The organism is Paenibacillus sp. T2-29 (genome assembly GCF_052921365.1).
In genome coordinates this window covers 1-57,671 of sequence record NZ_JBREVE010000011.1, presented here as the reverse complement: position 1 = coordinate 57,671, position 57,671 = coordinate 1, and the positions used below count along the sequence as shown (strand labels likewise).

Sequence of the window (57,671 nt, the reverse complement as noted above, 5' to 3'; positions counted from 1 at the left end):
CGTCCGTAAACATCAACACCGATGCAACGAGCATCAGACCAAAGCGGGCGACATTCGTGAACAGAAGGAGGCGAATTCGGTCAATTCTGTCCACAATCATTCCTGCGAAAGGAAGAATAAGTACGTTTGGCAGCATATAAACCGTCATCGCCAATCCCATGATGGTGGTCGAGCCTGTCAGAGAATAGATAACCAGTGGCAAAATGACTGTCGTAACAGAACTTCCTAACATAGCGATCCAATGTCCAAGCCACAAGAGGGTGAACGCTTTGGATTGCTTTAAAGGTGAAGTAAAGGTAGCCCAGGCTGAGTGCCTTCCTTCAGGGGATAAAGTTGTATTATGGGTATCCATGATCACACTCCGGTAAATATTTCTAATCTGTATTTTAAAACCTATTATACGAAATCTCTTATGTAATGGTACACAAAAAGTTGCTGCGAGGGGAGTGAAAATGAATAGCCTGCCTATGATTGAGTCAACCTAGAATAGCCTTAGATGATAAAAAAATATAACTTACCTTTTGGATAGGGATTATTGGATAAAAGCATTGACGCGCGAAAATGAATGATGTACTATTCAATGACTAGCCTGCGCTAGGTGATCAAGAAAAAGGGAAAGAGTGTGGATAACATGAGAAAATTTAGTTTTTTGCCGATTGTATTCATCGTGATGGCATTGCTGGTTTCGGCTTGCGGCAACAATGATAAAGGCGCGGGCACGAATAATGCATCTACTGGAGAGAACGGTTCTAATAATGGAAAAGCAGATACAACGGCTGCAGCTACTCTTGAATCTGTCAAAGCCAGTGGCAAGCTGAGAATCGGTACGGAAGGTACCTATGCTCCGTTTACTTACCATGATGCTGCTGGCAAACTGACAGGCTTTGACGTCGATATTGCAACTGAAGTAAGTAAGCGCCTGGGTGTGCAACCGGAATTTATCGAGACGCAATGGGACGGAATATTTGCAGGCTTGAACTCCAAGCGGTTTGACGCAGTATTCAATGAAGTGTCTATTACAGATGAGCGCAAGCAAAAATATGATTTCTCCGATCCGTACATTGTCTCTAAGGCAGTTCTGATCGTGAGTGAAGATAATACGGACATCCAGAAATTTTCGGATCTAAAAGGTAAAAAGGCAGGGCAATCCCTGACTAGCAACCTGACTCAAATCGCAAAAAGCAACGGTGCGGAAATTGTAGCAACCGAAGGATTCAACCAAGCTATTGATCTCCTCACTTCCAAACGGGTAGATGCGACCGTCAACGACGGATTGTCTTATCTGGATCTGAAAAAGCAAAAGCCTGATGCTCCGATCAAAAAGGTGGACGAATCTGCGGATGCTTCACACAGTGCAGCTGTATTTAATAAAGGCAGCGAAGATTTGATCAAGGCAGTCAACAAAGCGTTGGCTGATATGAAGGCTGACGGTACGTATCTGAAAATTTCTGAAAAATATTTTGGAGCCGATGTGTCCAAATAATAAAGGATGTCTGTACAATGGATGATCGCCAAATACAAATTATTATGGATTCATTATTACCTCTGCTAAAAGCAGGGGTTTCTTTTACGATTCCGCTCACCCTGATCTCATTTGCTCTGGGACTCCTACTGGCGCTGATCACTGCACTCGCCCGGTTGTCCAAATGGAGAATACTCAAGCTGATTTTCGGCTTTTATGTATGGGTGATTCGAGGAACTCCTTTGCTGGTGCAATTGTATATTATTTTCTATGGTTTACCTTCGGTGGGTATTACACTGGACCCATTTATTGCTTCAGTGATCGGCTTTACGCTCAGCGTGGGGGCCTATAGCTCTGAAATTATGCGTGCGGCTATTATTTCCATTCAGGAGGGTCAATGGGAGGCAGGATACTCCTTGGGGATGACACGCTGGCAAGTGCTGAGGCGGATCGTGCTCCCCCAAGCTTCCCGTGTGTCGGTGCCTCCGCTTGCCAATTCATTCATCAGTTTGGTAAAGGATACCTCACTGGCTGCCACTATCACCTATGTGGAAATGTTCAGAACGGCTAATCAGATTGTAGCTACCACATACGAACCGTTATTAGTGTATACCGAGGCTGGGGTTATTTACCTGCTGTTTAGTACGATATTGACTGTGCTGCAAAATTATTTGGAAAAGCGTCTGAGCCGTTTTTCCGTTAGATAAAGGAGATTGTACCGGTGATCCAAATTCGTAATATACACAAGTCGTTCGGCTCGCTGGAAGTGCTTAAGGGGATTGACGTGACGTTGGATAAGGGGAAAGTGCTTGTAATTATCGGTCCTTCCGGTTCTGGTAAAACAACGCTTTTACGCTGCTTGAATTTGCTGGAGGTTCCCGGCCAGGGAGAAATTCAGGTAGGTGATATTGCACTGAGTTTTGCGAAAGGAACGAAGCTTCGACAAGAAAACATTTTGGCACTGCGTAAGCGGACAGGGATGGTATTTCAATCCTACAACCTTTTCCCCCATATGACCGCTGTGCAAAATGTGATGGAGGGGCAAGTCACGGTTCAGAAAAAAAGCAAGGACGAAGCGCGCAAACATGCATTGGAGCTGCTTAAGAAGGTGGGATTGGCTGATAAAGCGGAATCCTATCCACATCAATTGTCGGGAGGACAGCAGCAACGGGTCGGTATTGCCCGGGCAATGGCGGTCGAACCTGAGGTGCTTTTGTTTGACGAGCCGACCTCTGCTCTTGATCCCGAGTTGGTAGGTGAGGTGCTCAAGGTCATGAAGCAGTTGGCTGCCGAAGGGATGACGATGGTTATTGTCACCCATGAAATGAAGTTCGCGGCAGAGGTTGCTGACCATGTAATCTTAATGGATCAGGGCGTAATCATTGAGCAGGGTACGCCATATCAGGTGCTGGAGCAGCCAACCAGCCCACGGGCCATCCAGTTTTTGAACCGACTGAGTGGGGAAACGGAATAAACTGAACAGACAGGCAGCTACAGCTGGGCATTTGAAAAATAAAGCCTCGCACCCGTAGCTGCCTTTTGCTCATCAGTTGTCCTCTTTTATTTCATTTTTAATGTAATCAAGAAGGTAATCAAAAGAATGCAACAGCCTGTTAAAAATGGAGCGAACATATTCGCATCAAATAAAAATCCCGCTAGAGTAGGACCTAAAATATTCCCGACACTCATATAGGCATTATTCATACCAGCTACATATCCTTGCTCATTTCCTGCCATCTTCGACAATTGTGTATTAAGAGCTGGACGAAGCATAGCTGTAGCAAAGAAAATAAGGGAAGTCACAAGAAAGATACTCCAAAAATCTTTGGCGAAGAGAAATAAAATATAAGCAGCAGAGGTGAAGAGAAGCGAGCCTTTGATCAACCTTTTTTCACCAAACTGATGGATCATTTTAGCAACAACTAATGCCTGCATACCGACGCCGATCACAGCACCTGCAGTTAGAAGGATTGAAATATTTTGCGGTGAAAATTGGAAGCTATTCGTTACATATAAACCAAGAACGGATTCAAAATTAGCAAGTCCAAAAGTCATCACCAGGACAATGACAAAGAACATCGCATATTTTGATTTCAATGACCTTGCATACTGTTTGAAAATAGACTCTCTTTGATGATTAATTCTTGCTCGTGCTGCCTTCATTTGTTCTTTCGATAAACTTTCAGGTAAACAAACGATTGAAAAAATAACTGCAATCATAGCTGCACCTGTTGCTGTATACAGTGGCACTCTCGTTCCATATCCTGCAAGAAGGCCTCCAAGTCCTGGACCAATGACAAATCCAAATGACATCGCTGCCGCTAGTAGACTATTTCCTTTGCCACGTTCTTCGGTTGTTGTAATATCAGCTACATATGCCATCATGGGTGGAATAATCAGGGCTGCTGCAACTCCTTCCAGAAGTCTTGAGGTATACAGCATCCACAGGTCATCTCCAATAGCAAAGATCAATTTAGCTACAGCAAAAACAATAACACCTACGACGATAAAAACTTTTCTTCCGTATCGATCAGACAGCTGCCCGGTCATGGGCGAGAGCAGGAATTGCGTTATGCCATAGGCTGCCACCAATAAACCGATGGCCCGCCCACTGGCACCAAATTCAATGATCAGTTCCGGCAGAATAGGGGTGATCAAACCCACGCCGACCATCACAATGAATATATTGATCATGAGAATTGCGAGTATTCTTTTTATACAAAAAAACCTCCTTATCCATTGGTCTCTGGATAGGAGGCAGACATACGAACAAGAAGATACACTGCTCCCGTCAAAGAAGCAATGCTCTTATCGTTAATACCCAAAAGCCTACACTAATCCTATCCAGAAAATTCGTAAGATTACGTTTTTTCTTTGGGAATAGGATTAGTAGATCATTGGCTTAAGGTCACCCTTTCGGTACTTTATTGTTTATCAATGTAACATAAATTTCATAATGAGGCAATAAAAGGATGAATCAAAAGAAGCCGACTCGTCCTTCGGATACATTTTTTAACCAGTCCTGCTTGCGGCTTTTATCAAGCTCGCCTCGCATACCTTTAATAATCAGCTCAATATCGGCTTTTCCTTGTTCATGCCATTCTAGAGCCGTACTGACATATAGTTCTCCGAGCTGAGCCAGGGAGAAGCCGTCTGTCATCGCTGCCGCCTTCTGTGTACCTGTCTCACCTGCAAAAACAAGGAAGTTACGCAGCTTGAGATACGCGAGTCGCAGCGCTTCGTCAGGCAAACTGATTTCATAAGCCCGATCGAAGCGGCCCGCCCGGTTCATCAGACCCGGATCGATTTTCTCGGGATAATTGGTCGTTCCGATCAGGAAGATACCCTCCTTGGACGTAGCGCCGTCGAGCGTATTCAGGAAAAAGGAACGAACCTCCTGAGGCATGGAATCAATGTCCTCAATGACCAGCACCATCGGAGCCAGGCGAGTAGCTGCCTCGAACACCTCTTTGACCGATTCACTGGTTGTATATTCTGTAATTTGCCAGTAAGCGGCCGGACCTGGCACGCTATTGGCAATAGATTTCACTAGGGTTGTTTTACCGTTGCCTGGATGGCCGTATAGCAGAATCCCACGCTTGTAAGGAATGTTATAAGTCTGATAGAAGGTACGATCCGCTTCAAAAAACTGATCAAGTGATCGGAAGATATCCCGCTTGATTTCCGCTTTCAAAATCACGTCATCCCGCGTAATTGCGCGGGTTATCGGTTCTGCTTGCCGGGAGAGTCCACGGCTTGTATCGGTAAAGACGGTGACACGCTTCATATTTTGCTTGCGTTCACGACCGCGTACGCCTGCGAGGAAGCTTTGCAGCTCCTGGTCGCCTATGGCAAACACATAATCTTCATTATATACGCCATTATCACGGAAAAAGGGAACTCGTGCCAGTGCAATCCCCCATTTGGGATAGGCAAATACATTGTTACGCATCGACAGATGCACACCGTATTCAGGAGTTGGCCCGTCATCGTCATACTGGATGGTGCGTTCCTCCAAACGATCGAACACCCGTGCCACATGCTCCAGCTCAGGGCTGCCTGAACGAATATCCTCCTCCAGCAAATCCCAATACTCAATATTGGGATCATCACTGGCGTACAACTCATATTTTACGCCATAGCGGTTATAAAGTGCTTCACTAATACCGTCGATCAGACGGGCATAAGCAGCATAACCGGTAATGCGTCCATCTGTACGTTCGTCAAATTCATAAATAGCTGGGGTGTCTATACTCAACATTATTTTGCTCCTTTCAGGGCGGCCAGCGGTCTACATTTGGCTACAACGGCTGCAAGTCCTGCCCCGGTAACACTTTCAATAATATCATCTACATTTTTGTAGGCTTGTGGAGATTCGTCGATAATACTTTCCAGAGATGCCTGGTTGACCACAATTTCGTCGTCTGTCCCTACACCCAGAGCGCCTGCAAAATCGTCCACACTCACGAGCCGTTTGGTTGCAGATCGCGAGCGAATACGGCCCGCTCCATGACAGATGGAGTGAAAGTTATCCTGACCGCCTGGTAAACCTACCATAATATAAGAGGCAGTCCCCATAGAACCGGGGATCAGGGCCGGATGCCCAGTCGACTGATAAGGTCGCGGATTGTCGGGGTGTCCTGCTGGAAGAGCGCGCGTCGCACCTTTACGATGTACAAACACGCTACCGTGATCCGGATGGGATTCCTCCCAAGCATAATTGTGCATCAGATCGTACAGAGTACGCAACTCGCACTTTGTACCAAAGACATCGCGGAAGGCTTCTCGCACGGAGTATGCAATCAGATGTCGGTTCACCACAGCATAATTCAGCGCTGAATACATCATATCCACATAATGTGCTGCCTCGGGATGATCCAGCGGTGCGAATACCAGTCTCGGATCGGAGGTGCCGAGACCGAGACGGCTCATCGCTTTGGCAATGGCAGATGAACTGGTCTGACTGACTGCTCCCCCCCAAGCACGTGATCCGGAATGAATCATCACAGCCACCTGACCGTCGAACATCCCCCAAGCTTCAGCGACTTCTCTATTTTCTTCTGCAATTTCAATCGCCTGAATTTCGACAAAATGATTGCCTCCACCCAGCGTGCCGAGCTGCCGATGAGCCCGGTGCCAAGTACGATCTTCGACGAGATTCAGCACTTCCTCGTCAAAGGAGAACTTACTGTGCTCTACATGGGTCAGTGAGGTGGATTTCTTAGGAGTGTAGCTATCCGGAATATATTTATTAGGTAAGCCATGCAAACCCTTGCGTACAATATGCTCCAGCCGTATATCCGAATAATGTCCGCGTTGGTGGGCTTCCATCGGCAAGTATTTGTCGATCGTCTTAACCAGCTTGCGGCGCAGCTTGATTTCCTTCAAGGCATCCTTGTGCAGATTGGTCAGGTGTACGCGCATGCCACAGCCGATATCGCTACCGACGATGGAGGGAGATACATAGCCGTCTTCCATTCCCCATACCGCAGTTGTACCGATGCAGGTTCCGACGCCTACATGTACATCCGGTGTGTATCCCATATAGCGGATACCTGGAATTTGTAAATTGTTATTAGCCATCTCGAACACTTTGTAATCCAGTGAGGAAAAGAGTTGCTGCGAAGCGTACACGGTCAGATCCCCTGCCGGAAGCTTCATCAGGTGGCTGTATGGTCCTTCATGAAAAGATGAATTGGTCGTAGGTTGTATATTCATAATAAATGGGTAGTTCCCTTCTTCATGTAAATTCATAACATCGTAAAAAAAGATTTGAAAAAAACAAAAAAGCCGCAGACTTGTCGTCTACGGCTTCCTGCACCGAAAGTGTCATTACATTTTATGATTAGTACATCATAAAAATATAAATAACCTGTTCTTTCAATAGCATACAAAATAAAAAAAGCCTGGCATATCACGCCGTCAGACAGCGTGATACCCCCATCATGTTGCCCGAACGGGGCCGATGAGACGAAATTTCGAATATGTGATTGTATCATGCTGACTGATTGTCATTATCGTGTAAAGCTTGGTCATGTCTGTCGGCCCCCTTTTCTTAAAGTTAATTGTTATGTTAATGGAAACCTGTGGAAGCTGTCAACCCTGAAAGATAAAAGTGTGGAAAAATGTGACTATACGCATGGTGAAGTGTGAGTAACATCATAGTTCAATTGACCCAAAGCTGTTATTGTACTGAATATTCAAATATTCAGATATTGTTGATCGTTATGAAACAATTCTGTGAGGGGGACGGCGCAGGAATGGAAGGAGATCTCCAGAAGTTTAAGGCTGACTTTTTCAAAGCATTGGCTCACCCTCTGCGCATCCGCATTTTGGAGGTGCTGAGTGAAGGGGAACGGAATGTGAACGAGCTGCAGACTGCGCTTGGTTCCGAAGGTTCTGCCGTATCGCAGCAATTGGCTGTTTTACGGGCTAAAAATTTGGTGAACAGCTTCAAGGAAGGCACAACGGTCGTGTATTCACTACGTGATCCGCTCTTAACGGAGCTGCTAGCGGTGGCGCGGCGAATTTTTGACAATCATTTAGTCGAAGCGATCTCGTTGCTGGAAGGCATACGTAACGAGAAGTAATGCTACTACAGAAAAGAAGGGTTACAGGATGAAGTGGAGAGGAAGGTTTGAAGGCTATAACGCAGGGGCTTTACGAAAGGATTTAATTTCTGGAAGCATCGTGGCGATTGTGGCTATCCCGCTCGGTATGGCGTTTGCCATTGCATCGGGGGTAAAGCCGGAATATGGTCTGTACACAACCATCATAGCGGGAATTTTGATTTCACTACTGGGTGGGTCCAAATTTCAGATCGGAGGACCTACAGGTGCGTTTATTCCGATTTTGCTGGCTATAGTCATGCAGTACGGCTATGAGAATTTACTTATAGCTGGTTTTATGGCAGGTATTATACTCATTATAATGGGTGTTCTAAGGCTGGGGGCATTGATTAAGTTTATTCCCAAGCCCGTAACCATTGGCTTCACGGCCGGGATTGCCGTGACGATCTTCAGTGGTCAGATTGCTAACTTTCTCGGCTTGCGCGGGGTAGAGCGACATGAAACCTTTCTGCCTTCGATGGCAGAGATCATCCATCGGCTTCCTTCACTCAATGTGTACAGCATCCTGACAGCTTGTATCTGTCTTGCTGGACTTATTGTGGTGCCTAAAAAATGGCCCAAGATACCTGGCTCACTGGTCGGCCTACTCTTGTCAACGCTGGTGGCAGCTTTGTTTTTTCCAGGGCAGGTGGCTACGATTGGCTCTGCTTATGGCGCAATTCCGGCATCTTTGCCTGAGCTGCATATTCCTGCAATGACGTGGGAATTAATCGTGAAGCTCTTGCCGCCAGCACTTGTTATTGCGATGCTGGGGGCTATTGAATCACTGCTTTCAGCGGTGGTAGCTGACGGGATGACGGGAGACCGCCATAACAGCAATCGCGAACTGGTTGGACAAGGGATTGCCAATTTGCTGACACCACTATTCGGCGGTATTCCTGCGACAGGTGCCATTGCCCGTACGGCCACCAATATCCGCAACAACGCGGTTTCTCCTATGTCAGGTATTGTGCATGGGGTCGTTGTACTCCTCATTCTGATGCTTTTTGCACCTTATGCATCTAATATTCCGTTAGCTAGTATGGCACCGGTGTTGATGGTAGTGGCCTGGAATATGAGTGAGCGCAAGCATTTTGCGCACATCCTCAAAACACGGACAGCAGATTCTATTGTGCTGGTCGTCACCTTTTTGCTGACGGTTTTTACGACGCTGACAACGGCTGTGGAGGTCGGCCTGATTCTGGCAGTTGTATTGTTTGTCAAACGTATGAGTAATACACTTTCAGTAGATAAGGTGCTTCCTGATCCTTCTGTAAAGCATGAAAAGGTAGGCGCACATATGGTCACAGAGCAGCATGATTGCCCGCAGGTGGCTATTTATAATGTGGAAGGCCCCCTATTTTTCGGTGCAGCTTCAGCGTTGGAAAACTCAGGTGTAGGGGGACAGACTGGTCTCCAGCAAGGGATTTTGTTGTTGCGTATGGGAAAGGTCCCTTTTATGGATATGACGGGAGAAGCTAACTTTACTGCATTAATACAAAAATACCGAAAGTCTGGTGGAACAGTGCTTGTGTCCGGACTCCAGCCTCAACCGCTGGAATTACTGCATAAAACCGGATGCTACGACATGATCGGACAAAATCATTTTTTTGAACATACAGGAGAGGCCTTAACAGCAGCTCTTGCAATGGTAAATCAGGATCGGTGCAGTGGGTGCAGACAAATGGCTTTTCGAGAATGTACGAGCCTGTGTCGTAGAACCCAGGAAACCAAATCTTCCTTTCCAGAAGGAGCCGTTTCGGTTCCCATACCTGTAAATAGCGGCAGATAGCGCTTTTCTACTTTTGCTGCTGAATGCCGAAAAACCTCTTCTATGATCCGAAACAAAATGCACGAAGAAGACCCGCATTTGTTTTGAAAATGGAAGAGGTTTTTCAATTTTTTCAAGAAAAAAAGGAATAAAATTCAAAAAAATGCTTGAATATCTGATTTTATGACACTATACTAGATTCAAAAGATACCATATGTTTCATTCTTTTGTTTTAAATTGTATTTTAATATATCCTTATCAACCTCCTCGATCACTTCTAGTATCTTACCCTACCTTTTTCTTCATTTTTTTCACTTACTTTCTTCCAGACTTGTCCACAGTTCTTAATTGAATGTCGTTCCTTGCGGTCTGCACCAAAGGTTATTCACCTTAGAATATGACCTATGGATTTCACCCCAGAATCTATTTTTTTAAAGGAGGTGAGTACCAGAGGCTATTTGTGAGCTTTTGACGCTGCTATCGGAAGGTTGTCTTTGAGAATCAAAAAAACCAAGTAAAGGGAGATGGAAAGTATTGATTAAGTCGAAAAATATCAAAAAGACGCTGTCGGTCGGTTTTACCGCTATTCTTGCTTTTTCTCTGATTTCTCCGGTGTATGGAGATTCCAGCACAACCTCCTCAGCAGGAGCATCGACGATTTCCGCCAAGGTTTCAGCCAAGCTGAACCAGCAATTCAGCACCAGCGAGTATGTCACCTATCTGGTTAAATTAAAAGATCAGGTAGATACAGAATCTGTTGCTAAACACGCATTTCAGAAGGCTTCCGCCGAGCAGATTTCCCCCGCTGCTGCTAAGCTTTCTGTACGTAAAACGGTTGTCAACTCTCTAATGGATACCGCAGAAAAAACTCAACCATCTGTGGAAGAATACTTAAAGAAGGAAGTCAATAACGGAAACGTAAAAAAATACAAGAGTTACTTTATCGTGAATGCATTTGCGGTAACCAGTACCAAAGAGGTCATGGATAATCTCGCAACCCTACCTGAGATCGACAAAATTTTACCAGATGAAAAGCGCGAGCTGCAAAAGGTAGAAATAGATAAGGATGCCCAGCCGGTAGGGGAGCAATCAACAGCAAACCAAGCAGTTGCAGATCAAACTGCTGTCGACCCGGCTGTGACGGAAGAGAATGCACAAAAATCGGTGCAAGAATCCGTATATAAAGATGCGGTAACGCCAAGTCGTGTCGAGTGGAATATTTCCAAAATCAAAGCACCGCAGGTTTGGGCCAAAGGTATTGACGGCAAAGGCATTGTCGTTGCCAATCTAGATACAGGTGTTGAATATACTCATCCAGCACTGAAAAGAAAATGGCGGGGGCTGAATGCTTCTGGTCAAGTCGTGAATCCTGAGCTGAGCTGGTATGATGCGGTTAATGGAGCATCGCTGCCCACAGATTCGAATGGACATGGTACACATACGATGGGGACAAGCGTTGGCTCAGACAGCAACGGTACGAATGAAATCGGTGTTGCTCCGGGGGCCAAGTGGATTGCCGTTCGAGTATTCAATCCGGATACCACAGACTCCATCTTGCTGGACGGTGGGCAGTGGATTCTTGCGCCTGTAGATAAAAACGGCAAAAAACACCCTGAGCTTGCACCGGATGTGGTGAATAATTCTTGGGGTGGTGGACCTGGTTTGGACGAATGGTATCGCCCAGTGACCAAGGCGTGGAGAGCGGCTCAAATCTTCCCTGAATTCTCCGCAGGCAACACAACACTATCGAACCCGGGCGGACCTGGGTCTGTGGCTAATCCGGCAAATCTGCCTGAAGCCTACGCCACGGGAGCCACCGATATCAATAACAAGCTGGCCAGCTTCTCGTTGCGTGGTCCTTCTCCTTATGGCGAAGTGAAGCCAGAAATCTCGGCTCCTGGCGTGAACATCCGTTCTTCTGTACCGGGCGGGGTTTATGAGGGTGGATGGAACGGTACCTCTATGGCAGGCCCGCATACTGCAGGATTAGCGGCATTGCTGCTTCAGGCTAAACCCTCTTTGACCGTGGATCAATTAGAGGATGTTATTTCGAAAACAGCGACACCGCTGACAGACAGTCAGTATCGGACCTCACCCAACAATGGTTATGGATATGGTCTGATTGATGCGCTTGCTGCGGTGAACTCCGTACTTAACTAAGAATATCAGACAGGTTTAAAAAAAAGATCCCCGAAAATCCCTTTGGGTGGCTCGTACAAGGATGCATGCACCTGCTAACCGTGTGTTGCACTCATGACGTAGCCGCTAAAAAGGGGTTTTCGTACATAAATGAACATAAAAGTCATAGAATTTCAAGAAAAATGCAAAAAAATGACTTGTATATCTGTTTTGGTAACTTTATACTATCCATAATATATGATTTTATATCAATTTTTAATATAAAATGTAATGATATAACATGTAATGGTATATCATGTTTTTTTCTTCGAAATGCTCCTGCTTTTTCTCCTAGGTATCTACTGGATTTCATCGCTTTTCTATTGGATTATAAACTCACCTATGAAGTACTGCCATCTATGAACAGCCCAATACTTTTATATCTTTCTATAATCTATGAAGGAGGTGGTCGCCAACACATCGTATTGCGCAAGCCGCGTGTTTGATGTGCAAGGCATGAGGTCTGACTCTGTACAGGTTATTTCGGAATCATTAAACCTAGTAAAAGGAGTGGAGAAGTAATTGATTAAACCTAGACGTTTCAAGAAATCGTTATCTATTGGACTCTCTTTGCTTATGGCCTTTTCATTTGTTCAACCCGCTTTAGCGAAAAACACACCGGATGGCTCCAAGCTGGAGCTGAAATCAGCCTCACACAAGGTCACAACCGCGAAGGTGTCCCCGAAACTGACCAAACAGTTTGAGGAGAACAACTATGTTACTTATTTGGTCAAATTAAAAGAACAGGTAGATACCAACAAGGTTTCCAAAAATGCTCTCCAAAAGGCTTCACTTGAGAAAATAACACCTTCCGCTGCCAAAATGGCTGTGCGCAGCCATGTGATCAGCTCTTTGCGTGAAACGGCTTCCAGAACTCAATATGGGCTTGAAAGTTATTTGGATAAGGAATCAGAGAGCGGCGGAGTAAAAGAATATAAAAGCTATTTTATTGTCAATGCTTTGGCTGTCACGAGCACCAAGGAGGTGCTGGACCATATTTCGAAGCTGCCCGAGGTCGATAAAATTTTGCCGAATGAAACACGTTATCTGCAAAAGGTAACGGTTGATAAGCAGCCAGAGGACACAGGTAACAAAGCGGCTGGAACAGCAACGGCAGCAACAGCAACAGCAAAGTCTGACACAGCACAGAAGGCTGTAGAACCGGAAAAGGACGATAGCAAAACATCGGCATTGCCCGGCAATACAGGCAAGAACGCTGTGGATCCATCTACGGTGGAATGGAATATATCCCATATTAACGCACCACAAGTGTGGGAAAAAGGAATTGACGGAACCGGAATCGTGGTCGCCAATCTCGATACAGGCGTAGACTACACGCATCCGGCCCTTCATCGCAAATGGCGTGGTCTGGATACGGCAGGCAATGTCGTAAATCCAGAACTGAGCTGGTATGATCCGCATAGTCATGCGGCGCTTCCGGTCGATCAGGAAGACGATTCCCATGGTACGCATACGATGGGCACGATGGTCGGCTCCGAGGAAAATGGAACGAACCGAGTGGGCGTTGCCCCTGGTGCAAAGTGGATTGCGGTTCGGATTTTTAATCCGGAAACGACGGATGCAATTATACTGGACGGCGGTCAATGGCTGCTTGCGCCAAAAGATGCCCAAGGTAATCTTCATCCCGAACTTGCTCCAGATGTAGTGAACAACTCGTGGGGAGGCGGACCGGGTCTTGATGAATGGTTCCGGCCTGTAGTTCAGGCGTGGCGGGATGCTCAAATCTTTCCCGAATTCTCCGCAGGGAACACCTCTCTCTCCAATCCGGGCGGACCTGGATCGGTAGCCAATCCGGCCAACTATCCGGAATCCTTTGCCACTGGGGCAACCGATATCAATGATAAACTGGGAAGCTTTTCATTGCTGGGACCCTCACCTTACGGTGAGATCAAGCCCGAAGTTTCCGCGCCGGGTGTAAATATTCGTTCAACCGTGGCTGGTGGCGGTTATAAAGGTGGCTATAACGGTACTTCCATGGCCGGTCCTCATGTTGCGGGTCTGGCTGCTCTGCTGCTGCAAGCGAATCATTCTCTTACCGTGGACCAGCTGGAGGAAATTTTGGAAAACACGGCTACCCCTCGGACAGACAGCACATATCCAACTTCGCCAAACAATGGATATGGACATGGTGTCATTAATGCACTCGATGCAGTCGGATCTGTCATGCAGGGTCTGGGCTCTGTATCCGGTAAAGTCGTAACAGGTGGCGACGATCTGGAAGCGCCTGTTCTTGAGCATACACCGCCTGCAGCTGCATTTGAGGGTCTTGATATACCTTTGACGGCTCATGTTACGGATGATGTTGGCGTAACAGCCGTTGAGGCATTTGCCAAAACAGCGGGTTCGTCAAACTATGTATACATTCCGTTGGAGCGGACCTCCGGAGACAGCAAAGACGGTACATATCAAGCGTCCATTCCGACCTTTTTGGTGGATAGCGCAGGTCTGGAATACTATATCCGTGTAAATGATTTCGGCAATAATGGTTTTGAAACGGAAGTATATAAGGTGAATGTCTCCAAAGGTGTTAAACCAGGCTACACACAAGACTTTGAAAAAGACATCGCCGGTATTAATATCGGTGGTCAGGGTAGTGTTTGGAAATGGGGAACCCCCACAAGCGGCCCTAAAAGCGCACATTCGGGTACAAAGGTCATCGCGACCAATCTCGAAGGCCAATACCAGACCAACACCAACAGTTATTTTATGGCTCCTCCTATTGATCTGACCGAGAGTTCCAAGGGGGCACTGGTCAGCTTCAAGCATTGGTACGATCTTGAAAACAATTCTGATTTCGGCAAAGTGTATGTAGCGACCACCAACAATCAGAATGCGTTTGAGCAGGTATTATCGTTTACTGGAACCAGCAATGGCTGGAAAACACAATATCTTGATTTGCGAGCATTTGCGGGTCAAAAGGTATACCTCCTGTTCAACTTTACTAGTGACAATACGATCGTGAAAGATGGCTGGTATATTGACGATCTGTCCATTCAGGAACCAGACGCCGTTGCACCTGCTGCCCCTGGCCATTTGACTGCTGAAGCAGATAATGTGGGCAATGTTACACTCGCCTGGGGTGCTTCCTCTGATGAAGATGTGAAGCAGTACAAGGTGTATCGTTCAACCCAGTCCGGCAAAAATTATACTTCCATCGGTACAACTTCTGGGCTGACCTACACGGATACGATCACCGTCGGTGGTGCGACCTATCATTATGCAGTGGCAGCCGAGGATTATAGCGGTAACGAAGGTGTCAAGTCGAACGAGGCTTCACTAAGAGTGGATGTGCCGGATACACTGTATAGCGATCATTTTGATGGCAGCTCAGACAATGGTTGGACTCATTCCGGGACCAAGGATGAATGGGAACGCGGCATTCCTAAGGAAGTAGGACCGGGGAACGCAGTGTCCAAGCCGAATGTGTGGGCCACCGATCTCGATAGCAACTATGAGAACGGTGCTGATTTTTCACTGGTTTCTCCAAAAATTAATTTGAATGGTATACGCAACGCAACACTGACTTTCAACCACTGGTTTGAAATTGAGGGCGGCTATGATTACGGATATGTAGAAGTGTCCAAAAACAATGGCGACACGTGGAGTGAGCTGGGTAAGTTCTCACATAATACAAGTGGTAAAAACTGGGCCCCTGTTTATTACAATCTGGATAGCTATACCGGCAATGAGATTCAAGTTCGTTTCCGCTTGAAATCGGATAACAGTGTGAACAAAAATGGCTGGTACATTGACGATTTTCGTGTGTTGGGTGTTCCAGCTTCGACAGTGACCAAGGATATCGTACCTGAGTCCAATATCAAGCTGGAAAAAGCGGAAGAACAATTCCCGCTGTATAAAATTACAAGCACTGAAAAGAGTGAATTCCAGGAAAAAGTGAAGCCGGCAGATGCATCCGTGGAGCGTGGACGTGTCGGTCTCGACAGTCTTCCAGCCAGTGCTACCGTTACGGTACTGGAAACCGGACGTTCGGTGAAAACAGACCCAACCACGGGCAAATACAGCTTCACTCATGTAGCAGGTGACTATACGCTGAAGGCCGAAGCTTATGGTTACGTGCCTCAGACGAAAGCAGTCACGATTGAAAATAACAAAGTCATCAGAGCAAACTTTAGTCTCCAGGCTGTCCCTCATGGTACGATTCATGGGGTTATTACCGATAAGCAATCCGGTGAACCGATCCAAAAAGCGAAAGTATTGGTGCTGGAAGATGCACGTATTGCTCCTGTAGAGACGAATGAGGCTGGAGAATTTACGCTGGACGTGCTGGAAGGAACATACACATTGTCCATTGCAGCCCAAAATTATTACAGTGACAGTGTTTCCGTGACTGCTCCTCCAAACGGCAGTGTTGAAGCGAATGTCACGTTGAAGCCTTTCATCGGTTTCCAAGGAGGCATTGCCTATGATGACGGTACAGGAGAAAATGCCAGAGCCTTTAACGCGGCAGGCAATTCATGGGCAGTGAGAATGACACCTGAGTCGGAAGTGGCACAAGTGACAGGAGCATCCCTTTTGTTCTGGAACTCTGCCTTCCCGAATCCGGGAGGAACGGCATTCCAATATTCTATCTATGACGCCTCCGGTGCAGCAGGAGCACCTGGACGTCTATTGGCTGGTCCATTCGACGGAACGGCTGTCCGGGATGAGACACAATGGACGACGGTGCAGCTTCCAGAGCCGGTGACGGTTCAAGGTGATTTCTACATCGTATATACACAGTCTGCGGTAGGGACACAGTCACCAGGTCTGGCTACAGATGAAAACAGCCCAAATGCGCTCCGCAGCTGGCAAGGTGTAAGCGGCACATGGAGCCAATCACCTGAAGAGGAAGGGAACTACATGATCCGGGCTATCGTCAGATATCCGGTGAATGCTCCAACGATTACGACTCCTACGAAGGCTACGTATACGCAGGAGGAAACGATTACCGTAACAGGAACTTCTCCGGCAGAAGGAGCTGATATTCAGCTCTTTAACGGTAAGGAGCTGGCTGGCACAACGAAGGTGAAGGATCGTCAATTCAGTTTGTCGGTCGATCTTCAGCCAGGTGCTAATCCGCTAAGTGTTCAAGCGGCGGTATACGGCAAAGTAACGGATCGTTCCGAGCCGGTGGTTGTAACGCTCGATCAGACTAAACCGGGTTTGATCCTGACTTCACCTGATGAAGGAGCTCGTACAAATGCGGGTGTGGTCAGTGTAACCGGTACGGTGTATGACGAGTTCCTCACCGAATTGACGATTAACGGCGAGCCCGCTCAATTCGGAAGTGACGGTAGCTTTAATAAACGGCTGCTTATCAATGAAGGTGAAAATCAAATTACGGTAACGGCCAAAGATCTAGCCGAAAACGAAACGACTGTTACACGCTCGGTATATGTCGATACAGCGCTGCCGAAGCTTGAAAATATTAGCCCTGCTGAGGATGTACGTATTACTCCAGGACAGCCGGTACGAGTAGCTTTTGACAGTGCATCCGGTTTGGAGGCATCCTTCCATGTGGAGCTGCCCTTTAACCTGTCCACTTTGGCCCGTAATGAAATTCCATTAAATGAAACTTCGTCAGGCCACTATGAAGGTACTTATCTCACTTCATCTTCTCTGAACCTGGAAGGCGGAGTCATCGTGATCCGGGTAAGGGATGCAGCGGGGAATGAAGTGGAGACGGAGGCGCCGGGGAGGTTGTATGTAACCCATGGTGGAGGAGAGGGCCCAGGTCCGAATCCACCTACATCGAATGAAAAGCCGGTAGCTATTATCCAGGCGAATGACTCAGCCAAGAAGAACAAAAATGTACAATTTAATGCCAAAGCTTCCCGCGATACAGATGGTGAGATCGTCAGCTACAGTTGGGATTTTGGTGATGGCGATACGGCGGTCGGTTCCAAGGTGAAGCATAAATTCACCACAGCCGGAACGTATACCGTGGAGCTAACAGTAACGGATAATGACGGCGCAACGGGTAAGGCAGTGCATACCATCACAATCCGTTAACAGCAAGTAAGAGGATGGGAGTTTTTTTAGAATACAATAAAGGTCCACAGCAAGCCACTGTTAATAGAGGCTGCTGTGGGCCTTTTAAATTTGTCCAACAGTTCAGGAAGCGATACAATGAATGGTACTCTATGAAGTGAATCGTTTCACAATAATATTTTTTAGCAGGAGAGGATCATATGATTCATTTGGAAAAAGAAAGCGGACGTATCCGTCTTGTGCTGGATGCCTATTTTATGGGAGAAGATATCGTTGTGCTCATATCAGGCGGTGATCAGCCTCACTTGGGGACGATTACTGCAGGGGCTAGGCTTGAGCCGATTCAAACCGTGCAATTGCAAAACCACAAGGAATTTTATATTACTGAAGAAATTGCAGTTCGCTTGCGTAAAGAGTTTGCGGGTAACTTCGCCATTTGCTGCGGGACGCATTTGGATCATGCAACCAAGGACGAAATCCGAGTGCTGACAGACATGGCTATACAAATGGGAAAAGAGCTCATTGAAGAACTTAAGCAAGTGCGCTTGTAGCAACCTTTTTAAGTGAACTCTCGAAAAAGTAGATTGCGATAGGGGTACTTACTAAAGGGATACTTAAAAAGCAATGCAAAACCATCATCCTCAATGTCTACAGATTTTAGCGCAGAGGATGGAATTAAACTACGGATCATTACATGAACTGCACGCTGGTCTTGCCTGTTGATCGCTTTGGCTAGGGCAGAAGCAAAGCATTCATTGCGTGCCAATTCGCGATACAGCGGAAAAACGGCTTTGGCAATGGCGCGATGAACCTTTGGCTCAAATGTAAACTGCACCGTCCCGGGTGGAATCGTCGTACCGTTCGTGTAATAGAGCATCGGCGGCTGAGCTAAAAAGGAAACAAAGTAGCCAATCCCATTCGTACCTAAGCCTTGTTTGGCGGCAAATGGCGCTACCGAGCAGAGAAGGGATTTCATCCGATCCAAATTACCCTGAACGACTGCTCGTGACCATTGGACGGCAAAAGCACGTTGGGTTGCAATAGCTTTGTAAAATGGCAGCATGGCGGCGGATATTTTCCGAAGTGTCTCTGCATGTAAACGTTGGTGAGACGAGCCCTTTCTGCGGGCTGTTCCACGATATAACATAGCTCCGTCCTCCTTGGCAGGATGCTCTCTTGGAGCGTAATTTATCTGTAATAGGTACAGTACTGTATGCCCGGTTATCTCAAAAAGTGCTAAGATGCTACGCTTCTTCTTTTTAACGTTCTAATTTAAAAAATTGAAATAAGTACTGTCCTGATTTGTAAGATTGTGGTACCCTAGAACTTATATATTGCTATTATAATTATTGGAGTTGAATTAAAGAGATGAGTGACTTGTACAAGGAGCCTCGATCTTCCGATCCTTTTCAGGAGCCGAACGATTATAACGCTCCATTTAACCAGCCCCCAGTAGTTCCACCTACAAACAGTAAAGCTGTTGCCTCGATGGTGCTCGGGATTTTATCTGTTGTCATTCCCTATCTTGGGTTGATTATCGGAATTGTGGGTATTATTTTGTCCAGTCTTTCCCTGAAGGAAATTAACCGTCATGGCGAGCAAGGCAGAGGTATGGCCATTGCTGGACTGGTATGTAGTATTATCGGCACACTGATTTATGCACTGATTATTATTTTCTTGGTTATTGTTTTTGTTGTGGCGGCCTCCAGTGGCGATCCAGATATTTTTTCAGACATTTAATGAATTAAAGAATGTTTGAGTCAGACAAACCATTCACGATTTGCCTATTGGATGCTATGATACAGGGAGTCCAATCAAGGAGAGTGAAGCTTTATGGCACGTACTCAAACACAAAAGGCGTTAAGCAAGGCGAAACGCGCCGGGATCTATTGCGCGGCACAGAGCCGCAAAACGAATGATCATTATGGCGAAATTTCACAGCACACGCGAATGAAGCCAACCAAGCAGGAACAATTACAAAAGGTCAAGCACAAGAAGCGACTCGTTCAGGGTGACGCTTCTTTTTTTGTCTTAAGCGAAGTCGAAAAACTTCGAGGAAGTGAATGTATAGGAGCGGATAGCATTTTCCATAACATAGGCCAAAAAGAACTTGATAATAATTATCATTCTTGTTAGAATCATAAGAAAGAAGGAACCCTGGCAGGGGCTCCTTCATGATAAAGCTATGGTTTGGCTTGAAAACTAAGGTCTATTTTGCTTCAAAGGTTTTGCAGTCTGTTTCTTCGGACGTGTGAGTGTTTGCAGGCTTGTTGCTTACGATATAAATAGAGCTTGCGCTGCATTTATTATCCTGAGCCCAGTACGTGCATGAGTTGACTTCGCACAGAACGTCTTTTGCCATATTGTTCACCTCCTTACAGGGATGTGATGGGCTGAGCAAAAATAATCACGGTCAGTCAAGGTAGGACTTGTCCAACTGTGCTTACCCTCTTGGTAAGAAGAGGGATTTTGCTATGCCTACTTGTACAATATCAAATGAATTTTAAAATTGCAATATTTACACATTTTGCAGTTCAAAATAGACACAAGTGTTCCTTTTTAGTTAGAAAACAAAAAGCTATCCTTGTGCAGAAGAGATGTTCTTCTGCCAGAGACAGCTTTTTTATATTTTTCTAACAGAATGGCAGCACTAAAAGACTTAGCGTGCGTTAGGAATATTTACGATCGGATCAATATCAGCATCATAGTCCACACCCTCGAACTCAAAGCCGAACAGCTGGAAAAATTCGCGACGATATCCTTCAAGATCGGACAATTCATAGATATTATGGGTCGTCAGTTCCTCCCATATTTTCGCTACTTCTGCCTGCACATCCTCGCGCAGTTCCCAATCATCAATGCGAATACGACCTTCTTGATCTACCGCAGTTTCTGGTGCATACAGACGCTCGGCAAACAGGCGGTAGCTCTGTTCTATGCACCCTTCATGCAGCCCTTTCTCCTTCATCACCTTATATAAAGCGGAAATATACAGAGGAACGACAGGGATGGCCGAACTGGATTGGGTAACGAGTCCTTTGGTGACTGCGACGAAGGCGCGTCCACCCGTGGTTTTCATCTGGTCGTTCAGCTGACGAGCTGTCGCCTCCAGATGATCTTTTGCACTTCCGATACTGCCTTCTCGGTAGATGGCTTGGGTAATATCTGAACCGATATACGAAAAAGAGAAGGTAGTGGCGTTATCAGCGAGCACGCCGCCTGCACGCAAGGCGTCAATCCACAATTTCCAATCCTCACCGCCCATAACCTCTACAGTCCCCTGTACTTCTTCTTCTGTTGCCGGTTCGAGCGTCACGCTGCTGACTTCACCGGTGTGAAAGTTAACGGTCTTATTCGTGTAAGGCTCACCAATAGGTTTGAGCACGGAATTAGACGTTTCGCCTGTGCGGGGATTAGTACGGCGACCTGAAGCAACACTGTAAACCACCAAATCGACTTGTCCCAGTTCTTCGCGAATGGCTTCCACCGTTTTGGCTTTGACCTCATCCGAGAAGGCATCTCCTGTCACGCTTAAAGATTTAAGCCCAGCATCCTGAGCTGCTTTTTCAAATGCAGCAGAATTATACCAGCCTGCTGATGCTGTGCGTGTAGCCGTAGCATTGCTAGGACGATACACGCCAATTGTATTGGCACGCGCACCGAAAGCGGCCGTAATTCGAGATGCCAACCCATATCCGGCAGATGCCCCGATCACAAGCACATTACGAGGTCCCTGGATAGCAGGACGGGCTTGTACATAGTCAATTTGCTCCTGAACATGTTGGGCACAGCCCACCGGATGAGCAGTGGTGCAGATAAAGCCACGTGTTCTTGGTTTGATAATCATGTTATTGTAGTTCCTCTCTTCTTGTAGCAATCTTCACCCTTACTATTTTAACTTTTAACAATTTTTTTTCAAATGTGGATTTCAGTAAGTTTCCTTTTTACCCAAAAGTGAATCTCTGTACAGGGTGGCAAGTGCCTAAGAGTCTGCATATGATGCTGTAACGATAAACATGAGAAGGGAGAGAGCTGCTTGAAGAACAAGAGCCGCAAAACCAACAGAAACAAAAAGCCGCTCTATCGTGTAATTGACCCGGATATGAATGAGTTAAATATGATACAACGCTCAAAACCACTGCCTGCGGAGAGGGAGACAGAAGCAAGACTTCATCAAGTTGCTTCTCCGCCTCCCCCAACTACAGAGGAGTCGGAGCTACAGACAGTTGTCGAGCCTGAAGTCGAGGCTCTGCACGAGAAAGAAATTGAGGTTGCAGATGTAGAGGAGACTCCAGCTTTGATGGAAGAACCCCCACTGCCAGAGCTAGAACTAGATCCAGAACCGGAGCCGGAACCAGAGCCAGAACCTGATCCAATTGATGTGGAAGAAATTTTGAACAATAAGAAGGCTCCGCATGTAAACAATGCTTTCATCTATACAGACGATTTGAGTGATTTCGCTGTGACAGGTGAAAAGATCGCTCCCGCTTCCATAGATTCCAGCAAGCTGAAACAAGAGAGTATCCAAACGGAATTTCTAGCAGATTATGCTGTTCATACAATTAAAATAGCTGACGGTGCTGTGACTGCTTCGAAGATTGCTCCCGACTCCATTACGGTCGAGCATCTGTCGGACGCATCAGTGGCAGGCAGTAAATTGCAGGATCGCTCTATTAGTGGTGAAAAACTTCGTGATGGCAGCATCACTCCAGAAAAGCTGGCGGATAAAATTATCAGCGGCGATCATATTGCCAATGGCTCGATTGAAAGCCGTCATTTCAAGCAATGGATCGTGTCTTCAGATATGCTTCAAGATCAGTCGGTCACCTCCGATAAAATTCGCAGCGGTACGATTCAATCGAACAATTTGGCGAATGAAGCTGTTGATAGCTCCAAGCTGGGCGATCAGTCTGTGACCACCTCCAAATTGCGGGATGGGGCTGTGGATGGAACCAAAATCCAGGCAGGCAGCATTGAGAGCGCACACCTGACCGAGCATGCCGTTCATGCCCGGCATCTGGCTCCGGGTTCGATTAATCGCAAGCAGCTATCCGACGGAATTGTGGGCAGGGAACAATTGGAGGAAGGTGTTGTCAGCGGGCGTCATCTGGAGTCTGAGGCAGTCACCAGTACGCACATTCAGGCAGGAGCGATTGAAAGAAAGCATCTCAGTCCTGGCTCCATCGGGGAAGAGCAGCTTGGAACGGGCCAAGTGACAGCCCGGCATATCGCGGATCGGAGTATTCAATCCAATAAACTGGCAGATCAGTCTGTAGGCTCATTGCAAATTGTTGATCAATCCGTCACTTCATCCAAAATATCGGATCAGAGCATTCTCCCACACAAAATTGCCGATGAGGCAGTACTTACCAGACATATTGCAACAGCAGCCATACAAGGACCCCAGATTTCTCCAGAGGCAGTTTCTTCCGTGCATCTTCAATCCGAAATTATTCGGAAAGATCATATTGCACCAGAGGCGGTTACGGAGCAACATTTGCATTCCGGGGCTGTGACAAGCGAGAAAATAGGGAAAGGTGCAGTTCTGGATCACCATGTGGCGAATCAGGCTATCAAGGAAAATCACATCGCTTCGAGCGCTATTAAGTCTGACAAAATCGCTGACGAGGCGGTTATAGAAACTAAAATTGGCACAGGGGCGGTAACCGGAAATAAAGTTGCGTCTCAAGCCATTACCCACGTACACATTGCAACGGGAGTAATTCGTGAAAACCACCTTGCCGACAACAGTGTGGGCGGAAAGGCGTTACAGGCTCAATCGGTGGATTCAGACCATTTGGCCCAGAGCTCTGTACAGAGCAAGCATCTTGGGGAAGACAGTGTCGGAACCGCGGCGTTGCAAGAACAGTCCGTTACCGCAGACATACTAGGCGAAGGAGCTGTTCATACCGCGCATTTGGCCAGCGGAGCGGTATACTCCCACCATTTACAGGATCATGCCGTTACTTCGTTGAAACTATCGCCGGAAAGTGTGGCTACGGATAAAATTAATGATTTGGCGATTACTGCGCCTAAGTTAGCTGAGGGCAGTGTCACTTCCTCCAAGCTGTCTGCTCGTTCGGTGCAGCCATGGCATATTACGGATAAAGCAGTACTGAGCAACCATCTGGCTGTTGAAGCAGTGGAGGCGAATCATCTCGCGCCGGAATCCGTCACCTCCAACCATTTGCAGTCTGCTTCGGTCCAAACCAAACATCTCGCCCCAGATAGTGTGTCCGGCCATGCACTTCAGTCGGAAAGCGTCACTTCCGAGAAGTTAGCGGCTCGGGCTGTGCAGGCTTCCAACCTGGCGGAAAACAGCGTGGGGCCCGGACATTTGGCTGCACAGGCCGTACACACCAGACATTTGGCCGCAGGATCAGTAGAGGACACGATATTAGCCCAGAATGCTGTGAAGTCTGAGCATCTTGCAGCAGAATCCATCCAATCCGAGCATTTGCAAAGCGGGATCATTCAAGGAGAGCATATTGCATTGCAGGCGATAGCGACTCCTTCCATACAGGATGAAGCGGTTACCTCTGCCAAACTATCAGAGGAAAGTGTAACCTCTACCAAGCTGTCAGCCCATGCAGTGCAGTCCGGGCATATTATGGATGAAGCTGTACAAAGCAACCACTTGGCCGTAGCGGTTGTGGACTCGACCCATCTGGCATCTGGAGCGGTCACCTCGGTGCACCTACAGGCCTCCTCGGTGCTAACGAGACATTTGGCTCCGGATAGTGTGTCCGGTCGTGCACTTCAAGCGGAAAGTGTAACCTCGGAAAAGCTGGCAGCCCGCTCGGTACAAGGAATGAACCTTGCAGAAGGCAGTATCGGCCCTTCACATCTATCTGTGCAGTCCGTACACACGCGGCATTTGGCAGCTGGAGCGGTACAGGATAGAGTGCTGGCAGAGGGAGCGGTGAAGTCCGTGCACATTGCCCCGGAATCGATCCAACCACACCATCTGCATACTGAAATCATTCAGGGCGAGCATATTGCATCCCAGGCCATTTCGACCGATGCTTTACAAGATGAGTCTGTGACATCTGACAAACTGGCAGATGAGGGCGTGACTGCCGCCAAGCTGTCGGCCCACTCCGTACAGTCGTGGCACATTACAGACGAAGCAGTGCAAGGAAATCATTTGGCAGCAGAATCCATCCAGTCGAACCATCTGGCACCGGAAAGTGTCACTTCAGCCCACTTGCAGTCTTCGTCAGTGCTCACGAGCCATCTGGCCCCGGATAGTGTGTCCGGCCGTGCACTACAAGCGGAAAGCGTCACCTCGGAAAAGTTGGCAGCCCACTCGGTGCAAGGAACGAATCTTGCGGAAGACAGCGTCGGCCCGTCACATTTGTCTGCACAGTCGGTACACGCCCGGCATTTGGCAACTGGCGCAGTACAGGATACAACGCTGGCAAAGGGAGCAGTGAAGTCGGTACACATTACCGCGGGGTCCATCCAGCCGCATCACCTGCACACAGGAAGCATTCAGGGCGAGCATATCGCATCCCAGGCCATATCGACCGATGCTTTGCAGGATGCGTCTGTTACCTCCGATAAATTGGTGGATGAGGGTGTGACTGCCGCCAAGCTGTCGGTCAACTCGGTACAGCCGTGGCACATTACAGACGAAGCAGTGCAAGGAAATCATTTGGCAGCAGAAGCCATCCAGTCAAGCCATCTGGCTTCCGAATCCGTTACCTCTCGCCATTTGCAGGCTTCCTCAGTGCTTACGAGTCATCTGGCGCCAGATAGTGTATCCGGTCGTGCACTACAGGCGGAAAGCGTCACCTCGGAAAAGCTGGCAGCGCGATCGGTACAAGGGACGAATCTTGCGGAAGGCAGCATCGGCCCGTCCCATCTGTCTGCACAGTCCGTACACAGCCGGCATCTGGTAGCCGGAGCGGTACAGGATAGAGCGTTGGCAGAGGGAGCAGTGAAATCCGTGCATATCGCTCCAGAATCAATCCAATCACACCATCTGCACCCTGGAACCATTCAGGGCGAGCATCTGGCATCTCAGTCGATATCGACTGATGTTTTACAGGATGAGTCTGTGACATCTGATAAATTGGCCGATGAGGGTGTGACTGCCGCTAAGTTGTCGGCTCACTCGGTACAGCCGTGGCACATTACAGATGAAGCAGTGCAAGCTAATCATTTGGCAGAAGAGGCCGTTCAATCGAGTCATCTGGCGCCGGAATCTGTCACCTCAGCCCACTTACAGTCTTCGGTGATACTTGCGAGTCATTTGGCGCCGGATAGTGTATCCGGTCTTGCGCTACAAGCGGAAAGCGTCACTTCGGAAAAACTGGCAGCACGCTCGGTGCAAGGGACGAATCTTGCGGAAGACAGCGTCGGTTCTTCGCATTTATCTGCACAGTCGGTACACACTCAGCATTTGGCAGTCGGCGCAGTGCAGGATACAGCGCTAGCCGAGGGGGCAGTGAAGTCGGTACACATTGCCACGGAATCCATCCAGCCGCATCACCTGCACCCTGGAACTATTCAGAGCGAGCATCTGGCATCCCTGTCGATATCGACCGATGCATTACAGGATGAGTCTGTTACGTCTGATAAATTAGCGAATGAGGGTGTGACTGCTGCCAAACTGTCGGCTCACTCGGTACAACCGTGGCACATTGCGGACGAAGCAGTGCAAGCCAATCATTTGGCAGAAGAGACCATCCAGTCGAGCCATCTGTCACCGGAATCTGTCACCTCAGCCCACTTGCACTCTTCGGCGGTACTTGCGAGCCATCTGGCCCCGGATAGTGTGTCTAGCCGTGCGTTACAAGCGGAAAGCGTCACCTCGGAGAAGCTGGCAGCCCACTCGGTGCAAGGAACGAATCTGGCGGAAGACAGCGTTGGCCCGTCCCATCTGTCTGCACAGTCGGTACACACCCAGCATCTGGCAATCGGTGCAGTACAGGATACGGCGCTAGCCGAGGGGGCAGTGAAATCCGTGCATATTGCCCCGGAATCGATCCAGCCGCACCATCTGCACCCCGGAACCATTCAGGGCGAGCATCTGGCATACCAGTCGATATCGACTAATGCTCTGCAGGATGAGTCTGTTACGTCCGATAAACTGGCAGATGAGGTCGTGACAGCTACCAAAATATCTCCACATTCCGTACAGCCGTGGCACATTACGGACGAAGCAGTGCAAGCCCATCATTTGGCAGAAGAGACCATCCAGTCGAGCCATCTGGCGCCGGAATCCGTCACCTCAGCCCACTTGCAGCCTTCGGCAGTGACGATCCAGCATATTGCGCCAGGGAGTGTATCTGTTCACGCGCTCCAGGCAGGCAGCGTGAACGCTGAGAAGCTTGCGCTTCGGGCGGTGCGAGCTTCGAATCTGGCGGAAGCCAGCGTAAGCTCTGTACATTTGACAGAACATGCCGTGCAAGCCCAGCATTTGTCCGATGGAGCGATTCAAGAGTCAGCACTGGCAGAGGGGGCAGTGCAGTCCCGCCACATTTCACCGGATTCTGTCCAATCCGAGCATTTGCAAGCAGGAGCTATTCAGTCACAGCATATCGGCTGGCAGGCGGTGTCAGAGGAAGCTATACGGGATGGAGCGGTGACGTCCGGCAAACTCGCAGATGGAACGGTGGAGTCCCGCCATGTGGCTGAGGAGGCAATTGAAGGCCACCATATTGCAGAGGAAGTCATTGATTCGCACCATCTGAAACCCGGCTCAGTAACACTGAATCAATTGTCCACAGATATTCATCTCTCGGGACTTTTGCCTGAGGAAGGAATCAGTGGCGACAAACTTCAGGCAAACAGTATATCCCGCAGCCATCTGCAGGATCAGGTCGTCGACAGTGAGGTGCTGAGTCCAGAAGCTGTAGGTCCGAAGCATCTACAAGCTGCTGCGATACAAAGTCATCATGTGGCAGAGCAGAGCATCGAAGGTCATCATCTGGTAGAAGGTTCCGTGGGCTCACGTGAGCTGGAACTGAACGCAGTGAAACCAGAGCATTTGAGCATCACCCCGGTCCGTACTTGTACAAATCAGCCTGCATTGCAGCAGTTTGGCAGAGCGCCGTTTCTTTTAAAGGGAAGCGAAGGAGAGACAGAAGTAACCATTGTATTTGGGGAGCCATTTGTGAACCCGGACTACACGTTGGTAGCGATGACGAACCATCCTCTCTTTCATGCAACACTGAAATCCCAGACGACTAATGGAGCGGTGATCGTTGTAACCAAGTGGAGTGAAACCGCGCATAACTACGGTATTGTTTCCTGGATTGCCATCGGTTAGTGGAGATGATGGTTGCAACATTTATAGCGTGCAGACTCATGTATTTTTCAGATACAGAGCTGCACGCTTTTTCATATACTTTTCACATATTTGCTCCACAATTATCCCGAATTCTCCTGATAAGCTAAAGATACTTTAAAGGAGAGGTGATTCAATCATGAAAAAATGGACTAAAAATGCAGCAGCTGTATTGACCGTAGTAAGTGTACTGGGAGGAGCAAGCAGCGCATTCGCCGCTACAGCAACCACAACTCCAGTCACCACTGCACCAGCCATCAAAGCTCCTGCGGTTACGACTCCTGCTAGCAAAACACCGTCAAAAGCGCCTGCAACGAAAACACCTGTGGTGAAAGCACCTGTTAAAAAGGCTCCTGCCAAAAAATCCGTTGCGAAAAAAGTGGCAAGCCACAAAGCAAAAGCAGTGAAAGCAAAACACCGCACAGTTAAACATCATGCCAAAAAACATAAAGCTGTTCAACGCAAGGTAGCAGCACATAAAACCCGTGCACACCATGTCGTAGCTAAAAAAGTGACCCATAAAGCTCCAGTAAAAAAAGCAGTTCCAGCAAAAACAGCTCCAAAAACGGTGAAAACAGCTCCAAAAGCAGCAGCTAAAGTAGTAACAACTAAGAAATAAGGTAGAAAATAAGGTAGAAGTGTAGTTAGCTTTCAGTTCACCTGGCATATACAGCAGCGATTCATGATAAGAAAAGACGGGACCGGGAACGGTATACCCGTCTTTTGTCTATTCTGTGGGGCTTCTGTTAAGCTTAAAGAAAGGATGCCAGCATCCAGAACAACGGCAAGGGGTTAAGGCCATGACAAAAATAGTAGTAGTAGATGACGATGTGTTCATTTTGCAATTAATATCTGAATATTTGAAAAAAGAGTCCTACGAGGTAACTTCCTTTTCCAGTGGGAAAACATTGGTAGAGCATATCCGAACAAACAGTCCAGATTGCCTCGTGCTTGATATTATGATGCCGGGCATTGACGGACTTTCTCTATTGACTCAGCTTCGTGAGTTTACAGAAATGCCGATCATTATGATCTCCGCGCGCGGAGAGGAAAGTGACCGTATCCACGGGCTGGAATTGGGATGCAGTGATTTTTTGACCAAGCCCTTTAATCCAAGAGAGCTGGTGGGAAGGGTCAAAGCGATGCTGAGACTGAGCAAGGCGGGGACTTCTGCATCCGATGACAAGCAAGCAGCGGAGAGCACAAATCTTTGCCATGCAGGCAATCTGTGCATTTTTGCTGACTTTCGTAAAGTTACAGTAGACGGTCAAACGTTAAATTTGACCTCACGTGAATTCGATCTGTTGCTGTTTCTTGCGAATCATCTGGAACGGCCTTTTGGCAGAGAGCATTTGATTCAGCAAGTGTGGAGCTATGACTTTATAGGTGATGTGAGAGTCGTAGATGATCTGGTCAAACGTATTCGCAAAAAGTTGGCAGAATACCATTCCACGCTTGTCATTAACACGGTATGGGGATTTGGATATAAAGCAACGGTTCAGGAGATGTAGCCATGCGTACGATGAGAGCCAAAATTCTGCTGTCCCTGTCCATTGCCATGCTGATTACTGTCTGTATTACGGTGGTCTTATTTATCAGGCTCATCGACGACATTCTGGTGAATCAGGCCAAATCCAAGCTCCATGAGCAGGCACGCAAAGCCGTCCATATTATGAGTGACGGGGGCTTTGATCGACTGGATAATGCTGAACTTAACTATGTTATCAAGGGTGTGCTTTTATCTGCCGATTACTTTATTTTAAGCACGGATAACCGCATCATCGACTCCAGCGTCTCTGGAATGGAAGGCAAAAAGCTCGAGCGTTTGCTTTTGACCCGCCAGGGCTTTTTTGCATCGGTTCATCCGTCTGCCCACGATCTGGTTACTACACATGAAGGCGTTGCTGTCCTTCAAGGTAAAAAGATACTGTTTACGAATGAAGAATTGCCCGGACAACCTTTTCGGATCTTTGTATACTCACCCTTATCTTCTTTGAGAGCACTCTATGTACCATTAATGAGAACTACGCTGCTGTCAATCGTCGCGAGTTTTCTGGTGATTCTCGTTATTGGTCTGATGGTTGTTTCACGTCTGGTGCGTCCGCTCAAGCGATTGAAAGAGGCGGTAGGCAACTATGAGCCGAATCAGCCGCAGGATAGTGATTTTCCGCAGGCGGACAAAAGCGAAATTGGCGAACTGATAGGCACCTTTCATTCCATGTCCGCCCGCATTCAGCAGCACCACCACAGCCAAATTGAATTTCTACAAAATGTATCACACGAGCTAAGGACACCGTTAATGTCCATTCAAGGCTATGTATATGCCATTCAGGATCAAGTAGTATCGCAGGACGAGGGACTGAGCATTATTAAAGTGCAATCCCAGCGATTAATTGATATGGTGGAAAAGTTGCTTCAGCTATCGAGGTTGGAGGCGTTGAATGAGGAATGGCCCGTCTCTTTGATTGATCTGAGAAGTATGGTGGAGGACGCTGTTCATCTGTTGATGCCGATGGCCAGCGAACGCTCTATCTCGCTACGAGTAGAGGGAGAGGGTCTGCATGTGGCCGTTCCGGCCGAGCAATTATTCCGTATGATATTGAATTTGCTGCAAAATGCAGTTCGACACACCTCCACAGAGGTAGTCATTCATTTGGAGACGGGGACAACACCGGAGGTTGTGTGGGTTATGCATGTAGATGATGATGGGGAAGGTCTAACCGAATCTGAAGCAGCCGAGGTGTTCGGAAGATTCTATACCGGATCAAATGGTGCGACGGGACTAGGATTGGCCATCTGCCGTCAAATAGCCTCCCGACTGAATGGAGAATTACTTTGTACACGATCGCCATTAGGTGGGGCACGCTTCAGCTACATTCAACGCATGTCATGACGCATGTTATAAATGAGGCAAAAATGGTTAAAAATGATCAATTTTTCGCTAAAATGTGCCATTAATATGACATTTCATGATAGGTTTTTGGTGATATTTTAGATATTGCTTGACTGGCAGGTACTAAAATGAGTAAAATTATTCGTATATACCTTGACTCATGAACGTCGTTTTTTTAGATAGTGGTCAATAATAGTGATGAATAATAAATGAAAGAGTGATGAGATGAACCGCCTTTTGGAAGTGAAGGACTTAACGATATCTTTCAAGACCCGTCAGGGACTAGTGCAGGCCATTCGTGGCGTAAACTTTCATGTCAATAAAGGAGAGACGCTGGCGATTGTCGGTGAATCCGGCTCAGGCAAAAGCGTAACCTCACAAGCTGTTATGAAGCTGATCCCGACTCCTCCGGGCGTTTATCAAAAGGGTCAAATTATGTTTGACGGACAAGAGCTGATTAATAAAACGGAAAAGCAGATGCAAAAAATTCGTGGTAAGGAAATTGGTCTGATTTCTCAGGACCCTATGACTTCACTTAACCCGACGATGAAAGTCGGTAAGCAGATCACGGAAGTGCTTTTCAAGCATGAAAAGATATCCAAGGACGCTGCTCGCAAGCGGGGCATTGAGTTGCTGAATCTGGTAGGTATTCCACATCCTGAACAGCGTTTTAACCAATATCCGCATGAATTTAGTGGCGGTATGCGTCAACGTGTCGTCATTGCAATGGCATTGGCTGCTAATCCGAAACTTCTGATTGCCGATGAGCCGACGACTGCGTTGGATGTAACCATTCAAGCTCAAATCTTGGAACTGATGAAGGATCTTCAGAAAAAAATTGATACTTCTATCATCTTTATTACTCATGATCTCGGTGTTGTGGCGAAGATGGCGGATCGCGTTGCTGTTATGTATGCAGGGCAAATCGTGGAAACAGGTACGGTTAATGAAATTTTCTATAACCCAAAACATCCATATACATGGGGACTCCTCGCTTCCATGCCTAGTTTGGACAGCCATGGTCAGAAGCTGGCTGCGATCCCGGGAACACCACCGGATCTGCTTCACCCACCTGTAGGGGATGCTTTTGCAGCCCGTAGTTCTTATGCCATGAAAATTGACTTTGAGAAAGAGCCTCCACTCTATCAATTGTCTGATACACACTTTGTGAAATCATGGCTGCTTCATCCAGATGCACCTGCGGTTGAGCCACCAGAAGCGGTGAAGGCTAAACTTCGCAAGCTGGATAACGCATTTGAAAAGCCAGTTTTAGTTGAACAATACGGCAGTTAAAGCACGATATCATTTGTAAATAATCAAATAATAAATAAAAAAAAAGGCTGTTTCTCCGTGTGGAATAATATTACGGAGTAACAGCCTTTTTGGTGTAACACCACAGGTTGTATGAGTCTGTGGTGATTTGTATTAGATGGCAGCGCTTACAACTTGCCGGAACCGGCTTGGGAAGTGACTTCTATCTTCACGCTGGCGGATGGGGAAATTTTATCGTTCAAGGATGGCTTCCAGCCTACAGAGGAGCTAAGCCCCGCGCTGGAGCCTGCGTTTACGGCCTGTCCATTCAGAAGTGTGCCAGTGTCTGACAGGGCAGTTCCACCAAAAACAGTCACAATTTTGGCTGCGGACAGTCCCGCAACGTCAATGACATTGTTTTCAGCAAAGATTTTAGAGGCTTTGCCCGCGCCCCATATATACAGTGTAGGGTATTCAGAGCGTTTTACATCACCTGTATAGTAATTGTTATATAGATGGACTTGTCCATAACGTACGCGCGGTGTGCGTTGTACTGTATTCTTATAATAATTGTGATGCAGGGTTACACGTAAAGCCCCTTCATCCGCTGTTTTGCTGTCGCTGTTGCCGATAATGGATGTTTTGTCATGATCGTAAAAGTGATTGTATGAAATGGTAACCAGATCACCTTGGTTAATCACATCGAGCAGTCCATCATGATGCTGGTATTCTTGACCGTAGAAGGTGCCGTTTCCGCTATCGGGGTGAGCCCCGTCATTGAACGTATTGTGATCCACCCATACATGCGTGGCTCCGTTAATTGTAATGCTGTCATATTCTGAATTCCAGTTGCCTGTACTGCCATCAGTTGGGTCCCATTGTGGGAAATAATCGTAGGCATCCTGAAACTCAATATTACGGATAATGACGTTGTCTGTACCCTTTTTTAATTGGAAGTTTGCACCATTAATGACGGCATTGTTGCCCAGACCGACAATCGTTGTATTGGATGGAATTTCAATAACGATACGACTGGCTTGATTCTTCTGTGATGCCTTACGTGCATCTTCCAATGTACCAGAAGGAACCTTTTTCCCCCATGTAGACGGATCATACGCCTTGAGATACGCATTGAAATCATACTTAGAGTCCTTGTAATCGTTCAATCCTAATGGTTTATTATTGTCATCGACGTTAGCATTGATTGTACCTTTGACATAAATAATTTTAGGTGTAGTGTTACTGCTTTTGCCTAACGCATCGACGAGTTGTTTACGGTTCGTTACGGTGAAAGTATTGGAGGAAGTAGCAGTAGCTCCACCTGTTGTGCCAGAAGAAAAGGCGGCCCAGCCGTTTTTGCTGCCAAGTGTCTCCTTGCCAATATCACTGGCTGCATGAGCAGGTGCACCCATAGGAGCCAGAGTAGCGAACAGTAACACGGCTGCGATTCCGAGTGAACATCTCTTTTTCATAAAATACCTCCGTATATTGGATAAATGGAGTAGACGAACGAAGGGAGTCCCGGGTGCTCCTGTAGTTTCTACATGTTCTATCATACTTTGCGTTCCAGTATTTGTTAATATAATAAAAGTTACATACTAAAATTTTTGTCGAATTTTTTATATAATTCAATAGGGCCCTTCTTTTTCCAATCAAAACGCATATACCAGAATGAAAACGTTAACAATCATATCGAATAGAAAATGTATATATGAATATATGGAATTTTCCTGGTGAATTTCTTTCAAAATCAGTCTGTTCATCTTCATATTAAAGCAAAGGAAAATTGAATGATTTTTCTCGTAATGTTAACGATTTCAAAACCAAAATGCGTAGGGGAACGACAGGGGATTTATGGATTTTTGCAGCATCCTCAGGTACAATGCTTGTAATAAAGCTGAGGAGGAATGGGCATAATGGCAGAGCATTTAGCAGATATCCTGAAATTGTTGAAGCAAAAAGAGTGGGTGGACTTGTCCCATGCCTTTTATCCCGAAATTCCCCATTTTCCGGTTTTCGATAATGTTCAGGTGGATACCCTGTTTACCCACGACGATGGCTTTTTTGTAAAACAATACTGCTTTCCAGGGCAATATGGAACTCATATCGACGCCCCCGTTCATTTTGTGAAGGGTAAACGTTATTTACATGAGCTTTCGTTGAAGGAACTGGTTTTGCCGCTGGTTGTCATTGACCGTTCAGCAGCCGTTGCAGCCAATTCCGACTATGAACTTACGGTTGCGGATATTCTGGATTTTGAAAAAGAGCACGGACGCATTGCCGATCAGTCCTTTGTCGCCTTTCGTAGTGATTGGAGCAAGCGTTGGCCTGATCCTGATGCCTTCTCGAACAAGGACAACGCTGGAGATGCACATTGCCCGGGTTGGTCGCTGGATGCGCTGCGCTTTTTGGTAGAGGAACGAAATGTTGCTGCTATTGGACATGAAACACTGGATACTGACTCCTCTGTAGCTTATCGAAAAGAGGGCAAGCTGGTAGGAGAATATTACATATTGGAGCAGGATCGATATCAAGTTGAGGTGCTGATGAATTTGGACAAGCTGCCCCCGAAGGGTGCAGTCATTTATAATATTGTACCGAGCATTCAGGATTCTCCGGGATTTCCGGTGCGCTCCTTTGCTATTTTGCCTTAATCTTGAGCTTAAAAGACCGATTCAGATCTGGACATCTGAATCGGTCTTTTTCTAGCATATACGGGGTAGTGTACAGCGTGAATGACCATTCAGTCCGGCTTGGTTCAAAATCATTGAAACGCCTTATGTGATAATCGTTACGGTAGGGGCAGAGATGGTAGGCTGAGTTGTGATAGTAGAGGTTGTGCCGCTAAAATCAGATATTTCTATGACAGCGGGGACACCTGGTGTAATATCTACGGAGGCAATGACCAGACTTGCCGTGGTTAGGGTGAATAAGGAGCTCTGCTGAATAACTCCGTTAATATAATAATTAGCAGAATCAGTAGCCGTTAATGTTGGGAGGGCAACGACTGGAGCATCGGCGTCATCTACGAAGCTGGCAGCAGGAATAGTTGTTGTTGTTGCTCCGATCATCCCGGCTGTAATGGTTGCAAAAAAACGAGTCACGGCTGGGGTTACAGTCGTGCTTATGGCACCACCAGTAGCTACTGGAGCAGTAGCTACTGCTGTGTATACAGGTTTTATGATGGGCATCGTTTTTATCTCCTTTCTTTACTGGTATGAGCCACTGCTGGCTCTTAATCAATAAATGATTTTTCAACCTATTCGGAAACGGCATATGAACCTTCCTATTAATAATAGGGTAAATGGAGAAAGCCCTATTTTACTGCGCAAAAAATGAAAGCGAATACTTGGAATCTGCATGCTACAAATGCCTAAGACCCTAATGGGAGATGTGCATACAATACATAAGCATGAGAGGAGGAGGTGTGTACGGCTGTTATGAAAAGACGCGATGCATCACTAAGGAGGCAAGGAAAGAGACCGGTACATTGCAAGATCAACAAACGAAAAAAGTGCAAGCCCCGGTATTCATTCAAAGGTAAAACAAAAACGGGGCTCCATGCTCAAAAGCATCCAAAACTAATTATTATACAACGACGCTTCAGAAATACTCCTGCCAAACGGAAGATGATGGAGCATACAGGAAAGCAAGGTCTGCCAGGCGAAGCCGGGGTGACAGGAGCGCCAGGAGTACCGGGAATTGCGGGAACACCAGGAATACCTGGAATACAGGGTCCAGCAGGAACACAGGGAGCACCGGGAGTGCCAGGTTCAGCTGGAGCTCCAGGTCGTGCAGGCGCAACAGGCGCACCCTGTCCTTCCGGGGCACAGGGTATACCAGGCCCTACCGGAGCACAGGGCATACCCGGTCCTACTGGAGCACAGGGTGTACCCGGTCCTACGGGAGCCCAAGGTATAACTGGTCCAACTGGTCCGGCACCTGACATCTCCAATATTGAAATTGTCCCTAGGGCTGAGCGGTATTTTTATTTTACTCCTGATCCGATTGAATCTTCAGTTACGATTATGGCGGATCAATTTTCTGTAGATGGTGTGCAGGGGGCTTTTCAAAGGTTTCATGTCGGAAGCAATAGTTATGCCAATCTGTATATTAACGGGATGTTACAAGAAAGAACGTTGTTCAGCTTGACACCTTCATCGCTGACGATTCACCTCAGCGAAGGGGAGACTATTTCCTCCGGCACACCTATTATTGTGGAAATTGTTCAATTTAGTGTGCGATACAGTGCATGACATTGCTTACGATGAATACTTCATGTGATGGACATTATTTTAAAACCAAAAATGGTTATAGGGTGCAGATCCTTCAATACGAACACCGAGTTGCTCGGCTGCCTGTCTGGGCCAGAATGGATTACGCAGCAGTTCCCGACCTACTTCAACCAGATCCGCCCGACCATTACGCAAAATTTCCTCGGCTTGAATACCGTGAGTAATCAATCCTACGGCCGCGGTAGCTATATCAGCAGCCTGACGAATAGCTTCCGAGTAAGGCACCTGATAGTCAGGAGCGTCCGACATGCCAAAGCTGGAGACCGGCTTTAGAGCCTTGGTCATGGATGGCCTGCACCACTTTTTGCAGCGGGGAAATGTGCTCGTCGCTCCATATGCCAAGGCTGCCCGAATCTTTTCCCTGCTGGATGACTGCATGCACTTCAAGCATGATTAGCCCGACTTGTCCTAGCGCCGAGCGCCGTAATGCAGCGTATGCCAATCGGTTGCTTTTCCGTCCTCTTTATTTACGGTTCAGAACGCCCGCTTTTATTCGGTTACATATGTATTTTATAGGAATAAAATGAGGCGATACACGTATCATTTAACGTATTCATGAACATTCACTTATAAAAACATGGTATTTTAGGTTTATTACGATGGATTTTAAATTCAAGCATACAGACAGGTTGAAACTGTATAAATATGATTTGCAATTTGGTTAGCAATCACTTACTATAATCCTATGAATAAGAAAACACATGTAGACAGTAAAAAGAAGGATATTCTGCAGGCAGCGATGTGCTTATTTGCAACCAAAGGGATTGACGGAATTTCAGTCAAAGAAATTGGAGAGGCTGCCGGTGTGACAGATGCTGCGATTTATAAGCATTTTAAGAGTAAAGATGCAATGGCCTTGGAAGTATTCGGGCAGTATTGTAATAGCTATACCACCTTAATTGACTTTTATCGCAAGCAGAGTGGGAGCTTCGTCAGTCGTTTCCATCAACTGGTGGATGAAGTGCTGAATATGCATGATGAGGACCAGTATGGATTGCTTCTACTATCACAGCATCATGAGCTGTATGTTGAAGCAAGCCATAGCCAGAATGTGCGTCAGCCGCTGGAGGCGTTGACTGAATTCATCGAACAGGGGATTCAACAAGGTGAACTGCCGAAGCAGGATGTTCAGCTATCCGGTGTGCTCATCATTGGAGCCATTACACGCTTGTCCGTGTCCAGCCTGGAAGGTGAACTTCCACAGCAGCTGGTTCCATTTGCCGTAGAGATCAAACAACGTTTAACTGCTTTATTAAGTAAAGGTCAGTATTGACCTTTTCTTTTTAAATATAAAGTTAGTGTTTTCTAACTAAAATTATAATATGAAGGTAGGAAGTGGCTTATATGTCTAAAAAAATATTGGTGATTCAAGGGAATCCGGTCGCTGGCAGTTATGGAGAAGCGCTGGCTCAATCCTATGTAAAAGGAGCGGAGGCTGCAGGAGCAGAGGTTCGTTTGTTGCAGCTATCCACGTTGGAGTTTAATCCAAATCTATTAGGTGGATATCGTAATAAATTGCCGTTGGAACCTGATTTGATTCAAGCACAGGAATGGATTAAATGGGCAGAACATCTCGTTTTTGTCTTTCCGATCTGGTGGGGCAGCTTGCCTGCGTTAATGAAGGGATTTATTGACCGTACCTTTATGCCGGGATTCGCGTTTAAATATCAAAAAGGAAAACCCTTGCCTGACAAGCTTTTAAAGGGAAGAACAGCCCGCCTTATCAGCACGATGGATGGTCCGCACTGGTATTACCGATTTTTCCAAGGACAGCCTGGGCACCGGATGATGAAGGATTCCACGTTACATTTATGTGGAGTCAAACCAGTACGTTCTACAACCATTGATCTCATGAATAAGAGGACAGAGCAACAGCGTAACGAATGGCTGAGCAAGGTTGAACAGCTAGGACGAAGCATGAGCTAGGTTTTCGCCATCTCAATAGCAAACACGCTGATCCATTAACATATAGAGGACATTCGGAAAACTACATTCTAAGAGGATAGAAATGAGGCACAGAAAAATGGAACCAATCATAAATCATGAATGGGATCTAAATGAAAAAGAAGCGGTGAAATTACAGCAGGAGTTATCTTTAAAAGTTACAAAAGAAGATCGATTCCCTGAAATTCAATATGTTGCTGGGGTAGACGTGGCATACAGTGAACAAAGTGATCTCTTAGTTGCGGCCATCGTGATTTTAGATGCTAGCTCATTACAAGTAGTGGAATCCATAGTGGTTGAAGATGCTGTCCATTTTCCCTACATCCCCGGATTGTTTTCATTCAGGGAGCTACCGCCTATAGTAAAAGCATTGAAGCAAATCAAGACCTCTCCCCAGCTGGTGGTCTGTGATGGACAAGGAATTGCCCATCCTAGACGATTCGGATTAGCCAGTCATTTAGGTGTTATATTTGATATTCCTACAATTGGATGTGGTAAAACGAGGCTATGGGGTGAATTCGAAGAGCCATCTCGAGAACGAGGGGCATGTTCGTTATTAATGGATCATGAGGAGGTTATCGGCGGAGCGTTAAGAACCCAGGACAACATTAAACCTTTGTTTGTATCTGTAGGGCATCGTATTTCATTAGAAACGGCCTGCAACTGGATATTAAAGCTTTGTCCACAATATCGCTTACCTGAGACCACTCGACAAGCTGACCAGCTTGTGAGAAAAGCTTTATCACAAATAAACCAGGGGAGTATCTGGTCATAATCGCTCTACATAAGGGAAAACACCACAGTGGAGCAACTAGCTCGCATTGTGGTGTTTGGAATAGCTCATGTTTTACAATCAACGTTATATAAATATCGATGCAACGATTAAAATAAATCCGATCGCTAGACCGGCAGGGCCCCAATAATGCATAGGGATAAAAAACAGACTGTGCTGGGTTCCCATTCGATAGCGTTGTCCTGTTTCCATATCAACGAGCACCTTGTCCGAGTCGGCGTTAAGTGCTTTACCCAAATACCAGATAATAACTCCCGACACAATGAACACAAAAGCCATCGGCAGCCGGGAATCTATGGAGTCAAGCCCAAGAGCGGATACTAAACTGCCGACAATAACGAATAAAATTCCTGGAATAATGATATTTAAAATACCAAAGCCCTTCCAAATAATCACATGAAAACTTCCTTCCTAATTATGTTTACGTTCATGGTGAGTCTCTCGTCGAAATGATTTTCACATCCAACATATGTATTTATCGGTTAAAAGAGAGATTTAGTTTACAATATGACCCATTCATTAGGGAATTTACAATGTGTAAAACTGGAAAATGAAAAAAGCCGTTTCTCCACCTTTTCGTAGTCCCAGCACAAGCTGGACTGAAGGAGGAAAAATCGGCTTTTTTAATAAACGGATTGAAGTTCTGTGCCTATTCGGCGCTTGCTTTCACTTGCTCTGCTATGAAATTTACAGGCTTCATAATCCGGCTCAGCATGTCCTGCTTCGGACGGTTCCAGGTAACCCAGTCATCCAGCAGCAGACCACCTGTATCGCCGCTATTCGGATTCAGGGACCAATACGTAAAGTACAGGTTATTGGCACCAATATAGTCTACAAGTGCATTTTGCCATTTACCCTCAGCGGAAGACGAATCAACATTGCGACCGCCGAATTCACCGACCAGCACCGGAGCTATGTTTTGCTTACTGATGTAGCCCCAGGTTTGATCCCAGATTGCTGGCAGGTTGGACGGGAAGGTTGAATCGTTGAACCATGGCTGCGAAGACACACCAGGACCGTAGTCATGTGGTGAATAGACGACACGGTTCGGTACGTCCAGAACGACAGGATAGTTGGCTACACCTGTCAGGTTGCCGCCCCACCAATATTGGCTGTTGTTGCCTTGTACATTATGGTCCACACCTTCTACCAGAATCATCCAATTCGGATTCACAGACAGAATGGCATTCCCTGCACGCTGCGCCGCGAGACGCCAGTCTGTGGAAACATCGCCTGTTCCCCAGCTTGCCTGACCGTGCGGTTCGTTGTGTAAATCTGCACCAATGACGGTAGGATTGTTTTTATAACGTTCAGCTAACATCTTCCAGTCGCTGATCCAGCGGGACTCAGGGTACTGAGAGGTATACCATAGCTCGGATTGTCCACCTGAGCCTGGACGGTGCCGATCGAGGATAATCTGAATACCGCGTTGTCCAGCTTTTTCGATCAGCTTGTCCATAATTTGAATCGGAGTCAATCCGACCAGATCAGGATTTTTGTAGTAATCAATACTGTCCGGACGAGAGCTGGAATCCAATAACTGATTGCTGTAAGGCAGACGGATGAGATTATAACCTTCCTTCTTCACCTGATCCAGCATGTCGTCCATTGAGCGGCTCCATAGTCCATGCAAAGTGTAATTAGGGGTTTCCAGACCAAACCAGTTCAGACCGTTAAATGCGGCCTCTTTCCCGGATTCATCTACAATCTTGTTTCCTTGGGTATGATAATATCCTTTCACGCTGGCTGCATCTGCCGAAGGTGGAGTGTACCCATACAGTGTGAAGCCCATGACGAGGGAGGCAATGACGAAAAATGTTTTTTTCAACCCTTTTTTCTTCATGATTCTTGCTTCCTCCTTTATATAAATGATATTGTAACCGATTACATTTTCATTTTATGTTCAAATCTTCCATCAAACAAGTTCATAAAATTTGTATATTTTTAAGATTTCGTTCAAAATTATTAGTTTTGCGACAAGGGATATTTAGGTTAGGGGGTCTAGCATTTGTGGGGCTGGATTATGGGGTGAGGCACGTTCCAACTCACATTTATTATATTTTCCTCCTGTAAAAGAAGGTATATAATAAAGGAAATTCACATTACATACAGGTTGTAGAGTACATACATAGTTGAAAATGAACACATGCCTAATACGCAATATAGAAAGGGGGGGAATCATGGTAACCACGATGAAAGAAGTCGCAGAACGTGCAGGGGTGTCGAAGAGCACAGTTTCGCAGTTTCTGAATAAAAGATACAACTATATGAGTGAAAGCACCAAGAAGAAGATTGAGCAAGCGATTGAGGAGCTCAGTTATATTCCCAATGAGGTGGCGCGCAGTCTCAAGCAAAAGAAGACCTTTATTGTGGGGGTTATTTCTTCAACTATTTTGTCGAGATTTATCTCTCACCAGTACGTCTTGTTTTTATTTTGACAAGTAGGATGAGCTTATACGAAATATTGAGCTAACGGTATTGTAACTCAATGCGTTTAAATAAACTAACAAGTAACTGTAGGTTGCATGACAGGAAGAAATCAATATCCTGATTTTCATTCCTTCTATATAGGATTGCTTGTTGGATTTACTAGTAGTTAATTAATTCTTTTTTTCCATTCCCACATTAGATGCTGAATATATTTCGCTTTAATTACTTTCAGTTACTCGATTTGAGTAAATGGATGTTTATCTTCTGGCGAATATGAAGCCTGTTGCTCACTTACAAACTTTATCTGATAAAATCGTTGACGTAATAATGTTTCGAAAAATCATCCTACAGTTGAAGTGTAATCCTATTAGAAATAAATCAAAAAATGGAGCATGATCTGATTCTTGTAGGATAAAGTGACCAAACACTATTCCCACAAAGATAATCAGACCATGGGTTATTCACATTTAAGCAGCATTAGACATGAGCAACGTCGCAATCTTTGTTATCGAAGTGAGCTAACCTCACCTCTTCAACTGCCAGATATTGATCTACTTGCAAAATTAAGAAAGACTATACCTGCCTTGTAAACCTCTGAAACAATAGTAGTTCTAACTTACTCGCTAAAACCCCTTATAAATAGTATGATTTAAGCTACATTCCCCATTTTTTATTGAATATGTTTTATGGCACCTTTCTGCTACTTGTTGATTATGAGTTACGATAATGATTGTTTTACCTTGTTGGTTGAGATCTTTGAAAAGAGAAAGTACTTCGATTTCTGTCTGTTCATCTAAAGACCCGGTTGGTTCATCAGCTAAGATAAGTTTGGGATTTTGGATAAGTGCCCTAGCAATGGCAATTCGCTGGATCTCTCCCCCGGATAATGTATCTATGGAGCTATACTGCAAGGATTTAATATCTAATGCAGCTAGAACGAATGCTACTTTTTTATCAATATCAACTTTTGAGGATTTTGTGTATCGCAAAGGTAAGGCAATATTATCAAAAACATTTTTACTATCAATAAGTGCAGAATTTTGGACAACATAGCCGATATTTTTTCTTCTAAAACTAGCAGACTGTTCTAGGCTCATTTCGTTCACATTTTCCTTGCCATAGAAATAAGTACCTCCGTCTGCTTTCAACAAACCTGCCATAATATTTAACAAGGTAGATTTCCCAGATCCGCTTCTCCCCATAATAGCAATCATATCACCTTGATTTACTTCCAAGTTTATATCTTTCAATACATCTGTTTTACGATTTCCAACGGAATAATATTTTCTTAAATTTTTAATTTGAATCACAACATTCACTCCGTTCGTTTTAGCAATTTACTGATTTCTAGTTTTCTGAATTGTATCAGTACTGGAATTACTGAAAAAAGAACCATTCCTATAATGCAAGATAAAATCAATAAAAGGTAAGAACTAAACAGAAAATCAACAAAGAATTTATAAAGCATAAGAAAAAGAATTCCAGGAAGTAAAATTATACTTATTACTTCAGCTACGTAGTAAGAAAACAACTGATTCATAGAGGCTCCAGAGATCAAATGTACAGATATATTTTTCAATTGATCTTGTAACTTAGTTATAATTAAGATACTAATACTGAGAACACAGATAATGAATATTACTGATGTTATAAGACTTAGCCATGACTTACTTACCTGAAGGGTAGAGAATATAAAAGTTAAAGGAAGCTTATTTGCTCCAAGAATACCTGTCTTGTGGAAGTCAGATATTTCTTTTATCTCTTCTAACTTGTTTTGGACAACGTACTCATTTTCAGGACTGAAAATATGCCCGTTAATTAATTGGAGGTAATGTTTCTTCTGAAATGATAATTCATGCTCATTAACAGGAGCAGGGAATTCTTGAGCAGGCATAACTATATAACGATCCAAATATATTTCGGGAAATTGTGAGTTATATACCAGAGTATTTGGTTGAATGAACCCTTTAACTACTAATGTGAAGTCTTCCATCAAATAATTAGCTGCTATTGTATCACCAATGTGATATTTTTCTTCATATTCAGATCCTAAAAGTATAGGAATATCTTTATTATTTTTATTGACGAAGTCATCTGTCGAAAAAGACGCACCTTTATTCACCTTAATAGAATAATTTTTAAAAGCTTGTTCATTCATTTGTACAGCTTTGGTTGCATAATAGGGTTCTTTGTTATTCAATCGGAAGGCTGGACTATCTCTTCCATCTTCATAGCCGAAAAGAAACTTCTGGTCCCACTCTTTTGAATCGGGTAGGACAGCGATAGATTGGTTAAACAAGTAAATATATTTATCATCCAAAATTTTATTTAAGTTATTGTAGAATGTCTTTGCAATCACTAAAAATCTGGGATTGTTAGTAAATTCCTTCATTTCTCTATCTTCAGTTAATGTATCGGAAAGCTGATAATCATTCATAGCTTTGAGTGAATTAACTTGGCCTGATTTTTTTTCAATATTAGAGTACTGTAAAAAAAGAGTAGTAATCACAGCAAAAAAAATAACAATTTGAAGTATGATTAACAAGGAGAACATCTTTTTACGTTTGAGACTCTCTACGACTTCGGTAATGATCATTTTCATTTATCTAAATATCCTTTCAAAGTTATCTGTTCAATTGTCTTTTTAAAAGATATCCAAACAGATAGTGCTGATGAGAGTAAGATGATAATGTAGCCTTTTAAAAATTCGAAAGCATATCTCAACAATACATTAAAATTCGAAGAGGTATTTAGGATCAAAAATAAAAAGCTAATAAGGCAAATAACTAGGTAGCATATGAATGTGATTAAAAAGAAAGACATGGTAAGGCGCTTAAAGATTTGATCTGTTTTTATGCCACTTTGCCAGAGGATCAAGATTTCTGTTTTCTTTGTTTTAATCCAGTAATAAGCAAAAATAAAGCTTGAACAAATTAGGATCAGAATAATGAAGATGAGTATCGAGACTTGTAAAGCATCCATATTTAAAAATCGAGTAGAACCACTCATTCCTCTATCAAATACATTAACTGATAAGGTATTGTCTTTAAATTTCATAATTCCTTCTGGAGTAATTGGGTTTTTACTTATATTAAGGACATAAATTTTAGATTGTAATGAATTTTCTAAATCCACGCCATCTATATTTAACAATATCGTATTATCGAGTTTAGAAGGATATTCTGCACCCATTGTTCCAATAATTTCATAGTCTCTACCTAGATAGTTGTAGTAAGATTTATTGTTTTGAATTTTTATATTGTTTTTATATACATTCTTACCTACAACCGCTAATTTCTTATTATTGTAGAAGTCAGTATTATTAAAAAATCTTCCTGAGACCATGGGAGGGAGGTTATTATCATTTTTAAAATAAATGGCTCGAATATCCTGAATTTCATTTTTGAATTTTATAGTTTCTAGTTCCAAGAATATGGTGTAGGATTGCGAGGTATCAATTTTACTCCAATCCAATGATTCTTCTTGGCTATCCACGGTGAAAGAGATACTGTTTTCATTATATAAACTTCTTGATAACATATTTAACTCTTTATGTTTTACTTGGTAGTAACCAAATGAAATTACAACAAGACTTAGCAATAAATACAATATTGCAACCCATAGTGTGCTGTTTCTTGTGGTTATTTTCATTTTTATACCCTCTTTAAAGAATAGTGAGATTGCCAGATAAAGAAGAGCAATCTCACTATTTCACAATTTATATTTTTAGTTCTTTATACTTATTAGTCCTTACCATAATAAGTTTTAGCTAAGAAGTTTGGATCTGCATAAGGAGAAGCTGCATAAGTGTTTACATAACCGTATTGTCTACCACTATCCGTAACAGCATTACCACCAGGTAATTCCATTCGTGCTCGCGTGTAATGGTACGTATCTTTCCACCAAGTGGTTCCTACAGCTCGCTCAGCTCCCCAAGAGTTTTTTTCTGCCCAACCATTATGGTCAACTATCACCTCAGCGCTAGGAGATATTTTTCGCTCTGTTGTAGAGAAATACCCCCCATCCTCACTCCATCCTCCTTTAACAGTTTCATCCGGGGAACTTGGAGTTGCTAGCGCAGAATTTGAAAACCCGATTAAAAATGCAAAGCCAGCTAAGAGTTGAACTAGTTTCTTTTTATTTCCCATTTGAATCCTCCTAAATTTTATATATACAAAAATTCACAGATTAATAGGGTGAATTTTTTGTACTCAAATTTCATCGTTTTCGCATGGTTTCTTTTACATTTAATTAATATAAAAAACATAAATTTCAAAAATATATTTGTTATTGTAAAATATATCGAGTGTCGAAGTAAGGGGAAACTTGTCAGATTATAAAAAATAGCCAAGCTATGATTCAGCTTAAAAGACAAGTCGTATAGATGATTCAAGAAGATAGGGAAACCGTTTAGAGATATTATTGGATTATTATATGGAGAAATTGGTGTTTTTTTGGTCGGTGGAGTTTTAGCTTATTATTTCAAAAAATGGATAGTTCAAGTGGTGATAGATTGGCATAAATCGAGGGAGAATCACGCATGCCATGTGATTTAATATTCAGATTCATGGACTTCTTCTGATTTAAATTATTATGGGAACGGTAGGGTTGGAATCGAATCGGTGACGCATGTTATAGTCTCTATTTGTGTGTGTTCTGCTGGTACGTATCTGGGAAGAGCTTTTGTCTTGTGCTGAGCGAAACAGCTTCTCATGGTATTATGGCTACACCTACGGCGGTTACTGATCTGATTTGGGATTACTTATCTGATCAAGGTATTGGTTTATGGTGGGAATACTAATTGCATCTCAACTCTGACTAAGTTACCTTTTCTAAAATTTGAATAACTATAATACACAATAAAATGAGGATGATTCGGTTGTATGGTCGAGATATGAAGAAGACCTACAAGTATGTTATATTTAACAAACGGCAATCGTGATGAACAGCAGTGTAGTGATTTTTAGAAAAGGATGAGATTATTTTGGAAAACAACGAAACTCAGCAGGAATTTGCAGAAGTATATGAGCAGCTTAAGGTGGCTGCAAACCGAACCTCCGATTGGAAAGCGCGTCTAGCAGCGGTGAATGAATTGGGTGCATGGAAGAACCAGCAGACGATTGACTTGCTGACGCACCGAATGAATAATGATATGGTATATGCCGTTCAGGAAGCTGCTTACCACAAGCTACAGGAATGGGGCGAAAACGTACAGCCACCTGTGCGCAAAGAGGGTGAGCTTGTTAAGGGGCTGACGAAGATACTGGTGCGGATTAAAAAAAGCCTGCCAGCCGACCATACCTATAACGATTTTCGCGAGAAGCTGCACAAGATGAGAGTCGATATTTATGACGTATATGAAGGCGACAAGGGTGCTGAATTTGATCAGTGGCTGGAGCAAAAATGGACTTCGTTATCCACAAGATAATGTCTGAACCCTGTCATTGAATGTAACTTTGAGGGATTGCTATTGGTCATGCAGATGAAGTCTTAACAAGGATAAGGTGTTATCTTTGTTAAGGCTTTTTTAATATATATCGTTATTACGTGTTATGATCAAACGCAATGATTTCAAAGAGGGCTGGCCGTTTTAATTAATCTCTGCTAAAAAGATGCCAAAAAAGGGGAACGATGCGCTAGAATAGAAAAATAGAAAGCGTTATCATTATCAGCTTTTCTGCGATGATTCAGGGGGAGAAGGCTTATGCGTTCAAGGTTTCAACCATTAAACACGTTGCGTAATCAAATCTTTATCGGCTTTATATTGGTAATGCTCATTATGATGAGTGTGGCGGGAGCGTTTATTTATCTCAATGTCTCTCACCTGTTGAAAGACAGTGCCGAACGGCATATTGGTCAAACCGCAGTACAAGCAAGCGGCAGACTGGATGCATTAATCGGCCAGATGGACAGCCTGACGGAACAAGTGGCGAATCATCCATCTGTTCAGCATATTTTGCTGGAGGAGCGTAATGGGGGCAAGGTGACTTTTGGACAGCGTCAATCGCTACTGCAAGTGATGCATAGCTATCAGGCTTATATGCCGAGCGTTGGCTCGCTGGAGCTGTATACCGCTGAAGGGAAGATGTTGTTTCCGATTAGAGAAGGCAGTCTGGAGGATCGTATCGGACAGGCGGACATTCGGGAAGCCAATGAGATGAAAGGCAGGCTGGTCTGGATCGGCATAGATACTGAAAATCCCCAGTCGCTGCTGGCGATTCGGCAGGTGAGCCTGGTGGATCGCTGGTTTTCACGCGGAGGATATCTGATTACCCGCATGGAACGAAGTTATTTTGGGCTAAATGGTACGTCAGCGACCCATGAAGAAGCAAATGAAACTATGCTGCTTGTAGATCGCCGAGGGCAGCTGCTGTCGGGTGAGCCTATGAGTCAGACTAATTTGTTAGATGTATTGCACAGCAAGACACAGACGGTTCATATTGGAGAGCGCGAGTATGTGAAGGCAGTTCAGCAATCGGAACGGACTGGCTGGTCGCTGCTGATCCTGATTCCAGTTAGCGTCGTCACAGACGGAATTACGGTTTTACGGACGACACTTATTATTTCGGCGTCTCTAGGTGCCGTGTTATTCCTGTTCATGTCCTTTATGCTGTCAACGTTGATTACCAGACCGATAGGTCACTTGATTCAGGCGATGCGCCGTTCACGGGAAGGAGCGTTGGCCTTGAATCCTGAACCTGCAGCAGCGGTTGAATTACGGGAATTAAATGCAGAGTACAACACGATGATTGTCGATATCAATGAATTGATCCGTGTCATTTGCGAGAAGGAGGCTTTACAAAGCCAGACCGAGCTTAAAGCACTGCAAGCGCAGATTAACCCGCATTTTCTTTTTAATACGCTAGATGCATTCAATTGGTCGCTACAAGAAAAAGGAGAGGAGGAGCTTGCCGGGCTGATGGTGTCCATGTCGCGGCTGTTTCGTTATGTGATCGAACCGGCTCACCATGACTCTTGGGTGACACTTGGGGAAGAAATAGCACAAGTCCGTCGTTATCTGGAATTGATGGAGATGCGTCTTGGCGAACGTCTGAGCTGGCAAATTCATATGCCACCAGAGGCAGTAAGCATTCCGCTTCCTAAGCTGCTGATCCAGCCCATTCTAGAAAATGCAATTTTACACGGTGTCGAAAATCGCATCGGCAATGGCCGTGTTGAAATTCGAATCACTCCTTCGGCGAGGTTGGGTTGGACTAGGATCGAGGTTGTAGATAACGGACCTGGAATGACACAGGAGGAACTTGCAGCTGTGCGTACAGCGTTGATCGAGGGATCTGCCTGTCAGAGCAAGGGAACCGGTATGGGACTGGTTAATGTGCAGCGCAGGCTTGCTCTCTATTATGACAGTGCATCTTATCCAACGGACGGCGTGCTGATCTACAGTGCTGTGCAGGAAGGAACGGTGGTCGCTTTTGAAATTCCTGATGAATACGGGGGGCGGTAGGAATGAGTTTTTCATCCAAGACCATTGTTATTGTGGACGATGAACAAAGAACACGTCAGGGGATACATCAGACACTGGAGCAGTGGGCCGCCGGGAAATACCGGATTATGACATCGGGGAATGGCCTGGAGGCATTACATATGCTGCAAGCGGAGAAGGTGCATCTGCTGATTACAGATGTCCGGTTGCCGGAATTCAGCGGGCTGGATTTAATCCGTTCTCTGGAACGGGATTCACATCGCCCGGCGATCATTGTGATCTCGGGATATGCGGAGTTTGATTATGTCCAGCAGGCGCTTCGTCTCGGAGCCGTTAATTATTTGCTCAAGCCGATTGATAAGCAGGAGCTGCTGAATGCGGTAAATGAAGCACTTCAACTGGAAGAGGAACGGCAGCGGTACAAGAAGCTGGACAAGCTGGCTGACCCTGTTCTGCTAGAGCTTGACCTCCAAGCGACTACGCTTAGCGATCCGGTACGGCGAGCCTTCACCTTTATGGCAGAGCATCTTCACGAACCCATTACGATGGCGCAGACTGCGGCGCATTCACACCTGAATGCGAGCTATTTTAGTGTTTTATTTAAGGAGCAAAGTGGTTTGTCCTTCAGCGAATATCTACACAGGCTACGGATACAACGGGCTAAGGAGCTGCTGCTGCATACCCAGTTGACGATTGCCCAAATCGGTGAGCGCTCAGGCTACCGGACAGATAAATATTTTATTAAAGTATTCAAAGCGACCGAGGGGGTAAGTCCCAGCCGCTATAGACAGCAGATGCGTAAAGGACCAGAGAATATCGACTGACATATAGGCTGCTCACAACCCAATAAAAGTGGAATTATACCCAATGAGCGTACCCTGTTGGAAGCAGAAATAGAGTGCTAAACTTACAAATGATAACGGTTACAAAAAATATAATTACAATAACGGAGGTCTAACGATGTCCAACGAGTATTCAGTTCGTAAGCGCTCACATCGAAAATGGGTTGCTGGGTTGACCCTGCTGCTGTCATTCATGCTAGTGCTGTCCGGTTGTGGTGTTGGTAAGGATGGGCAAGGCGGTTCCAGTGGAGCTGGGGGCAAGGTTACGCTCAAAATGATGCACCTGTGGCCAGAGGGAAGCTCGGCACAGCAAAGCAAGCTTGTAACTCAGATTATAGATCAATACCAAAAGGATCATCCGAATGTCGTCATTCAGCAGGAAGTGCTGGAAAATGAACAATACAAAAACAAACTCAAAGTGCTGTCAGCTTCCAATGAATTGCCAGATATCGGCATCACTTGGGCCGCCGGTTTCATGGAGCCTTACGTTAAAGGTGGATTATTTACGCCGATGGATGACCTGCTGCAAGGTTCCAAGCTGAAGGACAAATTCGTACCGGGAACGACCGATGCCTATGCGCTGGATGGTAAAACGTATGCGCTTCCGATCGAATTGAACATAACACCCATTTATTACAATAAAGCCATATTCCAAAAATACAACTTGAAGGTACCTGCGACATTTGATGAATTTAAGCAGGTGGTGAAAACACTTGTAGATCATGGAGTTGCACCGATTGCATTGGGCAATAAAGACCGCTGGACGGGTTCGCTTTGGTACATGTATCTGGCAGACCGTATAGCAGGTAGCGAAACGCTGAAAAAAGCAATTGACGGCTCAGGATCATTCGATGACCCTGGTTTAATTCAGGCGGCCTCCGAAATTCAGACGCTGGTGGATATGAACGCCTTTAACAAAGGATTTAACGGCTTGTCCAATGATGAAGGAAAATCCGAGTTTATGAACGACAAAGCGGCGATGTATTTGATGGCTACTTGGGAGTTGCCGAATTTTACGACTAATCCAGAAATCCCGCAAGCGTTTAAAGATCAAGTCGGCTTCTTTAAATTCCCGATGGTTGCAGGCGGCAAGGGCAACGAGAACAGTTGGGTAGGAGGTCCGGGAGTCGGCTTGTTTGTTTCGGAAAATTCCAAAGTAAAAGAAGAAGCCAAAGCGTTCGTGGAATACTTCGTAGAAAAATGGGGAGAGCAATCGGTCACACAGGCGGGCGTTATTCCGGCGACGAAGGTGGACACCTCTAAAGAAAAATTGCCCAAGCTGTATGTCGACCTGCTGAATGGACTGAACCAAGCCAGCAACATTACATTGTTCGCTGATGTACAAATGAAGCCGAATGCAGCGCAGGTACATTTGAATATGATTCAGGCGTTGTTTGGTAAAGCGGTGACACCGCAACAATTTGCCGACCAGCATAAGGCTGCCATCGAGAAAGGAAATTGAAATTGACCACCTAAGGAGGTCTGACCGTGGAAAAGGTCATGTCCAATAAGCTCGTCATTGCTCTCTATGTGTTGCCTTCCCTGCTGCTGTTATTTGCCGTGATTTATGTGCCCATCGTACTGACCGGCTATTACGGCCTGAATCAGTGGAATGGAATCGGCCCTATGACTTTCGTAGGGCTGGATAACTATCAACATTTGTTCACAGACACGGCATTCTGGCAAAGTGCTTGGCATTCGCTGCTGCTGGCCTTGTTTTCAGGCATCAGTCTGATCGGTTATCTGATCGTTGCGATGATTCTGTCAGGAAAAATCAAGGGAGCGAACCTGCTGCGGAAAATTTATTTAATTCCCATGCTGCTGTCTTCTGTAGCGATCGCTCAATTGTGGCTCAAAATGTATCACCCGACCAACGGAGTGCTGAATTCTTTGCTGGCATCGGTCGGAGTTCACAATCCGCCCGAGTGGTTGGCTAATCCGTCTCTGGTGCTGCTTGCCTTATTCATTCCGATTATTTGGCAATATGCAGGCTTTTATATCCTGATCTATTATGCCGGGCTGAAAAACATTCCCGAAACGCTGATGGAGGCTGCACGGATCGACGGTGCCAGTGCCTGGCAGATTGCGACTCGTATAAAATTGCCTCTACTGCGCGAGGTGATTAACGTGACGATCATATTGTCCATTGTCGGCTCGCTCAAATATTTTGACCTGATCTACGTTATGACAGACGGTGGGCCGAACGGAGCCAGTGAAGTGATGGCTTCGTACATGTACCACCAGGCGTTCCGCAGCTTCGATTTCGGATATGGCAGCGCTACAGCCTTTGCCTTGCTGCTCATCTGTCTGGTTGCTACGTGGGTGATTCGCAAGGTGACCGCTACTAGTGACACCATCCAGTATTCATAGAACATTCATGCAATTAGATCACGGGTAACAAAGGACAGGAAGAGGGAGGAAAGGATATGAAAACCCAGGCAGCCGCCAACTATCCGCTTGGAGTCGCTACTCGCGGCAAAATGTTAACTCGGGTCGGTTATGCCGCTTTGTATATACTTTTGATCATCTTAGCGGTGACGCAGCTTTTACCGCTGGTGTGGCTGATGCTTTTTTCGCTTAAAAATAATCAGGAAGTGTTTAACCTTCCACCGTTTGCACTCCCGTCCCAGCCGCATTGGGAAAACTATATGAATGTGTGGACCAGCGGCAATATCGGGCGGTATTTCTTTAATAGTGTGTGGATTACGGTCATATCCGTGGCACTGACCGTACTGCTCGCCAGTTTTGTAACGTTTGCCATTACACGGATGCGGTGGAAAGGAAGCCAACTGGTCCTCGGGCTCTTTATGGTCGGACTCATGATTCCGGTCCATTCGACCTTGATCCCGCTATTCAGTATGTTTCTCAAACTGCACTTAACAGACACTTCGGTATCTATCATTCTGTCGTATGTCGCTTTCAATCTACCGACCACGATGATGATCTTGCTGGGCTTCTATTATGCCTTGCCCCGTGAAGTGGAAGAAGCGGCCGTTATGGACGGCTGCTCTGTCAACCGGATGTTCTTCCGGATTGTGCTGCCCATGACCACCCCCGTCATGGCAACGACGTCTATTATTAACATGATCTACAACTGGAACGAGTTTATTTTCGTCAATACGTTTATCAGCTCGGATGAAAATAAAACACTGACCGTCGGCGTACAGAACTTTATCGGACAATATACGACCGACTGGGGAGCAATCGGAGCCACGTTGATGATCAGCATTTTGCCCATTTTGCTCGTGTTCCTCATCATGAGTGACCGGATTGTAGAAGGAATCGCAGCTGGGTCGGTTAAGGGGTAAAGCAAATTTTCTTGATTAGAAGAGCACCCCCTAGTGTAGACATTGGATCAAACCTCTTGGTTTGTCCGATGAGTGCTAGGGGGTACATTTTTGTTGAGTCCAGGTTGACTGAATCAAACTCAAGAGAGTTCATATTTGTGATGCAGACTAATTGCGTGAATCTATCAGAGGCTATAATGTAATTGTAAAATGTCGAGGGTTAGCAAGTTGTGTTTATACCCGTTATTGTCTCACAAATTTATTCTTGTGCCTTACATAATTAGTATTTCTAAAAAATCTTTTGTAGAATTAGAGCAATATTATTTCTTTTAAAGAATTTGTCCTCAGCTAGGCCACCTATATTTAACCTAATTTCTCTATAAGTGACCAGGCCATTTTTAAAATTAAATCTGGATCATCATCTTTAATCGAAAGTAAGATTTCTTTAATAGTCTGCTTATCTGAACTTCCTAGTTTGTTTATAACCTTGTCATAAGACGCCACCAGATCTTTTGAATTTAAAAGTGTCCGGTGAATTCTTTCTGCCCAAAACTGTGCATGAGGTAACATCTTAGGGATGCTCAAAGCCAATTTATATAAACCGTCTTCTAAATTATTACGTTTTGCAACATAAAATATAGTTTCGATAAGATAATCACCGGCTGACGGCTCTGCAACTTCGTCTTCGAAAATCGTGCAAAGATTAGGAATTATATCATTTGTTCCTACAAGGGATAATTCGTTTAGAATACTCTCAAATTCCTCAATATCGTCTCCTTCATTCTCCATAAAACGCATTGCATATAGTAAATTAATTTTCTCATTTAATATAATCATTTTCTTCCTCTCAGTTGGATACTATAGCTATTTTGTCTCCATTATGCTTATTGTAAGGAGATTAATGCCAGTATGGGAGGTGAATTATGGTAATATAAGACCATAATGACCTGTTCAGTCTATTGTTAAATAGGATGTACTTATTTAGCACTTTCGTGTGTACAATTCACCTCTCAATTCACGAAACTTTTTCAAATTTAAACAAAGGTTACATTGAAAATGATGATGAGATTAAGTGTTTAATTCAGCACCAGTTTGCCCTTCTTCAATTATTTAAATTGCAACATCTTGGTAACCTACTTCAGTTACTTTTTCGTTAAATAAACGAATTCCCAATCCATTCTCTACATCCCATGTACAATCAAAAAGGATTCCGATGTCTCGACCTTCATAAATATCTGCATATGGAACAACAATTCCATCCAAAGTAACCATTTCAAGAAGTTGATCGGTTGTTTCAACTAAGGGATAATTCTCATCAAGTTCAGTATCATAACCAAGTTCATATCGCTTTTGTTGGTAATAGTCTAAAATTGGTTGCAAGAAGCTTTGCTGCAATTGCTCCCAGTTTTGCATTAAAGATTGATATGCCGCATATTGAGCTTCATCAAAACCGCCATCTTCTTCACCATCTATCATCAATGCAATTTCAGTTTCTTTCCCAAAAAAATGAATAGTGGCATCCTTTACCCAACTATAGTTATATTCGAGTTCACCAAAGATTGGATCGCTTTTCGTCATTTTAGATCATCTCTTTTTCGTTTATTGGGAAGCCCTCTCCGGTTCAACTAGCCCTCTGTTTATACGCGAATAAAGTTCCAAAAAAACTTTTCATTTAATTGACCACTTTGAATATGTTTCTTTATTTACTCCCAATCTACCTATATAAGATCTCTGATGTAAATTTTTTTGTAAGCTTATAAATTTCATAGTTATTTTAAAATTCTGTTGAAATAGCATTTAAAACTGTGTTTTTAATATCATCTGAAAAACTCTCACTATAGTTTTCTTCAAAAGTCCGAGAACTGCTCACTGTGGCTCTGCTGGATATCTTATTTTAGCCCTCATCGGCTGAAAGGGGTAACCGTCATAATTCTATTAGATAGATGAGGTGAGGATGTCCATTTACTACACTATAAGTATGAAATTCAGATTTTATATTTGGAGAATTAACTCCCAAGTAGCCAAAATTTGAACCGTCGGGGCGTAATGATTGACTGAGGTAGCCCTATACTGTCGTTAGCGGATCATTTAAAATTTGACCAGAAAGCTCTTTTTTCTTCCTTGAATTTAGCGTAAAAAGAGGCCTATTCCCACTCATGATTCAAGTAGGAATAAGCTTTTGAAAAGTTTATAAGTTGTTAGATCAGCTGATTTTAATAGACCGAAAGTGTAATTAATAGTAATACTGTATGCATCTTTCTTTGTAAGGTGTCCATTCATCAACCAACAGCTCTGCTCGCAGCAATTTAGATTTGTGCTCCAGTTTGGCAATAAATAGGGCATAATAATCGCCACTGGTTGGATAAGTAAACAATCCATACCTTTTAGGATAAATGAGTTTATTGACTTCTTTTATCTTATCAGGTATATACTCATAATCAAATTCCCCCAGTTCCTCTAGTTCCTTTTGGGAAGCCAACTCAAGGCTATGAGCAAATTCATAATCTAAAATATAGTTAACAATCTCCATAGACTGCTCACCTCGATAATCAAGGTAGAGAAATTTCTTCGTAGATAGACCATATTTTAAAACACTCTCGTAGAGACTTAACTCCAAGTCACTTAAAATAACTTCTATGTCTTGGCGATCCTCGAATATAAGATGGACGATCTCCTCATCAGACATGTTGATTTCCTCCCTTTGTAATTATTGAAATAATTCCCCATATTTGTTCGGAATATATTCGGGATAATTCTTTCGATAGAAGTTATCTGTTAGGCGCAACAGCGGATCCCATTCTGGATAGGGTTCAGGGTCCCCGATTTCCATTTTAGCTTCTGGCGTGTTCATCAATACCTCGTCAAATTCATTGAAAACCGGTAGGCCCAACTTTTTCCTTACATAAAGCAAGAATAATATTTCATACGGATAGAATTCATATTTAAAGTCGCCAAATTCAATGGACTCGCCCATTTCTGAGGCTAAAATAGAGTGGTAAAGTGACATTTCGCCAATCAGGTGTTTAATTGCTTCCGAATCCCGAGTTGTCCATTGTCCCAACACTTCCTTATATATATCCAAGTCTTTCGGGATTAAATCGTATCGAAGCCCAGCTTCCTTGAATTTTTCCTTCACAGCTATATTCAAGTTTTGACTCGTTCCTGCAATAGTTTTATTTCTATATTGCAAGTATAATTCCAGTAAAAACCATGTATGCTTGTTCCATTCATTGGATTTCAGTATATTACTTCCAAGGTTATTATCAATAAATTCGAATAATATGTTTTCTTCTTTCTCCCACCCAAACATTGTGAAATGAATTAGGGCTGTTATGACTTCCTGAAAGGAGTATTCTGTCATCATTTCAGGGTAACGGATTTTATAAAGATCTTGCCCCATACACTGGTAAAAAACGACTATTTGCATTTTTTTTAAGTCTTCTACTGTATTTTCACCATTAACTAGAACATTTTGTTTCCATTTAGAGAGATGATATGAAGAGATCGATTCTAAATCTATTAATAAAATATGATCCTTCTCCACGGCATTCATATCGACAATATTAATTATTTCTTTCTGGCACTCTTCATATTCCTCTTTAATATCTTCAAATTTGATTCCGTCAACAAAGTTTTTGCTGTATCTTTTATACGCTATTTCTAATTTTTTTGGGTTTAGCATTATATCCTCCTTAAGGTTAGTCTATTACTTTATTCCAGTCTTTTACCTTCGGATGTATGAGAGCAAGGAAAGTTCCTTACGAACGTTGCAAGCCAACATTGAATTGATACTATTGAGCAAAGTAGGGCAAGAACCGATATTGACATCGAAGGAAAGATGCAAAATTGAAATCCGACTGGAGGAATTAGTGAATCTCAAACTGCGGAATCAGATTGATGAAATTGTATATAATGAAGAGACGAACAGACTTTCCACTGAACTCAACGAGCTACGGCAGCAGATGCTGATATTAGAGGAGAAAGAAGATCAGAATGAGAAAATTAAGGAATGTCGATGAGATTATTCAGGTAATAAGCTCATGGCAAGATATACTAGGGCCTGTACGCAAACCTATTTGAGCCATAAACGAATTGAAAGCAGCGTCAAAAAAGCCATGAACATGTTCGCTGTTTTTTCATAGCGAGTGGCCAAGCGTCGATAGT

The 57,671-nt window shown here is 44.8% G+C and carries 47 protein-coding genes and 2 pseudogenes (1 of these 49 running past the window's edge); 28 read left to right on the top strand and 21 right to left on the bottom strand.

The genetic code is table 11. The features are described 5' to 3' along the window. On the bottom strand, nt 1-352 hold the 5' portion of the coding sequence (locus tag ACU1JV_RS23395) for an MFS transporter (RefSeq protein WP_013372529.1). Its footprint begins 941 nt before the window's first position; only the first 352 of its 1,293 coding nucleotides appear in the window; the start codon lies at nt 350-352; its stop codon lies beyond the left edge, outside the window. Between the two features lie 279 nt (nt 353-631). On the opposite strand from ACU1JV_RS23395, the gene ACU1JV_RS23390 reads away from it, so the two are divergent. The 3 genes from ACU1JV_RS23390 to ACU1JV_RS23380 are packed head-to-tail and all read left to right on the top strand — an operon-like array spanning nt 632 to nt 2,936. Beyond that, nucleotides 632-1,483 (top strand): amino acid ABC transporter substrate-binding protein, encoded by an 852-nt coding sequence (locus ACU1JV_RS23390; protein ID WP_013372528.1) that lies wholly within the window; start codon nt 632-634, stop codon nt 1,481-1,483. Between the two features lie 17 nt (nt 1,484-1,500). Then, nucleotides 1,501-2,169: an amino acid ABC transporter permease gene (locus ACU1JV_RS23385; protein ID WP_013372527.1), complete on the top strand. Its 669-nt coding sequence runs from the start codon at nt 1,501-1,503 to the stop codon at nt 2,167-2,169. Between the two features lie 14 nt (nt 2,170-2,183). Then, the gene (locus tag ACU1JV_RS23380; protein ID WP_013372526.1) at nt 2,184-2,936 is read left to right on the top strand and encodes an amino acid ABC transporter ATP-binding protein; all 753 of its coding nucleotides are present in this window, start codon (nt 2,184-2,186) and stop codon (nt 2,934-2,936) included. An 86-nt stretch (nt 2,937-3,022) separates the two neighbouring features. Here the strand turns inward: ACU1JV_RS23380 and ACU1JV_RS23375 are convergent, their stop codons facing one another. From ACU1JV_RS23375 to ACU1JV_RS23365, 3 genes are all read right to left on the bottom strand, one after another. Further along, the gene (locus ACU1JV_RS23375; RefSeq protein WP_413987508.1) at nt 3,023-4,180 is read right to left on the bottom strand and encodes an MFS transporter; all 1,158 of its coding nucleotides are present in this window, start codon (nt 4,178-4,180) and stop codon (nt 3,023-3,025) included. Between the two features lie 259 nt (nt 4,181-4,439). Continuing rightward, entirely contained in the window at nt 4,440-5,723 is a 1,284-nt protein-coding gene (locus ACU1JV_RS23370) for an AAA family ATPase (protein ID WP_013372524.1), read from the bottom strand. Then, nucleotides 5,723-7,180 carry an RtcB family protein gene (locus ACU1JV_RS23365; protein WP_413986826.1) on the bottom strand — a complete coding sequence of 486 codons (1,458 nt, stop codon included), beginning with the start codon at nt 7,178-7,180 and terminating at the stop codon, nt 5,723-5,725. Before ACU1JV_RS23365 ends, ACU1JV_RS23370 begins: the two co-directional genes overlap by 1 nt. 542 nt (nt 7,181-7,722) lie before the next feature. Here ACU1JV_RS23365 and ACU1JV_RS23360 point away from each other — a divergent pair. The 5 genes from ACU1JV_RS23360 to lpdD all read left to right on the top strand — a co-directional run bounded on the left by ACU1JV_RS23360 (nt 7,723) and on the right by lpdD (nt 18,582). Then, the gene (locus ACU1JV_RS23360; protein WP_007431533.1) at nt 7,723-8,052 is read left to right on the top strand and encodes an ArsR/SmtB family transcription factor; all 330 of its coding nucleotides are present in this window, start codon (nt 7,723-7,725) and stop codon (nt 8,050-8,052) included. Nucleotides 8,053-8,080: 28 nt separating this feature from the next. After that, a complete protein-coding gene (locus tag ACU1JV_RS23355; protein ID WP_129549807.1) occupies nt 8,081-9,862 on the top strand; it encodes a SulP family inorganic anion transporter in 1,782 nt (593 codons plus the stop codon). Between the two features lie 513 nt (nt 9,863-10,375). Beyond that, complete coding sequence (locus ACU1JV_RS23350) at nt 10,376-12,001, top strand: S8 family serine peptidase (RefSeq protein WP_129549806.1); 1,626 nt, start codon at nt 10,376-10,378, stop codon at nt 11,999-12,001. A gap of 540 nt (nt 12,002-12,541) precedes the next feature. Continuing rightward, nucleotides 12,542-18,052 (top strand): S8 family serine peptidase, encoded by a 5,511-nt coding sequence (locus tag ACU1JV_RS23345; protein ID WP_413986825.1) that lies wholly within the window; start codon nt 12,542-12,544, stop codon nt 18,050-18,052. A 179-nt stretch (nt 18,053-18,231) separates the two neighbouring features. Next, nucleotides 18,232-18,582: a prenylated flavin chaperone LpdD gene (gene lpdD, locus ACU1JV_RS23340; RefSeq protein ID WP_025365561.1), complete on the top strand. Its 351-nt coding sequence runs from the start codon at nt 18,232-18,234 to the stop codon at nt 18,580-18,582. A gap of 8 nt (nt 18,583-18,590) precedes the next feature. Here lpdD and ACU1JV_RS23335 read toward each other — a convergent pair whose 3' ends face one another. Beyond that, nucleotides 18,591-19,178 carry a hypothetical protein gene (locus tag ACU1JV_RS23335; protein WP_025676003.1) on the bottom strand — a complete coding sequence of 196 codons (588 nt, stop codon included), beginning with the start codon at nt 19,176-19,178 and terminating at the stop codon, nt 18,591-18,593. A gap of 221 nt (nt 19,179-19,399) precedes the next feature. Between ACU1JV_RS23335 and ACU1JV_RS23330 the strand changes: the two genes are divergently transcribed. Together ACU1JV_RS23330 and ACU1JV_RS23325 are read left to right on the top strand one after the other, a co-directional pair. Then, nucleotides 19,400-19,771 carry a DUF4190 domain-containing protein gene (locus ACU1JV_RS23330; protein ID WP_013372515.1) on the top strand — a complete coding sequence of 124 codons (372 nt, stop codon included), beginning with the start codon at nt 19,400-19,402 and terminating at the stop codon, nt 19,769-19,771. 93 nt (nt 19,772-19,864) lie between these two features. Continuing rightward, nucleotides 19,865-20,167, top strand: a complete 303-nt coding sequence (locus tag ACU1JV_RS23325; RefSeq protein ID WP_165083162.1) for a hypothetical protein — start codon at nt 19,865-19,867, stop codon at nt 20,165-20,167. A gap of 73 nt (nt 20,168-20,240) precedes the next feature. Here ACU1JV_RS23325 and ACU1JV_RS23320 read toward each other — a convergent pair whose 3' ends face one another. Together ACU1JV_RS23320 and fabV are read right to left on the bottom strand one after the other, a co-directional pair. Then, nucleotides 20,241-20,393: a DUF1540 domain-containing protein gene (locus ACU1JV_RS23320; protein WP_017426780.1), complete on the bottom strand. Its 153-nt coding sequence runs from the start codon at nt 20,391-20,393 to the stop codon at nt 20,241-20,243. A 297-nt stretch (nt 20,394-20,690) separates the two neighbouring features. Next, complete coding sequence (gene fabV / locus ACU1JV_RS23315) at nt 20,691-21,878, bottom strand: enoyl-ACP reductase FabV (protein WP_040103122.1); 1,188 nt, start codon at nt 21,876-21,878, stop codon at nt 20,691-20,693. Nucleotides 21,879-22,067: 189 nt separating this feature from the next. On the opposite strand from fabV, the gene ACU1JV_RS23310 reads away from it, so the two are divergent. The 5 genes from ACU1JV_RS23310 (at nt 22,068) to ACU1JV_RS23290 (ending at nt 32,514) form a co-directional block, all read left to right on the top strand. Continuing rightward, nucleotides 22,068-28,310 (top strand): WIAG-tail domain, encoded by a 6,243-nt coding sequence (locus ACU1JV_RS23310; protein ID WP_413986824.1) that lies wholly within the window; start codon nt 22,068-22,070, stop codon nt 28,308-28,310. A gap of 157 nt (nt 28,311-28,467) precedes the next feature. Beyond that, nucleotides 28,468-28,947, top strand: a complete 480-nt coding sequence (locus ACU1JV_RS23305; protein WP_413986823.1) for a hypothetical protein — start codon at nt 28,468-28,470, stop codon at nt 28,945-28,947. Nucleotides 28,948-29,128: 181 nt separating this feature from the next. Next, nucleotides 29,129-29,839: a response regulator transcription factor gene (locus ACU1JV_RS23300; RefSeq protein ID WP_264216162.1), complete on the top strand. Its 711-nt coding sequence runs from the start codon at nt 29,129-29,131 to the stop codon at nt 29,837-29,839. Between the two features lie 2 nt (nt 29,840-29,841). Continuing rightward, nucleotides 29,842-31,221, top strand: a complete 1,380-nt coding sequence (locus ACU1JV_RS23295; RefSeq protein ID WP_413986822.1) for a sensor histidine kinase — start codon at nt 29,842-29,844, stop codon at nt 31,219-31,221. Between the two features lie 225 nt (nt 31,222-31,446). Next, the gene (locus tag ACU1JV_RS23290) at nt 31,447-32,514 is read left to right on the top strand and encodes an ABC transporter ATP-binding protein (protein WP_013372507.1); all 1,068 of its coding nucleotides are present in this window, start codon (nt 31,447-31,449) and stop codon (nt 32,512-32,514) included. Between the two features lie 146 nt (nt 32,515-32,660). Here ACU1JV_RS23290 and ACU1JV_RS23285 read toward each other — a convergent pair whose 3' ends face one another. Beyond that, the gene (locus tag ACU1JV_RS23285) at nt 32,661-33,944 is read right to left on the bottom strand and encodes a pectate lyase family protein (protein ID WP_413986821.1); all 1,284 of its coding nucleotides are present in this window, start codon (nt 33,942-33,944) and stop codon (nt 32,661-32,663) included. A gap of 444 nt (nt 33,945-34,388) precedes the next feature. On the opposite strand from ACU1JV_RS23285, the gene ACU1JV_RS23280 reads away from it, so the two are divergent. Next, nucleotides 34,389-35,126: a cyclase family protein gene (locus ACU1JV_RS23280; protein ID WP_264216160.1), complete on the top strand. Its 738-nt coding sequence runs from the start codon at nt 34,389-34,391 to the stop codon at nt 35,124-35,126. 123 nt (nt 35,127-35,249) lie between these two features. Here ACU1JV_RS23280 and ACU1JV_RS23275 read toward each other — a convergent pair whose 3' ends face one another. Next, a complete protein-coding gene (locus ACU1JV_RS23275) occupies nt 35,250-35,663 on the bottom strand; it encodes a DUF4183 domain-containing protein (protein WP_013372504.1) in 414 nt (137 codons plus the stop codon). 249 nt (nt 35,664-35,912) lie between these two features. On the opposite strand from ACU1JV_RS23275, the gene ACU1JV_RS23270 reads away from it, so the two are divergent. Next, entirely contained in the window at nt 35,913-36,728 is an 816-nt protein-coding gene (locus ACU1JV_RS23270; RefSeq protein ID WP_413986820.1) for a DUF4183 domain-containing protein, read from the top strand. 39 nt (nt 36,729-36,767) lie between these two features. Here ACU1JV_RS23270 and ACU1JV_RS23265 read toward each other — a convergent pair. Further along, a pseudogene (locus ACU1JV_RS23265) lies at nt 36,768-37,004 on the bottom strand (oxidoreductase); the annotation flags it as partial. Continuing rightward, nucleotides 37,000-37,158 (bottom strand): oxidoreductase, encoded by a 159-nt coding sequence (locus tag ACU1JV_RS23260; protein ID WP_413986819.1) that lies wholly within the window; start codon nt 37,156-37,158, stop codon nt 37,000-37,002. The gene ACU1JV_RS23260 and the pseudogene ACU1JV_RS23265, both read right to left, overlap by 5 nt. Nucleotides 37,159-37,452: 294 nt before the next feature. Between ACU1JV_RS23260 and ACU1JV_RS23255 the strand changes: the two genes are divergently transcribed. The 3 genes from ACU1JV_RS23255 to nfi all read left to right on the top strand — a co-directional run bounded on the left by ACU1JV_RS23255 (nt 37,453) and on the right by nfi (nt 39,486). Further along, a complete protein-coding gene (locus ACU1JV_RS23255) occupies nt 37,453-38,040 on the top strand; it encodes a TetR/AcrR family transcriptional regulator (RefSeq protein ID WP_126665955.1) in 588 nt (195 codons plus the stop codon). A 71-nt stretch (nt 38,041-38,111) separates the two neighbouring features. Beyond that, entirely contained in the window at nt 38,112-38,693 is a 582-nt protein-coding gene (locus ACU1JV_RS23250; protein ID WP_413986818.1) for an NAD(P)H-dependent oxidoreductase, read from the top strand. A gap of 82 nt (nt 38,694-38,775) precedes the next feature. Beyond that, nucleotides 38,776-39,486: a deoxyribonuclease V gene (nfi, locus tag ACU1JV_RS23245; RefSeq protein ID WP_058830059.1), complete on the top strand. Its 711-nt coding sequence runs from the start codon at nt 38,776-38,778 to the stop codon at nt 39,484-39,486. An 84-nt stretch (nt 39,487-39,570) separates the two neighbouring features. Here nfi and ACU1JV_RS23240 read toward each other — a convergent pair whose 3' ends face one another. Continuing rightward, the gene (locus ACU1JV_RS23240) at nt 39,571-39,900 is read right to left on the bottom strand and encodes a hypothetical protein (protein WP_013372497.1); all 330 of its coding nucleotides are present in this window, start codon (nt 39,898-39,900) and stop codon (nt 39,571-39,573) included. Between the two features lie 253 nt (nt 39,901-40,153). Next, complete coding sequence (locus tag ACU1JV_RS23235; protein WP_413986817.1) at nt 40,154-41,347, bottom strand: glycoside hydrolase family 5 protein; 1,194 nt, start codon at nt 41,345-41,347, stop codon at nt 40,154-40,156. A 337-nt stretch (nt 41,348-41,684) separates the two neighbouring features. On the opposite strand from ACU1JV_RS23235, the pseudogene ACU1JV_RS23230 reads away from it, so the two are divergent. Then, nucleotides 41,685-41,909, top strand: a pseudogene (locus tag ACU1JV_RS23230) (helix-turn-helix transcriptional regulator); the annotation flags it as partial. A 648-nt stretch (nt 41,910-42,557) separates the two neighbouring features. On the opposite strand, the gene ACU1JV_RS23225 reads toward ACU1JV_RS23230, so the two are convergent. The 4 genes from ACU1JV_RS23225 to ACU1JV_RS23210 form a co-directional block, all read right to left on the bottom strand. Further along, entirely contained in the window at nt 42,558-43,244 is a 687-nt protein-coding gene (locus ACU1JV_RS23225) for an ABC transporter ATP-binding protein (RefSeq protein ID WP_413986816.1), read from the bottom strand. Nucleotides 43,245-43,249: 5 nt separating this feature from the next. After that, nucleotides 43,250-44,536, bottom strand: a complete 1,287-nt coding sequence (locus ACU1JV_RS23220) for an ABC transporter permease (RefSeq protein WP_413986815.1) — start codon at nt 44,534-44,536, stop codon at nt 43,250-43,252. Next, nucleotides 44,533-45,585 carry an ABC transporter permease gene (locus ACU1JV_RS23215; RefSeq protein ID WP_413986814.1) on the bottom strand — a complete coding sequence of 351 codons (1,053 nt, stop codon included), beginning with the start codon at nt 45,583-45,585 and terminating at the stop codon, nt 44,533-44,535. Before ACU1JV_RS23215 ends, ACU1JV_RS23220 begins: the two co-directional genes overlap by 4 nt. A 92-nt stretch (nt 45,586-45,677) precedes the next feature. After that, nucleotides 45,678-46,082 carry a hypothetical protein gene (locus ACU1JV_RS23210; RefSeq protein ID WP_413986813.1) on the bottom strand — a complete coding sequence of 135 codons (405 nt, stop codon included), beginning with the start codon at nt 46,080-46,082 and terminating at the stop codon, nt 45,678-45,680. An 836-nt stretch (nt 46,083-46,918) separates the two neighbouring features. On the opposite strand from ACU1JV_RS23210, the gene ACU1JV_RS23205 reads away from it, so the two are divergent. From ACU1JV_RS23205 to ACU1JV_RS23180, 6 genes are all read left to right on the top strand, one after another. Continuing rightward, complete coding sequence (locus ACU1JV_RS23205) at nt 46,919-47,362, top strand: HEAT repeat domain-containing protein (RefSeq protein WP_413986812.1); 444 nt, start codon at nt 46,919-46,921, stop codon at nt 47,360-47,362. A gap of 276 nt (nt 47,363-47,638) precedes the next feature. After that, entirely contained in the window at nt 47,639-49,399 is a 1,761-nt protein-coding gene (locus tag ACU1JV_RS23200) for a cache domain-containing sensor histidine kinase (RefSeq protein WP_413986811.1), read from the top strand. Nucleotides 49,400-49,401: 2 nt separating this feature from the next. Next, on the top strand, nt 49,402-50,202 hold the full coding sequence (locus ACU1JV_RS23195) for a response regulator (protein WP_137079034.1): 801 nt from the start codon (nt 49,402-49,404) through the stop codon (nt 50,200-50,202). Nucleotides 50,203-50,338: 136 nt separating this feature from the next. Beyond that, nucleotides 50,339-51,682, top strand: a complete 1,344-nt coding sequence (locus ACU1JV_RS23190) for an extracellular solute-binding protein (RefSeq protein ID WP_013372489.1) — start codon at nt 50,339-50,341, stop codon at nt 51,680-51,682. A gap of 26 nt (nt 51,683-51,708) precedes the next feature. Further along, entirely contained in the window at nt 51,709-52,590 is an 882-nt protein-coding gene (locus ACU1JV_RS23185; protein ID WP_413986810.1) for a carbohydrate ABC transporter permease, read from the top strand. Nucleotides 52,591-52,646: 56 nt separating this feature from the next. Continuing rightward, nucleotides 52,647-53,528 carry a carbohydrate ABC transporter permease gene (locus tag ACU1JV_RS23180; RefSeq protein WP_043886031.1) on the top strand — a complete coding sequence of 294 codons (882 nt, stop codon included), beginning with the start codon at nt 52,647-52,649 and terminating at the stop codon, nt 53,526-53,528. Nucleotides 53,529-53,870: 342 nt separating this feature from the next. On the opposite strand, the gene ACU1JV_RS23175 is transcribed toward ACU1JV_RS23180, so the two are convergent. The 4 genes from ACU1JV_RS23175 to ACU1JV_RS23160 form a co-directional block, all read right to left on the bottom strand. Further along, complete coding sequence (locus ACU1JV_RS23175; RefSeq protein WP_413987507.1) at nt 53,871-54,341, bottom strand: Imm30 family immunity protein; 471 nt, start codon at nt 54,339-54,341, stop codon at nt 53,871-53,873. A gap of 276 nt (nt 54,342-54,617) precedes the next feature. Beyond that, a complete protein-coding gene (locus tag ACU1JV_RS23170; protein ID WP_137079031.1) occupies nt 54,618-55,085 on the bottom strand; it encodes a DUF6985 domain-containing protein in 468 nt (155 codons plus the stop codon). Between the two features lie 655 nt (nt 55,086-55,740). Beyond that, nucleotides 55,741-56,193, bottom strand: coding sequence for a DUF6630 family protein (locus tag ACU1JV_RS23165; protein WP_025676075.1), 453 nt, complete (start codon nt 56,191-56,193; stop codon nt 55,741-55,743). Between the two features lie 21 nt (nt 56,194-56,214). Further along, entirely contained in the window at nt 56,215-57,189 is a 975-nt protein-coding gene (locus ACU1JV_RS23160) for a hypothetical protein (protein ID WP_413986809.1), read from the bottom strand. Between the two features lie 187 nt (nt 57,190-57,376). Between ACU1JV_RS23160 and ACU1JV_RS23155 the strand changes: the two genes are divergently transcribed. Next, nucleotides 57,377-57,526, top strand: a complete 150-nt coding sequence (locus tag ACU1JV_RS23155) for a hypothetical protein (RefSeq protein WP_434954417.1) — start codon at nt 57,377-57,379, stop codon at nt 57,524-57,526. Nucleotides 57,527-57,671 lie beyond the last annotated feature (145 nt).

Coding starts and splice junctions, on each gene's coding strand:
- ACU1JV_RS23255 (WP_126665955.1), top strand. CDS start 37,453: ATGAATAAGAAAACACATGTAGACAGTAAAAAGAAGGATATTCTGCAG.
- ACU1JV_RS23305 (WP_413986823.1), top strand. CDS start 28,468: ATGAAAAAATGGACTAAAAATGCAGCAGCTGTATTGACCGTAGTAAGT.
- lpdD (WP_025365561.1), top strand. CDS start 18,232: ATGATTCATTTGGAAAAAGAAAGCGGACGTATCCGTCTTGTGCTGGAT.
- ACU1JV_RS23330 (WP_013372515.1), top strand. CDS start 19,400: ATGAGTGACTTGTACAAGGAGCCTCGATCTTCCGATCCTTTTCAGGAG.
- ACU1JV_RS23180 (WP_043886031.1), top strand. CDS start 52,647: ATGAAAACCCAGGCAGCCGCCAACTATCCGCTTGGAGTCGCTACTCGC.
- ACU1JV_RS23355 (WP_129549807.1), top strand. CDS start 8,081: ATGAAGTGGAGAGGAAGGTTTGAAGGCTATAACGCAGGGGCTTTACGA.
- ACU1JV_RS23160 (WP_413986809.1), bottom strand. CDS start 57,189: ATGCTAAACCCAAAAAAATTAGAAATAGCGTATAAAAGATACAGCAAA.
- ACU1JV_RS23215 (WP_413986814.1), bottom strand. CDS start 45,585: ATGAAAATAACCACAAGAAACAGCACACTATGGGTTGCAATATTGTAT.
- ACU1JV_RS23300 (WP_264216162.1), top strand. CDS start 29,129: ATGACAAAAATAGTAGTAGTAGATGACGATGTGTTCATTTTGCAATTA.
- ACU1JV_RS23200 (WP_413986811.1), top strand. CDS start 47,639: ATGCGTTCAAGGTTTCAACCATTAAACACGTTGCGTAATCAAATCTTT.
- ACU1JV_RS23390 (WP_013372528.1), top strand. CDS start 632: ATGAGAAAATTTAGTTTTTTGCCGATTGTATTCATCGTGATGGCATTG.
- ACU1JV_RS23260 (WP_413986819.1), bottom strand. CDS start 37,158: ATGCTTGAAGTGCATGCAGTCATCCAGCAGGGAAAAGATTCGGGCAGC.
- ACU1JV_RS23170 (WP_137079031.1), bottom strand. CDS start 55,085: ATGACGAAAAGCGATCCAATCTTTGGTGAACTCGAATATAACTATAGT.
- ACU1JV_RS23325 (WP_165083162.1), top strand. CDS start 19,865: ATGGCACGTACTCAAACACAAAAGGCGTTAAGCAAGGCGAAACGCGCC.
- ACU1JV_RS23210 (WP_413986813.1), bottom strand. CDS start 46,082: ATGGGAAATAAAAAGAAACTAGTTCAACTCTTAGCTGGCTTTGCATTT.
- ACU1JV_RS23360 (WP_007431533.1), top strand. CDS start 7,723: ATGGAAGGAGATCTCCAGAAGTTTAAGGCTGACTTTTTCAAAGCATTG.
- ACU1JV_RS23250 (WP_413986818.1), top strand. CDS start 38,112: ATGTCTAAAAAAATATTGGTGATTCAAGGGAATCCGGTCGCTGGCAGT.
- ACU1JV_RS23370 (WP_013372524.1), bottom strand. CDS start 5,723: ATGTTGAGTATAGACACCCCAGCTATTTATGAATTTGACGAACGTACA.
- ACU1JV_RS23385 (WP_013372527.1), top strand. CDS start 1,501: ATGGATGATCGCCAAATACAAATTATTATGGATTCATTATTACCTCTG.
- ACU1JV_RS23365 (WP_413986826.1), bottom strand. CDS start 7,180: ATGAATATACAACCTACGACCAATTCATCTTTTCATGAAGGACCATAC.
- ACU1JV_RS23165 (WP_025676075.1), bottom strand. CDS start 56,193: ATGTCTGATGAGGAGATCGTCCATCTTATATTCGAGGATCGCCAAGAC.
- fabV (WP_040103122.1), bottom strand. CDS start 21,878: ATGATTATCAAACCAAGAACACGTGGCTTTATCTGCACCACTGCTCAT.
- ACU1JV_RS23195 (WP_137079034.1), top strand. CDS start 49,402: ATGAGTTTTTCATCCAAGACCATTGTTATTGTGGACGATGAACAAAGA.
- ACU1JV_RS23320 (WP_017426780.1), bottom strand. CDS start 20,393: ATGGCAAAAGACGTTCTGTGCGAAGTCAACTCATGCACGTACTGGGCT.
- ACU1JV_RS23190 (WP_013372489.1), top strand. CDS start 50,339: ATGTCCAACGAGTATTCAGTTCGTAAGCGCTCACATCGAAAATGGGTT.
- ACU1JV_RS23280 (WP_264216160.1), top strand. CDS start 34,389: ATGGCAGAGCATTTAGCAGATATCCTGAAATTGTTGAAGCAAAAAGAG.
- ACU1JV_RS23220 (WP_413986815.1), bottom strand. CDS start 44,536: ATGAAAATGATCATTACCGAAGTCGTAGAGAGTCTCAAACGTAAAAAG.
- nfi (WP_058830059.1), top strand. CDS start 38,776: ATGAGGCACAGAAAAATGGAACCAATCATAAATCATGAATGGGATCTA.
- ACU1JV_RS23335 (WP_025676003.1), bottom strand. CDS start 19,178: ATGTTATATCGTGGAACAGCCCGCAGAAAGGGCTCGTCTCACCAACGT.
- ACU1JV_RS23295 (WP_413986822.1), top strand. CDS start 29,842: ATGCGTACGATGAGAGCCAAAATTCTGCTGTCCCTGTCCATTGCCATG.
- ACU1JV_RS23275 (WP_013372504.1), bottom strand. CDS start 35,663: ATGCCCATCATAAAACCTGTATACACAGCAGTAGCTACTGCTCCAGTA.
- ACU1JV_RS23270 (WP_413986820.1), top strand. CDS start 35,913: ATGAAAAGACGCGATGCATCACTAAGGAGGCAAGGAAAGAGACCGGTA.
- ACU1JV_RS23285 (WP_413986821.1), bottom strand. CDS start 33,944: ATGAAAAAGAGATGTTCACTCGGAATCGCAGCCGTGTTACTGTTCGCT.
- ACU1JV_RS23290 (WP_013372507.1), top strand. CDS start 31,447: ATGAACCGCCTTTTGGAAGTGAAGGACTTAACGATATCTTTCAAGACC.
- ACU1JV_RS23235 (WP_413986817.1), bottom strand. CDS start 41,347: ATGAAGAAAAAAGGGTTGAAAAAAACATTTTTCGTCATTGCCTCCCTC.